This is a genomic window from Clostridiales bacterium (assembly GCA_030016385.1).
Lineage (GTDB): Bacteria > Bacillota > Clostridia > Clostridiales > Oxobacteraceae > JASEJN01.
Genome location: JASEJN010000001.1, coordinates 1 through 57,671 on the forward strand (window position 1 = coordinate 1; position 57,671 = coordinate 57,671).

48 protein-coding genes, 1 pseudogene and 2 riboswitches (1 of these 51 running past the window's edge) are annotated in these 57,671 nt (G+C 39.6%); of the genes and pseudogenes, 48 read left to right on the top strand and 1 reads right to left on the bottom strand.

Going from position 1 to position 57,671, the window contains the following annotated elements; translation table 11 throughout:
• Positions 1–240: 240 nt before the first annotated feature.
• The 35 genes and pseudogenes from cbiM (at position 241) to QME45_00175 (ending at position 33,977) form a co-directional block, all read left to right on the top strand.
• Complete coding sequence (cbiM, locus tag QME45_00005; GenBank protein ID MDI6617042.1) at positions 241–1,233, top strand: cobalt transporter CbiM; 993 nt, start codon at positions 241–243, stop codon at positions 1,231–1,233.
• Positions 1,234–1,264: 31 nt separating this feature from the next.
• The gene (locus tag QME45_00010; GenBank protein ID MDI6617043.1) at positions 1,265–2,059 is read left to right on the top strand and encodes an energy-coupling factor transporter transmembrane component T; all 795 of its coding nucleotides are present in this window, start codon (positions 1,265–1,267) and stop codon (positions 2,057–2,059) included.
• A 4-nt stretch (positions 2,060–2,063) separates the two neighbouring features.
• Entirely contained in the window at positions 2,064–2,792 is a 729-nt protein-coding gene (locus QME45_00015; GenBank protein MDI6617044.1) for an ABC transporter ATP-binding protein, read from the top strand.
• Between the two features lie 107 nt (positions 2,793–2,899).
• A riboswitch (cobalamin riboswitch) is annotated at positions 2,900–3,069 on the top strand.
• A gap of 366 nt (positions 3,070–3,435) precedes the next feature.
• A complete protein-coding gene (locus tag QME45_00020) occupies positions 3,436–3,798 on the top strand; it encodes a hypothetical protein (protein ID MDI6617045.1) in 363 nt (120 codons plus the stop codon).
• Positions 3,768–4,982: pseudogene (locus QME45_00025) on the top strand (cobaltochelatase subunit CobN). Before QME45_00020 ends, QME45_00025 begins: the two are co-directional and overlap by 31 nt.
• 27 nt (positions 4,983–5,009) lie before the next feature.
• Entirely contained in the window at positions 5,010–6,938 is a 1,929-nt protein-coding gene (locus QME45_00030) for a magnesium chelatase subunit D family protein (protein ID MDI6617046.1), read from the top strand.
• Positions 6,939–7,034: 96 nt separating this feature from the next.
• Positions 7,035–8,069, top strand: coding sequence for an ATP-binding protein (locus QME45_00035; GenBank protein ID MDI6617047.1), 1,035 nt, complete (start codon positions 7,035–7,037; stop codon positions 8,067–8,069).
• Between the two features lie 15 nt (positions 8,070–8,084).
• Entirely contained in the window at positions 8,085–8,507 is a 423-nt protein-coding gene (locus tag QME45_00040) for a radical SAM protein (GenBank protein MDI6617048.1), read from the top strand.
• A gap of 141 nt (positions 8,508–8,648) precedes the next feature.
• Positions 8,649–9,110, top strand: a complete 462-nt coding sequence (locus tag QME45_00045) for an SPASM domain-containing protein (GenBank protein ID MDI6617049.1) — start codon at positions 8,649–8,651, stop codon at positions 9,108–9,110.
• A 264-nt stretch (positions 9,111–9,374) separates the two neighbouring features.
• Positions 9,375–9,791, top strand: a complete 417-nt coding sequence (locus QME45_00050) for a 4Fe-4S binding protein (GenBank protein ID MDI6617050.1) — start codon at positions 9,375–9,377, stop codon at positions 9,789–9,791.
• A 91-nt stretch (positions 9,792–9,882) separates the two neighbouring features.
• Positions 9,883–10,052: riboswitch (cobalamin riboswitch) on the top strand.
• A 224-nt stretch (positions 10,053–10,276) separates the two neighbouring features.
• Positions 10,277–11,290 (top strand): ABC transporter substrate-binding protein, encoded by a 1,014-nt coding sequence (locus QME45_00055; GenBank protein ID MDI6617051.1) that lies wholly within the window; start codon positions 10,277–10,279, stop codon positions 11,288–11,290.
• Positions 11,277–12,290, top strand: a complete 1,014-nt coding sequence (locus QME45_00060; GenBank protein MDI6617052.1) for an iron ABC transporter permease — start codon at positions 11,277–11,279, stop codon at positions 12,288–12,290. Before QME45_00055 ends, QME45_00060 begins: the two co-directional genes overlap by 14 nt.
• Positions 12,287–13,078, top strand: coding sequence for an ABC transporter ATP-binding protein (locus tag QME45_00065; GenBank protein MDI6617053.1), 792 nt, complete (start codon positions 12,287–12,289; stop codon positions 13,076–13,078). The genes QME45_00060 and QME45_00065 overlap by 4 nt, the downstream gene beginning before the upstream one ends.
• A 181-nt stretch (positions 13,079–13,259) precedes the next feature.
• Positions 13,260–17,000: a magnesium chelatase subunit H gene (gene bchH / locus QME45_00070; GenBank protein ID MDI6617054.1), complete on the top strand. Its 3,741-nt coding sequence runs from the start codon at positions 13,260–13,262 to the stop codon at positions 16,998–17,000.
• Positions 17,001–17,024: 24 nt separating this feature from the next.
• A complete protein-coding gene (locus QME45_00075) occupies positions 17,025–17,894 on the top strand; it encodes a sirohydrochlorin cobaltochelatase (GenBank protein ID MDI6617055.1) in 870 nt (289 codons plus the stop codon).
• Between the two features lie 18 nt (positions 17,895–17,912).
• Positions 17,913–18,443, top strand: a complete 531-nt coding sequence (gene cobO, locus QME45_00080; protein ID MDI6617056.1) for a cob(I)yrinic acid a,c-diamide adenosyltransferase — start codon at positions 17,913–17,915, stop codon at positions 18,441–18,443.
• Between the two features lie 61 nt (positions 18,444–18,504).
• Entirely contained in the window at positions 18,505–19,968 is a 1,464-nt protein-coding gene (locus tag QME45_00085; protein ID MDI6617057.1) for a cobyric acid synthase, read from the top strand.
• Positions 19,961–20,896, top strand: coding sequence for an adenosylcobinamide-phosphate synthase CbiB (cbiB, locus tag QME45_00090; protein MDI6617058.1), 936 nt, complete (start codon positions 19,961–19,963; stop codon positions 20,894–20,896). Before QME45_00085 ends, cbiB begins: the two co-directional genes overlap by 8 nt.
• Entirely contained in the window at positions 20,893–21,930 is a 1,038-nt protein-coding gene (locus tag QME45_00095; GenBank protein MDI6617059.1) for a pyridoxal phosphate-dependent class II aminotransferase, read from the top strand. Before cbiB ends, QME45_00095 begins: the two co-directional genes overlap by 4 nt.
• Entirely contained in the window at positions 21,930–22,859 is a 930-nt protein-coding gene (locus QME45_00100) for a kinase (protein MDI6617060.1), read from the top strand. The genes QME45_00095 and QME45_00100 overlap by 1 nt, the downstream gene beginning before the upstream one ends.
• Positions 22,765–24,078 carry a cobyrinate a,c-diamide synthase gene (locus tag QME45_00105; GenBank protein ID MDI6617061.1) on the top strand — a complete coding sequence of 438 codons (1,314 nt, stop codon included), beginning with the start codon at positions 22,765–22,767 and terminating at the stop codon, positions 24,076–24,078. The genes QME45_00100 and QME45_00105 overlap by 95 nt, the downstream gene beginning before the upstream one ends.
• 4 nt (positions 24,079–24,082) lie before the next feature.
• Positions 24,083–24,703 (top strand): precorrin-8X methylmutase, encoded by a 621-nt coding sequence (locus QME45_00110; protein MDI6617062.1) that lies wholly within the window; start codon positions 24,083–24,085, stop codon positions 24,701–24,703.
• Positions 24,700–25,767, top strand: a complete 1,068-nt coding sequence (cbiD, locus tag QME45_00115) for a cobalt-precorrin-5B (C(1))-methyltransferase CbiD (GenBank protein ID MDI6617063.1) — start codon at positions 24,700–24,702, stop codon at positions 25,765–25,767. The genes QME45_00110 and cbiD overlap by 4 nt, the downstream gene beginning before the upstream one ends.
• Entirely contained in the window at positions 25,764–26,366 is a 603-nt protein-coding gene (gene cbiE / locus QME45_00120; GenBank protein ID MDI6617064.1) for a precorrin-6y C5,15-methyltransferase (decarboxylating) subunit CbiE, read from the top strand. The genes cbiD and cbiE overlap by 4 nt, the downstream gene beginning before the upstream one ends.
• Positions 26,347–26,898: a precorrin-6Y C5,15-methyltransferase (decarboxylating) subunit CbiT gene (gene cbiT, locus QME45_00125; GenBank protein ID MDI6617065.1), complete on the top strand. Its 552-nt coding sequence runs from the start codon at positions 26,347–26,349 to the stop codon at positions 26,896–26,898. Before cbiE ends, cbiT begins: the two co-directional genes overlap by 20 nt.
• Positions 26,895–27,557 carry a precorrin-2 C(20)-methyltransferase gene (cobI, locus tag QME45_00130; GenBank protein MDI6617066.1) on the top strand — a complete coding sequence of 221 codons (663 nt, stop codon included), beginning with the start codon at positions 26,895–26,897 and terminating at the stop codon, positions 27,555–27,557. The genes cbiT and cobI overlap by 4 nt, the downstream gene beginning before the upstream one ends.
• The gene (gene cobM, locus QME45_00135) at positions 27,554–28,309 is read left to right on the top strand and encodes a precorrin-4 C(11)-methyltransferase (protein MDI6617067.1); all 756 of its coding nucleotides are present in this window, start codon (positions 27,554–27,556) and stop codon (positions 28,307–28,309) included. The genes cobI and cobM overlap by 4 nt, the downstream gene beginning before the upstream one ends.
• Positions 28,306–29,274 carry a cobalt-precorrin 5A hydrolase gene (gene cbiG / locus QME45_00140; GenBank protein MDI6617068.1) on the top strand — a complete coding sequence of 323 codons (969 nt, stop codon included), beginning with the start codon at positions 28,306–28,308 and terminating at the stop codon, positions 29,272–29,274. Before cobM ends, cbiG begins: the two co-directional genes overlap by 4 nt.
• A gap of 1 nt (position 29,275) precedes the next feature.
• A complete protein-coding gene (gene cobJ / locus QME45_00145) occupies positions 29,276–29,995 on the top strand; it encodes a precorrin-3B C(17)-methyltransferase (protein MDI6617069.1) in 720 nt (239 codons plus the stop codon).
• Positions 29,992–30,729 (top strand): precorrin-6A reductase, encoded by a 738-nt coding sequence (gene cobK / locus QME45_00150; GenBank protein ID MDI6617070.1) that lies wholly within the window; start codon positions 29,992–29,994, stop codon positions 30,727–30,729. Before cobJ ends, cobK begins: the two co-directional genes overlap by 4 nt.
• Before the next feature lie 52 nt (positions 30,730–30,781).
• A complete protein-coding gene (gene cobT, locus QME45_00155) occupies positions 30,782–31,849 on the top strand; it encodes a nicotinate-nucleotide--dimethylbenzimidazole phosphoribosyltransferase (GenBank protein MDI6617071.1) in 1,068 nt (355 codons plus the stop codon).
• 5 nt (positions 31,850–31,854) lie between these two features.
• Positions 31,855–32,394 (top strand): bifunctional adenosylcobinamide kinase/adenosylcobinamide-phosphate guanylyltransferase, encoded by a 540-nt coding sequence (gene cobU, locus QME45_00160; protein ID MDI6617072.1) that lies wholly within the window; start codon positions 31,855–31,857, stop codon positions 32,392–32,394.
• On the top strand, positions 32,391–33,128 hold the full coding sequence (gene cobS / locus QME45_00165; GenBank protein MDI6617073.1) for an adenosylcobinamide-GDP ribazoletransferase: 738 nt from the start codon (positions 32,391–32,393) through the stop codon (positions 33,126–33,128). The genes cobU and cobS overlap by 4 nt, the downstream gene beginning before the upstream one ends.
• Positions 33,125–33,715, top strand: a complete 591-nt coding sequence (gene cobC / locus QME45_00170) for an alpha-ribazole phosphatase family protein (GenBank protein ID MDI6617074.1) — start codon at positions 33,125–33,127, stop codon at positions 33,713–33,715. Before cobS ends, cobC begins: the two co-directional genes overlap by 4 nt.
• Before the next feature lie 136 nt (positions 33,716–33,851).
• Positions 33,852–33,977, top strand: a complete 126-nt coding sequence (locus QME45_00175; protein ID MDI6617075.1) for a hypothetical protein — start codon at positions 33,852–33,854, stop codon at positions 33,975–33,977.
• Positions 33,978–34,296: 319 nt separating this feature from the next.
• Here the strand turns inward: QME45_00175 and QME45_00180 are convergent, their stop codons facing one another.
• Positions 34,297–35,547: an MFS transporter gene (locus QME45_00180; GenBank protein MDI6617076.1), complete on the bottom strand. Its 1,251-nt coding sequence runs from the start codon at positions 35,545–35,547 to the stop codon at positions 34,297–34,299.
• A gap of 397 nt (positions 35,548–35,944) precedes the next feature.
• Between QME45_00180 and QME45_00185 the strand changes: the two genes are divergently transcribed.
• From QME45_00185 to QME45_00245, 13 genes are all read left to right on the top strand, one after another.
• Positions 35,945–37,984 carry a sodium-translocating pyrophosphatase gene (locus tag QME45_00185; protein MDI6617077.1) on the top strand — a complete coding sequence of 680 codons (2,040 nt, stop codon included), beginning with the start codon at positions 35,945–35,947 and terminating at the stop codon, positions 37,982–37,984.
• A gap of 267 nt (positions 37,985–38,251) precedes the next feature.
• Positions 38,252–39,862 (top strand): extracellular solute-binding protein, encoded by a 1,611-nt coding sequence (locus tag QME45_00190; protein MDI6617078.1) that lies wholly within the window; start codon positions 38,252–38,254, stop codon positions 39,860–39,862.
• Between the two features lie 94 nt (positions 39,863–39,956).
• Positions 39,957–40,943, top strand: a complete 987-nt coding sequence (locus tag QME45_00195; GenBank protein ID MDI6617079.1) for an ABC transporter permease subunit — start codon at positions 39,957–39,959, stop codon at positions 40,941–40,943.
• A 10-nt stretch (positions 40,944–40,953) separates the two neighbouring features.
• Positions 40,954–41,841, top strand: coding sequence for a carbohydrate ABC transporter permease (locus tag QME45_00200; GenBank protein ID MDI6617080.1), 888 nt, complete (start codon positions 40,954–40,956; stop codon positions 41,839–41,841).
• 254 nt (positions 41,842–42,095) lie between these two features.
• On the top strand, positions 42,096–44,390 hold the full coding sequence (locus QME45_00205; protein ID MDI6617081.1) for an AraC family transcriptional regulator: 2,295 nt from the start codon (positions 42,096–42,098) through the stop codon (positions 44,388–44,390).
• 150 nt (positions 44,391–44,540) lie between these two features.
• Positions 44,541–45,860 carry a C69 family dipeptidase gene (locus QME45_00210; protein MDI6617082.1) on the top strand — a complete coding sequence of 440 codons (1,320 nt, stop codon included), beginning with the start codon at positions 44,541–44,543 and terminating at the stop codon, positions 45,858–45,860.
• Positions 45,861–45,920: 60 nt separating this feature from the next.
• Positions 45,921–47,306, top strand: a complete 1,386-nt coding sequence (locus QME45_00215; protein MDI6617083.1) for a glycoside-pentoside-hexuronide (GPH):cation symporter — start codon at positions 45,921–45,923, stop codon at positions 47,304–47,306.
• Entirely contained in the window at positions 47,290–49,173 is a 1,884-nt protein-coding gene (locus tag QME45_00220) for an alpha-glucosidase (GenBank protein ID MDI6617084.1), read from the top strand. The genes QME45_00215 and QME45_00220 overlap by 17 nt, the downstream gene beginning before the upstream one ends.
• A 67-nt stretch (positions 49,174–49,240) precedes the next feature.
• Positions 49,241–51,604, top strand: coding sequence for a helix-turn-helix domain-containing protein (locus QME45_00225; protein MDI6617085.1), 2,364 nt, complete (start codon positions 49,241–49,243; stop codon positions 51,602–51,604).
• 400 nt (positions 51,605–52,004) lie between these two features.
• On the top strand, positions 52,005–52,973 hold the full coding sequence (locus QME45_00230) for an ABC transporter permease subunit (GenBank protein MDI6617086.1): 969 nt from the start codon (positions 52,005–52,007) through the stop codon (positions 52,971–52,973).
• Positions 52,974–52,995: 22 nt separating this feature from the next.
• A complete protein-coding gene (locus QME45_00235) occupies positions 52,996–53,877 on the top strand; it encodes a carbohydrate ABC transporter permease (GenBank protein MDI6617087.1) in 882 nt (293 codons plus the stop codon).
• A gap of 43 nt (positions 53,878–53,920) precedes the next feature.
• Positions 53,921–55,498 (top strand): extracellular solute-binding protein, encoded by a 1,578-nt coding sequence (locus tag QME45_00240; protein MDI6617088.1) that lies wholly within the window; start codon positions 53,921–53,923, stop codon positions 55,496–55,498.
• A gap of 64 nt (positions 55,499–55,562) precedes the next feature.
• Positions 55,563–57,671 carry the 5' portion of a trehalase family glycosidase gene (locus tag QME45_00245; GenBank protein ID MDI6617089.1) on the top strand. Its footprint extends 603 nt past the window's final position, so 2,109 of the gene's 2,712 nt are visible here — the first part of the coding sequence; the start codon lies at positions 55,563–55,565; its stop codon lies off the right edge, out of view.

The following is a 57,671-nucleotide window of genomic DNA, read 5'->3' on the forward strand; positions in this document are numbered from 1 at the left end:
GTTGCTCAAAATAACATAATCACATTTATGCCTGATTTCATATTGCGAATTGAAGTTTAACTTATTGACAATATGCATTATATGTATTAATATAAAGCTTAGTTAAATGTGGATTACGAAAATTCACTTGTTGTTTGTTAAAAAAACTCATGTGCTTAGAATCTTAAAACAACCACGAAGGTTGAATGCCGTTTTACGGAATTCGTCTTTGTGGTTGTTTAATTTTAAGGAGGTTATATTATGCATATTCCAGACAATTATTTAAGTCCATCAACTTGCGCGGTTATGGGGGCGGTGATGGTTCCAATCTGGACAAGAGCAGTCAAAAAAGTAAAGAGGGAAGTAACTAAAAAGAAATTGCCTCTTATGGGAGTTGGTGCGGCATTTTCTTTTTTGGTGATGATGTTCAATGTTCCCCTTCCGGGCGGTACGACAGGTCATGCCGTTGGAGCTACACTGGTCGCACTGCTTATAGGACCGGAGGCTGCATGTATTTCAGTCACAATTGCCCTTTTAATACAGGCCCTTTTATTTGGAGATGGGGGCATATTGGCATTTGGTGCCAATTGTTTTAATATGGCATTTATAATACCATTTTCGGGATATTATATTTATAAATTTATTAAGGGCAAAATAAATACTGAAAGAGGAGAATATATTGCCATCTTCATCGGTTCATATATTGCGATAAATATTGCTGCATTGTTTGCTGCAATAGAGTTTGGGATTCAGCCTTTATTGTTCAAGGATGCTGCCGGCATGCCGCTCTATTGCCCTTATCCGCTTTCAGTATCGATTCCTGCGATGTTAATACCTCACCTTGCAGTTGCAGGTGTTCTAGAAGGTGTTATTACAGATGGGGTTTACGGATTCATCAGTAAGGTTTCGCCGGGCACCGTTCATGAAGGTTCTAAGACAAATATGAAGCCCATTTATACATTGATTGCAGTAATGGTCTGCTTATCACCACTTGGGCTTTTAGCCGCCGGGACGGCATGGGGTGAATGGGGAGCAGAGGAGATTGGTTCTGTTGTTTCCGGCGGTAAATCTTTGGGTTTTATTCCCAAAGGGATGAAAAACGGGCTTAGTTTTAACGCTCTGATGCCTGATTATTCAGTGAATGGAGTTCCTGAAATTGCAGGATATGTTTTATCGGCCATAGCCGGAGTTGCAATAATATTGATAACGTTTAAACTAATAAGTAATAGAAAGCATAATAATGAAAGTATATAATTGATAAATGCAAATGGAGAGGAAGTTACCGATGCCTGAGTGGCTTTTAGAAAAAGATGATTATATCCCTCAGAAGGACAAGGATGCCTTTATTAATAAGAGCATCCTGTCTATTTTGAATACACTGACGAGGTTTAGACTGCAGACAGAAGATAAGGCAAATAAATTTGGCATAAATGCGCCTGTTAAAGTATCATCGACATTGCTAATAGTCATACTTGTTTCACTCTCGCGGAATATATTTTTTGTTATAGCAACGGGTGTATTTCTTCTTTTAATCGTCAGTTTGCTTAATGCGGAAGAAATCAAATACATATTAAAGATGGGCATGTTGGCTGCACTATTTACCCTTATTATTCTGATACCTTCGATTTTAACTGGTAATAAGAATAATAGCTATTTGATTGTTCTTAAAGTTTTGATATCGGTTACAACAGTCAATATTCTATCCTGCACCACAAGATGGAATGATACCACTTCTGCATTAAAGATATTTCGTGTTCCGGATATTTTCATCTTTACATTGGATATTGCGATGAAGTATATAGTTATCCTCGGGGAATTTTCGCTAAATATGCTATATTCACTTAAATTGAGGTCGATAGGAGTAAGTAAGAATAGGAATACTCCCATTTCAGGAATTCTAGGAACGATGTTTCTAAAATCAAAGGAAATGTCGGAGGAAATGTATGGCGCAATGGAATGCAGAGGATTCACAGGAGAGTATAAAGTATATAAAAAGTTTAAAATTCGTATTAATGATATTATCTGTATATTATTTAATATTGCGCTAATGTTTGTATATTTTTATTTTAACAGGTTGTGATTTTATGATAGAGATTAGAGATGTATCCTTTTTTTATAATGATAAAGTAGAAGCGCTCAAACATATAAATTTGGTTATTGATTCAGGAGAATCTATAGCATTAATTGGGCCCAACGGCAGTGGAAAATCAACTTTTTTAAAACTAATCAATGGATTGATTAGCCCCGATAAAGGGACTTATGTTTTTGACGGCGTTGAGATAACCTCAAAAAAATTACAGGATAATATATTTTCCAAAACTTTTCATAAAAGAATCGGCTTTGTATTTCAAAATTCCGAAGCCCAATTATTTTGCCCTGATGTATATGATGAAATTGCATTCGGCATTAGGCAGATGGGAATGCCGGAGGGAGAAACAAATAAAAGGGTTGAAGACATTTTAGAATTGTTAAAAATTAGCGAATTAAGGAATAGACAGCCATATCATTTAAGTGATGGAGAGAAAAGAAAAGTCGCAATAGCAAGCGTACTTGTGATGAATCCGGATATACTTGCGCTGGATGAGCCGATGAATGGCCTTGACCCAAAGACAAAGCTATTTTTAAAAAATTTGATTATTGCCCTCAATAAATCAGGTAAAACAATTTTGTGTTCTACCCATGATTTTGAATATGTAAAAGGAATTTTTAAGAGGGCGGTTGTTTTCTCGAGTGGCCACACTATTATTAAAGACGGACCTTATAGTGAAATAATGTGTGATACGCAATTTCTTTCGGATAATAACATTATTTAATGATGAGTAAAACTTAAATTTGAATCTGGCGAATTCAAATAATCTTTATACACCTCCCGTGGATAACGGTCTTGATTTGTCATAAAAAAATGTATATAATCATATTAATTGAATATTTGGTTTCAGGTACTTTGTTTAATAGGGAAAGCGGTGAAAATCCGCTGCAGCCCCCGCTACTGTATACGAGGACGATTCCATAACCCACTGGCGTATGCCGGGAAGGATGGATGAGGATGATGCGTGAGCCAGGAGACCTGCCTGAAATATCAGTATTGCTTCGGCGGGAAGTATAATGCTTTATTGCATATAAACCATTTTCCCGAAATGGTTTTATTTTTGTGGTGAGCTCCTGCTTTGGCAGGAGCTTTTTTATAAGATAAAACATATGGATGTAGGATACGGTAAATATTTTGATTGTATGTTTTCTAAGATAAAAGACCTTGCTAATTAATTTAGATTTAGCAGTATATATCAAAAAACTCTGTGAACGATAGAGGGTGTTTGTAAAAATACGAATTGTATTTTTGTACGAGCTCTCAAATTCTCCCAACTTTTAGGTTAAGGGGATTTTCTTATGTGATATAAAAAAAGTACTAAATAACTATGAATAAGATGTTCTATAGTATTAGCAGTAATTGCGGTTTTGCTTGTTATGACAGCGGGATGTTCACAGAAGCCCGTAAAGAGTAATTCAGCAGCAATATCATCCGGTGGCAATGTAGCAGACGTGGTAAAGATGTATCCTGCAGGAAGCAACGCGCATTTGAAGTTTGCTAAAAATTTTAATATAGAATATCTTGAAAATGGAATGAAAATAGTAACTGATGGACGGAAAAGAAAAATGCTTCTTTTACAGAAGGGACAGCAATCGCCTGAGAAATATAAGGATTTGCCGTCAATAACGATTCCAATAAATATGGAAGATTTGTTCCAGCAGGACCGTCGGGAGCGCCCACAGGAGGAAATGCCGGGATATTGCCTACAGGCAGAAACTTTTATTCGGTAGATCCCGGAGCTATGCCGTCCCGCTCTTCATGGGAAATCGGAAAGATTTTGGGGAACCAGATGCTTGATCGTTACCTTAAGGATGAAGGAAAATATCCAGAGAGTGTAGCTATATTAGTTTGGGCTACTGAGGCAATGAGAACCTGTAGGGATGATATTGCGGAAACCTTTTATCTGCTGGGTGTACGTCCCGTATGGCTTGGCAATACCGATCGGGTAATAGGAATTGAAGCTATACCGATGGAAGAACTTGGACGTGCAAGGATTGATGTTACCCTTAGAATTACAAGTTTGTTTAGAGATGCATTTCCTAATTTAATTGAACGTGTGGAAGATGCAGTCAATTTGGTGGCTTAACTTGACGAGCCGGAAGATAAAAATTATATTAAAAAGCATGTAGATGAGGAAGTCGCGGATCTTGTAAAACAGGGAGTAGATTTAGAAAAAACTTATGAGAATTCATTGATCAGAGTATTTGGAGATGCTCCCGGATCATATGGGGCGGGTGTAAATAATATCATAGAAAGTAAAAAATGGAATGATGTAACTGATCTTGGAAAGATTTATACTACATGGGGCTGTCATGCTTATGGGGAAAAGCTTCATGGAGAAAAACTTCCTGAAGTATTTGCGCTTAGAATGAAGAAAGTAAACGTAGCAATAAAAAATGAATCCACAAGAGAATTTGATATGCTGGATAGTGATGATTTTTATAACTATTTTGGCGGAATGGTAGCGGTTATTACTACACACAGCGGATCCCAAAAACCTGCATATATTCCAAGCACTTCTGACACTGATCACATCGAGACCCTTGATCTTCATGAAGAGGCTTCAAGAGTAATGCGTGCGAGGGTAAATAATTCTAAATGGATTGAAGGGCTAAAAAAGCATGGCTATAGAGGAGTACAGCAAGTTTCTGCCATGGTGGATATTGCCTTTGGTTGGGATGCGACCACAAATGTAATTGATGACTGGATGTATGATTGTATTGCAAAAAGATATGCTTTTGATAAGAAAAATACAGATTGGATGAGAGAGGTTAATCCCTGGGCATTGCGCAATATAACAGAAAGGTTGCTGGAGGCGCATCAAAGAGGGATGTGGAATGCTTCCGAGGAAAGCGTCAATAAACTTAAAAAGATATATATGGAAATGGAAGGGAATCTTGAAGATTTAGGATAAGGTAATAGGGAGGAATAAGATTTGCATATGAAGAGTATAGTATTTCCTTTTGTAGCTGTGGTAGGGCAGGCGGCTATAAAAAAATCTCTTATTTGGAATATAGTTAATCCTTGTATTGGTGGAGTTCTGATCAGTGGAGAAAAGGGAACTGCCAAATCTACCCTTGTCAGAGGAATATGCAGCATTTCGCCAGGAATGAAATTAGTTGAACTTCCCCTTAATATTACAGAGGATAGGTTGATTGGAAATATCAATTTTGAACATGCCGTTAAATTTGGAGAAAAATATTTTGAACCGGGTATTTTATATAAGGCAAATGGAAATTTACTATATGTTGATGAAGTGAATTTGCTTCCTGATCACATTGTGAAAGCCTTGCTGGAATCGGCTTCTTCAGGAGTGAATATTGTTGAAAGAGAAGGCATTTCCTTTCGCCATGCTTCTAAGTTCATACTTGTGGGGAGCATGAACCCGGAGGAGGGAGGGCTTCGTCCCCAGTTTTTAGATCGATTTGGACTATTTGTTGAAGTAAAAGGGGAAAGCGATATAAGAAAAAGAGCTGAAATTATTAGACGCCGTATCGAGTATGAGAAAGATCCTCTTCTATTCATAAAAAAATGGCAGGGAAAAAACGAAGAACTCATGATTAAAATTGAAATAGCAAAAAAAGCGCTGAATAAAATAACGATTACTCCTAATGCCATACAATTGGCAGCATCTATCGCAAAAGAAGGAAATTGTGAAGGACATAGAGCCGAAATTGTAATTATTGAAACTGCAAGGGCTATTGCGGCATTAGATTCAAGAATTGCATTGAATATATCTGATATAAAAGAGGCGGCAAAATATGCACTGCCGCATAGGGTAAGGGAACAACAGCCCCAGCAGGAACAACAATCCCAGCAAGAGCAGCAGGAGCAAGATCCAGCGAACCATCAGGATAAACCACAGGAACAAGAGAACAACGGTGAACAAAATAATGACCGCCAAAGCAATCGGCAAAATGATAATGCTGATAATTATCCTGCAGATGGCAGACAGGAGGATGATCCCGATAACATGACTTCTGGGCAAGAAACAAGCGATGGTGAGGAAGCGCCGGAAGGAGGATCGGAAAAAGTTGATGATCCAGGAGAAATATTTACAGTATCTAAGTGGCTATCAGAAAAGAGCAATAATTCTATTGTCAAGGGGAGTGGAAGACGAAGCCTTGTAAAAACATCATCCACGCAGGGAAGGTATGTAAAGTATCGTTACCCAATCAAAGGCCAAATTAAGGATATCGCAATTGATGCCACACTTTGTGCCGCAGCCCCATATCAATTATATAGAGAAAAAAATGGTAGGGCTGTTGCAATAGAGAAATCCGATATAAGAGTTAAGGTAAGAGAAAAGCGAACTGGAAATACCATTATGTTTGTTGTAGATGCCAGTGGGTCTATGGGAGCAAATAAGAGAATGAAAGCAGTAAAAGGTGCCATCCTCTCACTGCTTAACGATGCTTATCAAAAAAGAGATAAGGTAGGTATGATTGCTTTTAGGGAGCATTCTGCAGAACTTCTTTTGGGAATAACGAGAAGTGTAGAACTGGCTGAAAAGAAACTGGCTGCTCTTCCTACGGGCGGCAGGACGCCGTTGGCGGCTGGGCTTAGTATGGCCTATGATGTCATAAAGGCCGCTAGGATAAAGGATAAAGATATTCTCCCGGTAATTGTATTGGTATCCGATGGCAAAGCAACTTATAGTTCAAATGGCATAGATGCTTTTGAAGAAGCGATGAATGTTGCAGACAAAATTGCTGCAGATAAGATAAAATCTATTGTTATTGATGCGGATGATAGTTTTGCTAAATTAAGTCTTGCAGAAAAAATAGCAGAGGCAATGAAAGCAGATCGATTTGAAATAGAAGAACTTCAAGCACAAAGCATTGTGGCAGCAGTATCAATGTCTTTGTAAAATTGAAGGTTAATAAAGACGAAAGTTTGGAATTACAGATATAAAGCTTTGTAAAAAAACTGAATAAATAATACATGTATATAGGAGAGTAAGTCTATGAATATAAATAAAAAAATATATCCCTTTACGGCAATTGTAGGACAAGAAAAAATGAAATTAGCCTTGATTTTAAATATTATAAATCCTTCTTTGGGAGGAGTACTAATTAGAGGAGAAAAAGGGACTGCTAAATCTACAGCAGTACGATCATTAGCGGATCTTATGCCGGAACGTTCTCAGATAGAAGGATGCAGGTTTTCTTGTGATCCATCAAATATTGAACAGGCTTGCCAACAGTGTTCAGAAAAAATAAAAAATGGCAAATATAACATAATAAAGTCAAAAATGAGGGTGATTGATCTTCCAGTAAGTGCTACTGAAGATCGTGTAGTTGGGACTTTAGATATAGAACATGCTATTCAAAAGGGAGAAAAGAAGTTTGAGCCAGGCCTGCTGGCTGAGGCCAATAGAAATATTCTGTATGTAGATGAGGTTAATTTGCTGGATGATCATATAGTAGATGTATTGCTCGATTCAGCCGCTATGGGTGTTAATACGGTTGAAAGGGAAGGGATTTCTTTTACTCATCCTGCAAAATTCACATTGGTCGGTACTATGAATCCGGAAGAAGGTGATTTAAGACCGCAGCTTTTAGACCGTTTTGGATTGGTGGTTGATGTCACAGGGGAAAATGAAACCTCAAAGAGGATAGAAATAATTAAAAGAAGATTGGAATTTGAAAAAAATCCGAAAGCTTTTGCCAAAAGCTATGAATGTGAGCAAAAAGATTTATCAGTGAAGATACAAAAGGCTATGAAGATCCTTCCAAATGTAACTTTGGAAGATAGTTTTTTTGGAACTTCAGCGAAGATTTCCATAGCTCTTGGAGTTGATGGACATAGAGCTGATATAGCAATGATTAAAACTGCAATGACCATAGCTGCATATAATATGAGAGAAACAGTTTCAAAAGAAGATTTAAAAGAAGCCGCCAGTTATGTCTTGCCGCATAGAATGAGAAGAAGACCATTTGAGGGTTCACAAATAGACATGGATATGGTAGAAGGTAAAATAGATGAGATTATTAATTAGAGGGAATTTATAATCGTGGCAAAAGGCAGGATATTGGTTGTATTATGGACAACCAGTAAATGTAATTTGAAGTGCAGATATTGTTATGCCTCGGCAGTAAAGGAAAAATCTGATATGGATTTTGAAACAGCTGTTAATGCACTAGATCGTTTTAGCGGTCAACCTATGAAGATACAGTTTGCAGGAGGAGAACCATTAATAAACTATGATCTCATCTGTAAGATCTATGAATATGTAGAACAATGTGGATATGATGCTGTATTTCAAATGCAAACTAATGGAACTCTGATAGATGAAGAAAAGGCAAAGGAAATCAAAGAAATGAAAATCGCAGTTGGTGTGAGCATAGATGGCCCTCCGGATATAAATGAATGGTTAAGAGGAGGAACAAAGAAGGCGGTTTATGGTATCCAATGTTTAGCAAATGCAGGAGTATGAATTAACATCAATAGCGTAGTTACTGCACAAAATGTAAATAGACTCCCAGAGCTTGCAGACTTTGCATTATATTTAGGGAATGTGGCCGGCATTGGATTAGATTTAGTCAGAGATGCAGGCCGGGCAAAGGAAAGCACATGTTTGATAAAAAAACCTAGTGCTGAACAATTGAAGCCGGCGTTGAATTCACTTTTTCAAAGATGTGAGTTTATATACGAACACTTTGGTAAAATGATTGTTATACGAGAGATAGAGGAAGCCAAAAGACGGCTTAATTGTTCAGTATGCAGCAAGGAATACTGCTATGCATCTTGCGGACGTTCATTTGTAATTTTACCAGATGGAGATGTATACCCATGCGGTTCATTGATCGATAATTCAAAATATTATATGGGAAATATAAATAATAGTTCTCCAAAGGGCATTGCATTAACTAAACAAAATGCGGGTAAATGTAATGAATGCAGTTATTTTTCTGTTTGTCCCGGTGGATGTCCATCAAGAATGATCGTCAATTCGGGTAAACCACAAGTGGAAACATTAGATTGCGTTTTAAAAAAATCTGCTTTTGAAATTGCGGATAAGCTGCATAAATGCTTGTAATAGTTAAATTATAACAATACGTTAAGGAGAAGAAAAATGAAAGCTGTAGTTATTTATTATTCTCAAACTGGTAATACAAAGCAATTTGCTTTGGAGCAAGCAGTGTTTGTGAAACAGATTTGGTATATATCTCAAAGATAAATTATCAAACATTAAAGGATTATGATGTCATAGGAATTGGTACTCCTGTATGATGCGAAAGAGAACCGGTAAATGTTAGAAAATTGATTGAAAACATAACGGATATCGAGGGCAAATACTCGTTTGTCTTTTGCACGCATACCACAGGGGAAAGACTATATTGAACGTTATGGAGGATCTGATCTTTTATCAATGGCAGAAGGTTCTCAAAAAGAAAAAAATGCATCCAAACCTGATATAATGATAAATCGAGATATCTGTAATTTCCCGACATGTTCTTTATGCAAGGACAATTGCCCGTCGGTAAGCATTGATCCTTCCAGAGAAAATCCGCAGGATAAAGCATCATGTGAAGTTTGCCATTTTTGTGAAGAGATATGTCCTACCGGAGCAATAACTTTTAGCGGAAGAATGCATATAAATAAAAATAACTCTATCGTAAAAAAGTTGGCAGATGATCTAATGGAACATAGAGAACTGCGAAGATTCAGACCGCTTGTATCTTTTGATGAGGTGGGGACCATCAAGCCTGGCGAATGAGTGTTCAAAATAACATAAACTCATATTGCGAATTGAAGAACCGGAAAACAATTGCTTGATTTGTCATAAAAAAATGTATATAATCATATTAATTGAATATTTGGTTTCAGGTACTTTGTTTAATAGGGAAAGCGGTGAAAATCCGCTGCAGCCCCCGCTACTGTATACGAGGACGATTCCATAACCCACTGGCGTATGCCGGGAAGGATGGATGAGGATGATGCGTGAGCCAGGAGACCTGCCTGAAATATCAGTATTGCTTCGGCGGGAAGTATAATGCTTTATTGCATATAAACCATTTTCCCGAAATGGTTTTATTTTTGTGGTGAGCTCCTGCTTTGGCAGGAGCTTTTTATATTCAAAGATGCATGACTTAAGCTCAAGTATTCGTGTGTATATATATTCTTCAAATATAAAATATACACCCGAAGTATTCTTGCCGGAGATAAATATTGCTAAATTTATGAGAAGAGGAGAGAAATGAAATGATGAAAAAATTTATCGGAAAACTATTAACAGTAATACTGACAGGTGCGGTTGTTTTAACAGGTTGTGGACAGAAGGCACAGAATACAGCGTTAAAAAACAATGCATCTTCAGGTCAAAATCAAACACAAAAGAATACTGCAACTTATCCTATGACTATAAAGGATGATGCAGGGCGTACCGTTGTCCTTCAGAAAAAGCCGGAGAAAATTATAGCTCTGGGTTCATTAATGAATGCATTATATGATGCCGGAGGAAAATCCATAGCAAGATGCGATTCGAGTTCCAGTGACCCTTTGCCTGAAGGAACTGAGAATTTGCCTACTGTTGGTAAGTCTTACAATATAAATATGGAAAAATTAATATCGCTTCAACCGGATCTTGTCATATCCCAGGTTGGGATTCATGATAAATACACTTCGGTTCTGGAGACTAATAAGATCCCGGTAATTGTACTGCAGATGAAAACTTATGATGATATTATCCAAAAATTTAAACTGCTCGGCGATCTGTGCGGAACCTCTGAAAAGGTCAATGAACTGATAGGGAATATGAAGCAGAAAACAGATGATGTCGTATCAAAGCTTCCGCCAAGTCCCAAAAAGGTGCTTATATTGTATGTTACATCTCAGGATGTATCTGTGAAACTTGACAACAGCATCGCTGGAAATGTTTCACAGGTTTTGAAATTAAAAAATATAGCGTCGGGAACAAAACCTGAAAAGATGGGGGCGGATAATGCGCCTTTCAGCATGGAAAAAGTCGTTGAGAGCGACCCTGATGTTATACTGGTTACCACCATGGTATCGTCGAAGGATCAGGCAGAAGAAAGAATCAAAAAGGATCTCGAGAGCAATCCGGCATGGAGCGGGCTCAGGGCTGTAAAAGAGAAAAAAATCGTATATCTCCCGCAAAATCTTTTCCTTTCCAATCCCGGAGCGAAATTCTACGAATCTGTAGAATATATGGCAAAGGCAGTTTATCCGGAGGTTTATGGGAATGTGGGAGAATAGTTCCCAAATAGATAACAGTTTGAAGGATAAAGGGCGATGGAAGGCTTTCATGTTGCTTATTTTCGTTTTTTTTGCGGTGTCGGGTTTTCTCATAAGCAATTCGATAGGTACCATGGAGATTTCGATTCCTGATATATTGAATGCGATATTTGTGAAAAAGGAAGGCCCTATACGACAGGTGATATGGAACATCAGGCTTCCGAGGACAATAGTTGCAGCTCTGGCAGGAGCAAACCTTGCCGTATCAGGGGCGATATTGCAGGGGGTCATGCGAAATCCCCTTGCAGATCCCCATATTATCGGGATTTCATCAGGCGCCGGTCTCGCAGGAGTAATAATACTTATTTTATTTCCTCATCTGACATATCTGGTACCGCCAGTTGCATTCATGGGAGCAATGGGTGCGGCGGTTATGATATACGCCCTTGCATGGAAAGGTGTACAGCCTTTGAGGGTTATACTTGCCGGAGTTGCGGTTTCATCTTTTTTAAGCGCTGGTATATCGGGGTTGATGGTTTTTTACAGTGACAGGGTAAGCGGAGCATTGATGTTTATGGCTGGAGGATTGTCGGCGCGAAGCTGGCCGCATGTCCGAATGATATTGCCATATACTATATTTGGATGTGCAGCTTCATTTATTATGGCAGAGAAATTGAATATATTGGTGCTGGGGGATGATATCGCAAAGGGCTTGGGATTGAACGTTGAGATGGACAGGCTGATTTTGACCGCTATCGGAGCGATACTTGCTGCCAGTGCAGTTTGCGTGGTAGGGCTTTTGGGATTTGTAGGACTGATTGTGCCACATACTGTAAGACTACTTACAGGGTCGGATCATAGATTTTTGTTTCCAGCATCGGCATTACTGGGAGCCGGGCTGGTTATGATAAGCGATACGCTGGCAAGGACGCTTTTTAGCCCCCAGGAAATTCCCGTAGGCATCATAACTGCAGCGCTGGGCGCTCCTTTTTTCCTGTTCCTCTTAAGGAGGGAAAGATGATGTATTTAGTTGAAGTTAAAAATATGCATATATTGCTTAAGAATAAGAAGATAATAGACGGGATAAATTTGAAATTTTTACGGGGTAAAATTACATCCATAATTGGCCCCAATGGGTCGGGCAAAACGACAATTTTAAGGGCAATATGCCGGAATATAAAGCTCAGCCAGGGGACTATTGATCTGGACGGGAAAGACATTTCTTCATACAGTACAAAGGGTTTTGCAAAAAAGGTTGCTTTCCTGTCGCAGAATCATGAATGTCCTGAAGATATAGCTGTAAGAGAACTGGTGAGATATGGCAGATATGCCCATAAATCATGGTGGAGGGGCGATACAAAAGAAGATGATTCAGTTGTCGGATGGGCTCTTGAAATGACAGGCATGATCGATTTTGCAGAGCGGAGCATGGGGACGCTTTCGGGTGGAGAAAAGCAGAGGGCATGGATATCTATGGCTCTTGCACAGAAACCTGAGCTTCTTATACTGGATGAACCCACGACTTATCTGGATATTTGTTATCAACTGGAAATACTGGAATTGATAAAGCATTTAAATGAAAAGGAAGGCATTACCGTAATCATGGTTTTGCATGATATCAACCAGGCAGCCAGGTTTTCGGATGAAATTGCAATTATTAAGAAAGGGAAGGTGTTCGCGTCAGGCAGTCCCTTCGATGTCATCAATACAGATAATTTGCGAGAGGTATTTGGAGTTGAAACGGATATAACTTACGACAGCAGTGGAGGAAATCCTGTATTTTATCCAAAATGCATTGCATGTTCGTAATCTGCATAAATGTGGGTTTTATATTCTTCAACTTCAATTCGTAATTTGAAATCAGGCATAAATAACATAAGCTAAAATTACGAATCGAAGATTCTTCAAATATAAAATATACATCCCATAAATGTTTTCATTTGTATTTTAAATGTATGGACATCCAATAATTTTTTGAGGGGGAGTTCATTTGGAATTAGCAGTTGTTACTGTCTCCAATGTAGTGCTGGAGGATATGATCACGGCTTGCAATGAAATTAATAAAAAATGGCCTGAAAGTCTCTGCCTGAAGCTTTTTTTTGCAGGGAATGTTGCTGTAAAAAGTTATGAAGAGATTGAAAACAGCTTGAATAAAGCTGATATTGTAATATTGGATCTTATGGGGGCAACTCAGGAATTTCAGAGCTTTATCATAAAAAACTGCAGCAAACTGACTTGTAATATTATATCAATCGGTGGCGAAAACAGCCATATACGGAAAATGGTAAGGCTTGGATCTTTCACTTTCAAGGACATGAGATTAAAGTCAATGAAGATGGGCGATGGCAAGACTCATGCAGATATGGCCAAAATCATGGATATGGCTGAAAGACTTGGCAGTGCGATTCCATCCGGTAAATTGCGGGACATGCGGAATTATAATTACATACGTAAATACTGGAGATGTGCTTCAAAAACTGACATGCAGAATCTTTTGTATCTTTTGCTTCGCGATTATGGAAATATGAAGTGCATACCGGTGCCGGATGAACCATCGTCGGCCACTGAAGAAACAGGCATATGCAGGCCTGAAGACAGAAAGTATTATGGAAGCATTGAAGAATATGCGGATGAAAACGGATTTGATGAGAACAAGCCCACGGTTGTTATGCTGTATTACGGTCATGACTATCCCAATCGTACTTCAAAATGTGTAGAACAGCTCGCAGAGAAGATATCGATATTTGCAAATGTAATTCCGGTAGCATTTACTACGGTATCAGGAAGCGGGGTAGGCACTCTCAAGACAATCTTAAGCAGTTCCGGAAGATACAAGGCCGATATCATAGTCAATTTTATGTCTTTTCGCCTGGGAGCAGGACCGATGGGAGGAGATGGGGACGCTGCTATAAAAGTACTGGAGGAGTTCAATGTGCCTGTGATGCATCCTTTTTTCATGAGCAAACGCGAAATTGAGGAATGGCGCGATTCACCCCAGGGTGTCACCCCTTCCGAATTTCTGATATCCATTATGCTTCCCGAACTTGATGGCTGTATCGAAACGATACCTGTAGGGGCGATGGTGAAGAAAGAAAAGGATCAAAAATACAATGTGGAAATTAGCAAACTGTCTCTGATTTCGGAAAGGGCCGATAAGGTAGTTAAAAGAGTTAAAAGCTGGCTTGCGCTTATTTCAAAACCGAATAAGGACAAAAAAGTAGCTCTTATATGTTATAATTATCCGCCTGGAGAAGATAACTTGTTCGGAGGGGCTTTCCTTGACACTTTCAAATCTCTGGAAAATTTGTTGGAGGCTTTACATAAGGAAGGTTATTCCCTCGAAAAATTAAATGCAAAACAGCTTATGGAGAATTTCACGATGGGAAAGGTTGCCAACTTGGGTAAATGGACAGATATACAAACCTCAAATATGATAAAGTACAAAAAAGCAAACTATGAGAATTACCTTTCAGGCAAGAAATGGGAAAAAGACATGATACGGCAATGGGGTGATGTCCCAGGAAATATAATGAGTGATGGAGATAACTTTCTTATACCGGGTTTGATAGACGGGAATATTTTTATCGGGCTTCAGCCTTCAAGGGGCATCCATGAAAATATCGAAAAAGTATATCACGATAAAAGCCTTCTTCCACATCACCAGTATATAGCCTTTTATAAATGGATAAAGGAAGAGTTCAAGGCGGATGTTATTGTGCATGTAGGCACGCATGGAACGCTGGAATTTTTGAAGGGCAAGGAGTGCGGCATGTCGGGTGACTGTTTTCCGGATATGCTGGTTTTTGATATACCTCATGCATATCTGTACTATGTGGGCAATCCTGCTGAAGCCATGATCGCAAAACGCCGCTCCCATGCCGTGATGGTAAGTTATGAGCCTCCGGTATTTATGGAGGGTGGATTATATGGAGAACTGTCACGGCTTGAAGATATGGTAAATGAGTACCATGAGGCAAAAAGATCAGATCCTGATAGATGCCGTGATATAGAAAAGAATATAAAAAAAGCTGCGAAATCGGCCCAGATTTATGCGGACGACTTGCAGCTTCTTGAGCGGGAACTATACAGGATGAAACGCTCGCTTGTACCTAAGGGTTTGCATGTTTTTGGAAAATCCTATTCTCGTGAAGAAGCAATGAACTATATGAAATTTGTGCTCCGCTATGATCATGCGGGGGTTAAATCTCTAAGGAGGCTTGCGGCAGAGGCAAAGGGACTGGATTATGACATGCTGCTTGATAAAAGTGATACAATTTCGCTTTCAGAATTGGACAATGTGGCATCTAAAATAGCAGAAGAGTTTATAAATTACGGCAAGCTCCCGTCTGTATATGGATTAAACGATGGACTGAAAAAAGATTTTACCGATACGTTGGAATATGGCAAAAAAGTATATTGTAAAGCGATGGAATCCCATGAAATAGAGGGCTTTTTAAAAGTCCTTTCGGGAGAATATCTTAAGGCCCGCCTGGCAGGGGATATGATCAGAGATCCCGAGGTTTTGCCGTCAGGATATAATATGTACCAGTTTGATCCACGTATGGTACCAAGCAAGACAGCATCGGACAGGGGAGCGAGAATCTCAGAGAATACAATTAAGGAGTATAAACTGAAGTTTGGAGAATATCCAAAGAGTACGGCCGTAATATTGTGGGGGTTGGAGACTTCCAGGACTCAGGGAGAGACTGTAGGCCAGATACTGAATTATTTAGGTGTCAGGGTCGCAAGCAGGAAAAACATATTTCAGCCTCAATATGAAATAATACCATATGAAGAGCTAAAAAGACCGAGAGTTGATGTTGTTATAAATATGTGCGGCTTTTTTAGGGATATGTTTCCTAATCTTATTGATGATTTAAACAGGATATTTAAGATGGTTGCCGAGCTTGAAGAACCGGAGGAGATAAACTTCTTTAAGGCTCATACTGAAAGGGTTTTCAAAGAACTACTGCAAAAGGGATATTCGAAGGATGAAGCATGGGACCTTTCCACAGCCAGACTGTTTGGCCCCGCCGAATCAGAATACGGCACCGGAATCAGTAAGCTTATAGAGACAAAAAACTGGACCGATGAGAAGCAGATAGGGAAAAAATATACAGAAAGTCTTAAATATGTGTACAGCAAAAACTGCAGGGGCAAGGCAGTCCCTGAACTGCTGAACGCTCATCTTCAGGCAGTTGATATAGTATCTCAGATAAGGAGCAGCCATGAATATGAGGTAACCGACCTTGATCATTATTACGAATATTTCGGAGGGCTTTCGAAATCTGTGGAAATGGCCAAGGGTAAAAAGGCGGTGGTATATATTACGGATACCACGGGTGAAAGGCTTGAGACGGAGACCATAGATAAATCTATCGCAAGGGGGGTTCGTACCCGCCTCTTAAATCCGAAGTGGATAGATGGAATGCTTGAGCATAAATATCATGGAGTCCAGAAAATAAGCAAGAGGTTTGAGAACATCTTAGGATTGGCCGCTACTACCAACAGGGTGGAAAATTGGATATTTGAAGGTCTTCACCACACTTATGTATCCGATGAAAATATGAAAAGGCGCATGAAGGAAAATAATCGATGGGCTTACATGAGCATGATAGAAACGTTGCTCGAATGCAACAAAAGAGGATACTGGAAGGCCAAAAAGAATGAAATCGAAGAGCTGGAAAAGGTTTATCTTGAAGTGGAAGGCGATATTGAAGAAAAATCGTAGGAATTGACAAAGGAGACAGGCTATATGTATAAAGAACAGCATAAAAAAAGTTGTACATTCACGGCACGAAAAAATATGAAAAAGGAAAAAGGCATCCTTGTTGCAAGCTTTGGAACAACCTGCGTAAATGCTTTAAAATCGTGCATTGAAAGCATTGAAAACAGGATTCGGGACTCATATAGCGACTATGAGATAAGAAGAGCATTTACATCGGGCATAGTAATAAAAAAGTTGAAAAACAGATATGGAATGGAAATCTGCGGTGTTGATAAAGCTCTGCAAAAGATGAAAAACGATGGTTTTGAGGAAGTTATTGTACAGCCTCTGCATATTATACCGGGGACCGAATATGAAGATATAAAAGAAGTGGTTGAAAAATATGCAAAGGGGAAAGTATTCAAGAAAATCATGCTTGGGAAGCCAGCATTATTCAGTTATGATGATTATATAGCTGTCGTAAATGCAATAAAGGCACAATTGCCGGTTTTAAGAAGCAATAGTGCTGCTTTACTGATGGCCCATGGGACTTCGCATTTCGCCAATGCATGTTACTGCGAGCTTCAGCTCATGTTCCAGTATGGTAAACTTGGCAATATATATATCGGGACAGTGGAAGGTTATCCGTCCATCCGCGATATAATACCGGTGTTAAAAAGCAGGGGTATTATGGAAGTTAATTTGATGCCTTTTCTGCTAGTTACAGGAAATCATGTAATAAATGATATGGCTGGTGGCGGCAGTGATTCATGGAGCAGTATATTAAAAAGCGAAGGTTTCGCCGTCAATACATATATGCATGGCTTGGGGGAAAATACGGCTTTTCAGCATATATATGTGAAGCATGTGAGGGACTGCATGGATGGGAATTTAGCGAATGAAGTAAGTACACGTTAAGTCGAAGTAAATAATATTGTGGAGGCGGATAGATTGGAAAAAGGATATATACAGGTTTATACGGGAAATGGGAAGGGCAAGACGACTGCTGCCCTCGGGCTTTCATTGAGAGCAGTCTGTGCAGGCAAAAAAGTTTACTTTGCCCAGTTTATCAAGGGTATGAAATACAGCGAGCTGAACGCCGTTAAATTCCTTGACGGATTTTCGATGAAGCAGTATGGAAGGGATTGTTTCATTTATAATAAACCGACTGAAGATGATATCGCTCTGGCAAGGAAGGGGCTAAATGAGTGTGCAAAAATATTATCATCGGGGAAATACGATTTAGTAGTGTTAGATGAAATAAACATAGCGTTATATTATAAACTGTTTACCACAGATGATGTCATCGAAATGCTGAATAATAAGGCTGAAGGAGTGGAGGTCGTTCTTACGGGCAGGTATGCTCCTCCCGAAATAATCGAGAGAGCCGATCTTGTTACTGAGATGAAAGAGATAAAGCACTACTACACAAAGGGAGTAGAAGCGCGTGTGGGAATAGAAAAATAATTAAATGTTGACATATTTTGAAATAGTTTCAGTGTGTCACGATAGTTGGGAGCTGATTTATATGCCGGGAATAATGATACAGGGCACAGCATCATCTGCCGGGAAGAGCCTTATGGCAGCCGGGCTGTGCAGAATATTTTCAAATGATGGCTACAGTGTATGTCCATTTAAATCGCAGAACATGTCCTTGAACTCATATGTAACTATGGAAGGCCTTGAAATGGGAAGGGCTCAGGTATTACAGGCCCAGGCTGCAAGGGTGGAGCCTTCAGTATATATGAACCCCATACTTCTAAAGCCTACATCGGATAGAAAAAGCCAGGTTATAATAAAGGGCAGACCATATATGAATATGGATGCGGTCGAATACTTCGCATATAAACCTAAACTAAAGGGTATGATAAGCGAAGTTTACCATGGACTTGAGGGTAAATTTGATTTTGTAGTCATAGAAGGTGCAGGAAGCCCTGCTGAAATCAACCTTAAGGACAATGATATCGTGAATATGGGGATGGCTGAAATTGCGGATTCCCCGGTTCTGCTTGTGGCGGACATAGACAAGGGTGGGGTGTTCGCATCGATATACGGTACGGTTATGCTGCTTGATGATGATGAGAGGAAAAGGATCAAAGGGATCATTATAAATAAATTCAGGGGTGACAAGTCTATTTTAAAGAGCGGCGTGGATAAGATAGAAGAGCTGGTTAATATTCCTGTCATCGGAATAGTGCCTTATATGTATGTCAAACTCGATGAAGAAGATGGAGCAGTGGATTTTAAGGTCACCGGAAAAGGCGAGGTGCGGATATGTGTCATTAAACTGCCGAGGATATCAAATTTTACTGATTTTGATGCGTTCAAATTTGATGATGACGTGTCATTGAAGTTTATATCTTCTCCGGAGCAGGCAGATAACTGCGATATGCTCATAATTCCAGGAAGCAAGAACACGATAGAGGACTTGAGATGGCTTAAAAGAGCAGGTTTTGAAGATTGCATCGAGTCCTTTAAGGGTATCGTATTCGGCGTATGCGGAGGATACCAAATGATGGGAAGAAAAATAGAAGACAGCGAAGGATGGGAGGTCAACAAAGGGGATGAAGAGGCGGGCCTTGCCATCTTTGATACAGTGACGATGCTTGAGGGCGGTAAGGTAACTTCAAATGTGGAAGGAGAAGCTTTAGGCTGCAGCATCCGCGGATACGAGATACATTCTGGAAAGACATCGGGAAATAAAAAGCCTTTTGTAAATATAAAGCGCTGCGAAGGCAAAGGGACTGATTACTGCGACGGCGATATGAAAGAAGGCAGGTTTTATGGCACATATGTCCATGGGATATTCGATTCCAGCAAGTTCAGGGAAAACGTGCTAAACCTCATAAGAAGGCGGAAGAATATGGGTGAGAGGCAGGGGGCCGATCTCTGGGAAAAAAGAGAGGAAGAGATCGAAAAGCTGGCTTCGACTGTAAAGGAAAACATCGATATGAAATATATATATGGCCTTATGGGGAAAAGCTATGATTGATTTTTTATCTGCACTCATACTTGACTTTTTAATAGGCGATCCATACAGTTTCCCCCATCCGGTAAAGCTTATGGGAAGGTTGATAGCATTTGAAGAGAAAACAGCCCGAAGGCTTTCTAAGAGCAATGGCTGTCTTAAAGCATCCGGAGCCGTGATTGTGCTCGTAAACTTGGCAGTATCTTTTTTGGTTCCGTTTTATATATTAAAGCTTTTGAAAGGGTATTTCCTTTTTTATCACATTATCAATACATATTTTTTGTATACATGCATTGCGGCAGGATGTCTGCAGCGCGAAGCCATGAAGATATACAGATCTCTATCAAAGAGTATTGATGAGGCAAGGTACAAGCTGTCCTTCATAGTAGGCAGGGAGACCAATGATCTTGATGAGAAAGAGATAATAAGGGCGGCTGTGGAAACTGTAGCGGAAAACACATCGGACGGAGTAATAGCGCCGATGCTTTATGCGATGATAGGTGGAGCACCTTTGGCTTTCCTTTATAAAATGGTGAATACCATGGATTCAATGCTCGGATATTTAAATCAAAAATACAAGTATATCGGCTTTTTCCCTGCGAAAACAGATGATCTATTCAATTATTTGCCGTCAAGGCTTACCGGAATCATCATGTGCATTTCATCTGCTTTGAGATTCAATGTTTCTGACGGCTTAAGGATCATGATAAGAGACAGAAAAAACCATAAAAGCCCGAATTGCGCATATCCCGAAGGGGCGGTAGCCGGACTTCTCGGCGTGCAGCTTGGAGGGGACAACATATATTTCGGGGAGGTTGTAAAAAAGCCCAAAATAGGCGACAGGATAAGAGAATTGGAAAGGGACGATATTAAAAAAGCGGTTGAAATCATGTACAGGTCTGAAATACTGGCGGCGTTTATTTACTTTATATTATTGCAGGTGATTTTATGATACACGGTGGGGATTTGGAAACGTACAAAGATAAATACAAGGGAAATATAATCGACTTCAGCAGCAACATAAATCCGCTGGGCCCTCCTCTATGCCTTAAAGGGGAGATGGACAGGGCATATTCGGAGCTTTGCGCATATCCTGACATACATTACAGGGAGCTCAGGCAAAATATCGCCTCATATTTAAAATGCGATGCTAAAGAGGTCATAACAGGCAGCGGCGCTATCGACATTATAAACAACGTTTCCTTGATGTTTAAGAGAGTTGTAGTATTTACTCCTTGCTTTTCAGAGTATATAAAAAGGCCGGCGGTGTTGGGCAAAGATGTTTTAAAGCTGCCTTTGAATGAAAATTTTAAGATAGATACGGTTAAACTGGCGGATAATCTGCAAAGCGGCGATCTTTTGATACTGGGGAATCCCAACAATCCCACGGGCCTTAAGATACCGAGAAAAACACTCATGGAAGTTTATGATATTGTCATGCAAAAGAAGGCTTTTTTGCTTCTGGATGAAGCATTTTTTGAGTTTTGCCCTGCAGGATATGACAGCGTGAAGATATTTAAAGGATCAAAAAATGTCTGTGTCATAAGGGCGGCTACTAAATTTTTTGCACTGCCCGGCATAAGGCTTGGATATGGATTTGCATCTGCTGAATTTGCCCAAGAGTACAGAAATATTGAAATGCCGTGGAGCGTAAACTCATATGCCAACGCGGCGGGAAGATGCATATTCAAGAACAGCGGTTATATAGAACGCACAAAAGAGTACATAAGAAAAGAAAGGGAATATCTTACCTGTGAACTGTCTGAAATAAAATGGATCAGGGTATTTAAAAGCGATGCAAATTTCATACTGCTAAAGCTTCTTGAATACGATGAGGATATTGTATTCGAGAGGCTGATTAAAAACGGGATTATGGTAAGGAAAGCATCTAACTTTGAAGGACTCGACAGAAGATTTATAAGGATTGCCGTGAAAGATCATGATAGCAATAAAAAATTGATAAAGCTTTTGAAGGAATTTGAATAATGGAAGTATGCGCCAGATATCCGGGAAGTTGCGGAGAGATAATACAAGGGCATATTCACGGCAAGGACATGCTTATATCATGCCCGGTCGATCTATTTACCACAGTCAGGGTATTTGAATGCAAAAAACCTGCGAACAGATTTAAATATATAAAATCTTCGGCACTGCTTCATAACATGCTCAAAAGATGGGGTTTAGAGCATCTAAACGGGTTGCTTGATATCGATATAGAATCTTCGATACCGCAGAGTAAGGGCTTTGCAAGTAGTACGGCCGATCTTTGCGGAGTCTATATATGCCTTCTAAAGCTTTTTAAAAGAAAGTACGATATAACGGAAGCTATTGAAGAGTTTGTAAAGATTGAGCCTACAGACAGCATAATATTCAGGGAAATGGCACTGTTTGATTACAAGGATGGCGGATATTATGAACGTATAGGAGATTATTTGAAATTCTATATACTTGCATTTGAAGGCCGCAGGATTATAGATACAGTAGCATACAACAAAAAGAAGCTGCCTAAGCTTTCCGATTTGAGCGACATATTTCCCCTTGTGGAAGAGGGGATAAAATCTGCCGATATATCGAAGATAGCCGTCGCATCGACGGCCAGCATAAAAAGAAATTTAAACAGGTTGCCGTATGATGTATACGGTGCCGTTTTAAATATTTGCAATATCACGGGAGGGCTCGGGATAATCGGCGGTCACAGCGGTGATGTGCTGGGAATAATATATGACGATAAGGAAAGGCTTTTATATGCGGCAGATAGATATAAAGATGCAATAGAGGGATACAAGCCTCATATGCTTGAGACATTGAGGAGGAACGAATATGAAGGGGATTATGATTACAGCCCCGAAGAGCGGCAGCGGGAAAACGATGGTGACGATCGGAATAATCAGAGCTCTCTTAAACATGGGCTTTGATGTCTGTGGTTTTAAAACAGGGCCGGACTATATAGACACCGCCTTTATAAAGGAAGCGTCAAAAAAGGATGCGGGGAACCTCGACATGCACCTTCAAGGAAGGGATGGAGTTAAAAAATCCCTGTATATGGGCGAAGGGGAATATTGCGTGATCGAAGGGGCGATGGGGTATTTTGACGGTTTATACAATACGTTTGAAAATTCAAGCTATGACATATCAAGGCTTCTGGGTGTAAATTCAATACTCGTCTATACTCCGGATAAGGAAATGTTTTCCGCCGTGCCCAAAATAAAGGGAATGGCTGAATTTGAAGGCTCCACAATCAAGGGCGTAATATTGAACAGGGTGAGCGAGAAGGTTTATGGCATGCTGAAAGGTCAGATCGAAAAATATACAGGGCTTTTTGTACTGGGTTATATACCGCAGATTGATGATATAGAGATAAAAAGCAGGCATTTGGGGCTGGTACAGAGCGCAGAGATAGATGACATGGAAGACAGGATAGAAAAAGTTGCATCTGCAATCAGAAAAAATATCGATATGAAGCTTCTCGTAAATCTTATGGAGGATATTTGCGGCATGCCATATGAGCATGTTGAAAAGAGAAACATAAAAGCCGCTGTTGCGATGGATAAGGCTTTTTCCTTTTACTACAGGGAAAATCTGAAGCTTCTTGCAGAGAGCTGCAGCGTCGGGTACTTTTCGCCCATTAAAGATAATTCGCTGCCGGAATGCGATTTTTTGTATATCGGCGGGGGCTATCCCGAGATTTTCAGGCATGAGCTTTCAGGGAATAAAGAAATGCTCTCCTCAATAAAGTCATATGCAAAGGACGGCGGGTGCATATATTGCGAGTGCGGCGGATTTATGTATCTTACGGAACAAATCGAAGACTGCAGCATGGTCGGGATATTCAAGGGCAAAACGATGCTGACAAATAAACTTCAAAGGTTCGGATACATCGATATTCAATTAAAGTCGGACTGCATGATGGGTAAAAGGGGAGATAAGCTTACGGCCCACGAGTTTCATAAATCGATTTCAGATGTTAAAGCCCCTGCATTGTATAGTATAAGGAAAACAATGGGGGATAAGACATGGGAGTGTGGTTATAGTTATAAAAATGTCCTGGCGGGATATCCGCATATAAATTTTTTAGGAAATATGGATGCATATTTATCGATGCTCGACTATGTAGAGCATCACAAAAGGAGATGATGGCATGTATATAAATGATCCGGCCGAAATTGAGAAAAGGAGTATGGAGATCATAGGGCGGGAAATCGGAGATACAAGGTTTGACGGCGATGAACTTACGATTGTAAAGAGGATGATACATACTACTGGCGACTTTGATTACAAGAATATAGCGGTTTTCAGGAACGATGCGGTAGAATCCGGCGTAAAGCTTTTAAAGCATGGCTGCAGGATATTTACCGATACGAGGATGGCATGGTCGGGAATCAACAAAAGAGCCGTCGAAAGGTCGGGTTCTGTTCTGAAATGCTATATAGACGATGAAAGAGCTGCCCACATGGCAAAGGAGAACGGCACCACAAGGTCATATGCGGCGGTGGAGATTGCATCCCGTGAAGCGGTGGACATGTTTGTTATCGGAAATGCACCTACAGCCCTGTGCAGGGTGGGAGAGCTTATAGAAGAAGGAAAAATAAATCCGTCGCTGGTTATCGGCGTGCCTGTAGGATTTGTAGAGGCTGCCGAATCCAAAGAATATATAAGAAAATTCGATGTACCTTCGATAACGACATCGGGGCCAAAGGGAGGAAGCAATGTGGCGGCTTCGATAGTCAATGCCCTGTTGTATATGGCGGTGGGAAGATGAAAGACATATATGTTGTCAAGGAAGGAAAGAGGCTGAGGTGCGGCTATACAACGGGTAGCTGCAGCGCAGCCGCCGCCAAGGCATGCGCGATAATGCTTGAAAGTGGGAGGATAATCGGCAGCGTATCCATAGACACGCCTTATGGCATAAGACTGGATCTGAAAGTTGAAGATCCCCATATATATAATAAGTATGCCTCGTGCTTTATAGTAAAAGACGGCGGAGATGATCCTGATGTGACCGATGGAATCAAAATATATGCAAGGGTTTCGAAAAGGGATGACAGCGATATAGTCATAGACGGAGGAGAGGGCATAGGCAGGATAACAAGAAAAGGGCCTTTCGGGAATATAGGGGACGCTGCAATAAATCCGGTGCCAAGAGCGATGATTAAAGATGAGATAAAAAAGGTTTCAAAATGCGGATTTAATGTGATCATATATGCTCCAAAGGGCGCTGAAATCGGCAAAAAGACATTCAATGAAAACATAGGCATCAAAGGCGGGATATCTATTATAGGTACTTCCGGAATTGTCGAGCCCATGTCCGACCAGGCTCTTTTGAAGACCATATATATCGAAGCGGATGCCATATACGACGAGGGATACAGGGAAATAATACTTTTCCCAGGCAATTATGGAGAAAAGATGGTGGATGAGATGGGGCTTTCAGGGAGGAGGGTCAAAATTTCCAACTTTATCGGGGACTCTGTATTGTACTGCTATAACAAGGGATTTAAAAAGATTACATTAGTCGGCCATATAGGGAAGCTATCGAAACTTTCCGTGGGAGCATTCAATACCCACAGCAGGGTATGCGATGTCAGGATGGAAGCTTTTATTTATTATCTTGCCCTTGCAAAAGCTCCATATGAAGTATTGGAAAAGGTGAAAAGCTGCGCCACGACAGAAGAAGCCCTTGATGTTGTATTTGACAACGGCTTTAGATTTATCCTCCATGATATGATAAAGGGCTGCGTCGACAGAATAAGAAGATATATAAAGGATGACGCATTTGATATTGTTATTTATATGTATTCTATGAAATACGGGGTGCTGAAATGATAAGAGTGATTGGTGCCGGGCCGGGGGATATAAAGTATCTGACGGTCGAGGCTTATGAAATAATAAAATCGTCTGACTGCATCGCGGCTTTCGGCAGGATTTCGAAGATTGCTGAGAAGATGGGAGTTAGTGCAATTAAGGTCAAAAATGTGGAAGATATATTAAAAATAGCGAGGAGGATGAAAAATTTAGACATACTGGCATCAGGAGACCCGTGCTTTTTCGGCATAGCCAAATATCTGAGGGAAAACGGCGTAAAGGTGGATCAGGTGATACCGGGGCTTTCGTCATTTCAGTATATGATGGCAAAGCTTGATAAAAGCTGGGAGAAAGCTTGCTTTATAAGCTTCCATGGCAGGGAGGATGATACCTTTAAGAAAGATTCTGATGGTACTTTTGTCATACTTACCGATAGGCGTCATACTCCCGGGCAGATATCGAAGATGGTTTATGATATGGGGATTTCAGGAAGGATTTATGCGGGCTTTAATCTTTCATATGCCGATGAAAAAATTGTTGTAAAAAATATAGGGGAGGATATAGAAAACTATTCCGACCTTTCTGTGGTGGTGGTTGAGAGTGAGATGGATAAGGGATGAGCAGTTCATAAGAGGGAATATACCCATGACGAAGTTTGAAGTGAGGATTTCTTCAATTGCGGCATTGGAAATTGAGGAGGGAGATACATTAATCGACATAGGCGCTGGGACGGGCTCCATATCGGTGGAAGCTGCTCTTCAAGGTGCCGCTGTTTATGCTGTGGAGGAAAGACATGAAGGGGCGGAGCTTATAAGGCAAAATTCGCTGAAGTTTGATGCATCTATCCATGTGATGGAGGGGAGCGCACCCGAGGCGCTTTTTAATATGCCCGAGTTCAATAAATGTTTTATAGGCGGAAGCGGCGGCAGATTGGTGCAAATATTTGACTGGGCTGACAGCAGCATAAACAAAGGAGGAATTATTGCGGCAAACTTTATAACATTAAAGAATCTGAACATATTTACAACACTTTTGAATGACAGAAGCTATGCCGATATCGAAATAAAGCTGCTGCAGGTATCTAATATAGATAAGATAGGGCTTTTAAAAGCCAGCAACCCGGTATTTGCGGTCAGGGGGAGAAAACGTTGAAGAAAATATATGGTATAGGAGTCGGTCCCGGAGACAGCGATTATATTACATTAAGGGGCTATAAACTTATAAGGGGTGCAGATGTAGTGTTTTTGCCAAGTAACGGGGGGAAAAGCCTGGCGGGCGAAATCGCTGAAAAATTTATAGATGATAAAAAAAGAGTATATATAGAATTTCCAATGGGGAAAGACAACAGCAAAAGATACAAGGAAGCTGCAGATACAGTTGACGACCATTTAAAAGACGGCGGCGAGGGTGTATTTTTGACTTTGGGCGATCCTATGGTTTACAGCACATTTTCATATATCATGACGGAACTTGAAAAGATAGGCATAAATGTCGAGTCAATACCTGGAATATCATCCTTTAATGCTGCCGCAAACCGCATAAAGATGCCTCTGGCATCAAAGGGGCAAAAATTTTACCTGACTGATGGAGATATCGATGAAGATATTTTAAAATATTTTGATACCGTCTGTATATTAAAAACAAGCAGGAATAAGGAGAAGATACTGAATACCCTCGAAAAATGCGGATTTACGTATACATACGTAAGAAGATGCGGATGCTTGAATGAGAAGATACTAAAAAGAGCGGATGAGATTTTAGAAGATGATGATTACATGTCCCTCATATTGGGAAGGAGGATACAAAAATGATTAGTTTTGTGGGTGCCGGCCCGGGCGATGTTGATCTTATAACGGTAAAGGGCAGAAGGATTATTGAAGAAGCCGATATTGTAATATATGCAGGTTCGCTGGTGTCTTACAGGCATCTTGATTTTTGCAGGGAAGGATGCATAAAATACGACAGCTCAAAAATGACTCTTGAAGAGATAATAGATGTGATGAAAAAAGGTTGGAATGAAGGCAAAAATATTGTGAGGCTTCATACCGGAGATCCCACTATATATGGGGCGATTAAAGAACAAATGGACAAGCTAGATGAACTTAATATCGATTATGAGGTTATACCCGGTGTGAGTTCATTCACTGCGAGCTGTGCGGCCATAGGATGTGAATTTACGCTGCCGGGTGTCAGCCAGACAGTCATAATAACAAGACTGGAGGGGAGGACTCCGGTTCCGGATGGCGAAAGCCTTGAGCTTTTAGCGTCCCATAAGTCATCGATGGCGATATTCTTATCCGTTGGCAATATAGATAATGTGATTGAGAAACTAAAAACAGGCTATGGGAGGTCAGATGTGCCTGTTGCCGTTATATACAAGGCTACATGGGAGGACCAGAAGATAATAAAAGGTACACTTGCTGATATAGCAGATAAAGTAAAGTCCGAAGGCATCAAAAATTTTGCCCAGATACTGGTTGGCGACTTTATAAACGGCAGATATGAAAGATCCAGGCTCTATGACCCGTCGTTTTCCCACAGTTTCAGGGAGGCATCGAAATGAAGATCGCTGTGATATCGTTTACGGATGCCGCGTCGGGTATCGCAGGCAGGATATGCTCGGCAATGGAAGGCTCCGACATGTATGACAACAGGAATTGTCACGGGGGAGTCAAATCAAAGATAGGCTCGATATTCAAATCGTACGACGGGATAGTTTTTGTTTGTGCTGTAGGGATAGCGGTCAGGATGATTGCCACCTATATCAGGGATAAGACAAAAGATCCAGCCGTAGTGGTTGTCGACGATATGGGAAGGTTTGCCATAAGCCTTCTGTCCGGACATATAGGCGGTGCAAATGACCTGACAAGGGAAATATCGGCGTTAATCGGAGCGCAGGCCGTGATAACAACGGCTTCTGACTCTAGAGGAATAGAATCGGTGGATATGTTTGCAAAAAGGTGCGGATTTTTTATTGAAAACATGGAGGATGCAAAAAAGATAACTTCCATCATGGTAAATGGAGGGACGATAAGGTTTGTATCCGAGACAGGCGACAGAATAAATTATAGAAATATATCCGATGCCGACTTTGAAGGCAGCATATATGTGACATCGAAGGAGGAAGACATTGCCCGCCCATGCTGCATTTTGAGGCCAAAGGACCTTGCAGTGGGAGTGGGATGCAAGAGAGGCAAGACGAGAAACGATATATTGAATGCCATATATCAGGTATTCAAGGACAATAATCTCAGCGTCAAATCGATAAAGGCGATAGCGAGCATAGATCTGAAAAAAGACGAGAAGGGTATAATAGAAGCCTGCAAATATTTGGGCTGCAGTTTCATTATATTTTCAGCAGAAGATATAAAACGCGTCCAGGACAGATTCAAAAAAAGCGCTTTTGTGGAATCAAAAGTAGGAGTAACTTCGGTATGCGAGCCATGTGCCTTCCTTGCAGGCGGGGATATAATAGTCGGCAAGACATGTATGGATGGCGTGACCGTGGCGGTGGGAAGGGTGATATAGAATGGCAAAACTTTATATTGTAGGGATAGGTCCAGGGTCAGTTGAAAACATGACAATAAAAGCATACAACGCCATAAAAAATTCAGATGTTATCGTAGGCTATACTTTTTATATGGCTCTGGTTGAGGATCTCATCAAGGATAAAGAGGTAATATCGACAGGCATGCATGGGGAGATTGAAAGGTGTGCCATGGCAATCGAAAAGGCAAAGCAGGGATTTAATACTGTGATAATAAGCACCGGCGATGCAGGGCTTTACGGAATGGCAGGACCGGTGATTGAGATGGCGGATGGGATAGATGTGGAAGTCATCCCCGGTGTCACCAGTTCATTCGCGGCGGCGGCAGAGCTTGGGGCTCCGATAATGCATGATTTTTGTACGATAAGTTTAAGCGACCTTTTAACGTCCTGGGATACGATTGAGAAAAGGTTGAAGTGCGCCTGCGAAGGGGATTTTGTAATCGCATTGTACAATCCGAAGAGCAAAGGGAGGAAGGATAATTTAAAAAGGGCGGTGGATATCATATCTGAATATAAAAAAGCGGATACGCCTGTTGGGATTGTGAAAAATGCAGGGAGGGAAGGAAATGAAAAGCGGATAACGACCCTTTCAAATATAGATTATGATTTTGCCGATATGAGGACAGTGCTGATAATCGGAAACAGCGGTACGTATATAAAGGAAGGACACATTATAACTCCGAGGGGGTATAAAATTTGATATGGATAATAGGAGGGACATGTGAGGCGGTCGAGCTTGTAGAAAGGATAGATGACAGATATAAATACATAATAACCGCTGCGACGGAAGTGGAAAGGGAGTTTATCGATAATGGGAATCTCGTCGTATGCCGGATGGATGAGGCCGGCATGGAGGATTTTATAAAACGCAACTCAATAAAGGTTGTCGTCGACGTGTCTCACCCTTATGCATTTGAGGTAACCAAAAATGCAAGGGAAGCCGCTCATAAATGCAATATCGAATATATAAGGTATGTGCGGAAGAAAACAGATGACATGGAAGGCTGTGTATATATGAAATCTATACATGACTGCCTTGAGTTTTTGAAGACTGTAAACGGATGTGTGTTCTTTACGACAGGTTCAAAAAACATAAAGGAATTTGAATCCGTAAGAGGGGAAAACAGGTTTGTATACAGAGTACTGCCTTCAGTGGAAAGTATAAAGGAATGCATGGACAGCAATGTGGTGATGAAGGATATTATCGCATCTCTTGGGCCATATAGTGAAGATTTCAATGCCGCGATGTTTAAAGAATATGGAGCTTTGTATGTTGTCATGAAGGACAGCGGCATTCAGGGAGGTACGGGTGAGAAAATAAGGGCATGCAGAAGGCTTGATATAAAGGCAGTTATAATCGGCCGGAAGGATGAAGAAGGGATAAGCGATATTGACGATATCATAAAAAAATTGGAACATAGGAACTTACAATAAGCAGTCAATAGTATAAAGTATTCAAATCGTAAATAAAATGGAGGGGAAATTTATGAATCTTTTAGAAGAAAGCGTACAAAAAATAAGGCCGGCCGATACCGGCGCAAAAAATGAAGCTAAAAAGAGGCTCGACAGTCTTGCAAAGCCGTTGGGAAGCCTTGGATACCTTGAAGATATTGCTGCTAAAATGGCCGGCATTACAGGAAATGTATGCAGCAAAATACACAAGAAGAATATTGTAGTCATGTGTGCCGACAACGGTGTAGTGAAGGAGGGCGTGAGTACTTGCCCGAAAGAAATTACTGCTGCCATGACGGTGAACTTTACAAGAGGAATAACGGGAGTATGCGTTCTGGCCGACCATGCCGCATCTGACCTGACGGTTGTGGACATAGGGGTGGATGCCAGAATAGTGCATCCCGGAGTATTGGACAAGAAGATAGCATTTGGCACAAATGATATAGCAAAGGGTCCAGCAATGACCAGAGATCAAGCAGTCAAAGCCGTTGAGACGGGGATAGAAATTGTAGATGACCTTGTAAGGCGTGGATATGACCTCATCGGTACTGGAGAGATGGGGATAGGCAATACCACAACCAGCACGGCGGTATTATGCGCTCTTTCCAATCTTTCACCTGATGTTGTCACCGGAAAAGGTGCCGGTCTTACCGACGCCCAGTTTGAAAATAAAAAAGCGGTTATAAAAAAGGCACTTGCAGTAAACAGCCCCAAAAGGGACGATGTTATCGATGTGCTGTCAAAAGTCGGGGGCTTTGACATTGCCGGCATGTGTGGATGTTTCATAGGTGCTGCAAAGAACAGGGTACCCATAGTAATAGATGGATTTATATCATCGGCGGCGGCATTGTGTGCCTATAGAATTAATCCAATAGTGAGGGATTTCATGTTTCCATCGCATCTATCGGCAGAACCGGGTGCGGTATATATGATGAAGGAGCTTGGGCTTGACCCAATACTAAATCTGAAGATGAGACTGGGAGAGGGTACCGGTTGTGCTCTGGCATTCGAAATAATTGAGGCAGCCTTGCACATGATAGAATGCATGGGTACGTTTGATGATGCCGCCATAGCCGATGACTTTCTGGTAGATATAAGGTGATAGATATGAAGAGTGTATTGGTAACAGGAGGAGCCAGGAGCGGTAAAAGTTCGTTTGCAGAGTCGATATACAATGGAAAAACCGATGTGGTATATATAGCTACGTCGAAAGTAACCGATCGGGAGATGGAAGAAAGGGTTAAACTTCACAGAAAACAGCGGCCGAAAGATTGGATAACATATGAAGGATACCATAATATAGACGATGCGGTGAAAGGTTCAAGAAACTATATCCTCGATTGCCTGACTGTTATGACATCGAATATAATGTTTGAATACACTAAAGATTGCCAGGTTATAACCCATTTGATGCAGAAAGAGGTAGAGGACAGTGTAGTAGGAGAGATTGAAAGGCTGATGGATAGGGTACGGCTTATCGATGGCAATATCGTGATGGTTACAAACGAAGTAGGATATGGAATTGTTCCTGATAACCATATAGCGAGGGTTTTCAGGGATATATCGGGGAGGGTGAACAGAAGGGTGGCCGCCATGTGCAGTGAAGTTTATCTGGTATGCTGCGGCATACCCGTCAGGATAAAATGATAAAATCATTTGTTTTAATGATGCAGTTTTTTACCCGGCTGCCCATCAATATCGAGATAGACGTCAAAAGGGAGACTGTCATAAAAGGCACTGTTTTTTTACCGTTAATAGGTATGATAGTAGGGTTTGGCTCATATCTGGCATATTACATAGCAGGGTTAATAAACAGAGATGCAGCGGCTTTAGCCGCTGTAATCGTTATGTTTCTTATAACCGGCGGACTTCATGTAGACGGTCTGTCGGATACGACCGATGGTTTCTTTTCGGCAAGAAGCAAGGACAGGATACTGGAAATAATGAAGGACAGCAGGGTGGGATCGTTCGGAGTAATAGCCATAGTATTCGATATACTTGCAAAATATGTGCTTATAAAAAATACTTCCCCGGATATCGCTGCATATTCGTTGATACTGTCATGCGGCTGTGCACGCTCTTCAATGTCTTTGCTTTTTGGAATAGGAAAAAGTGCGCGCCCGGGCGGTATGGGGGATATGTTTTTAAATAAAGGATCATTTAAATACTTTATAGCGAGTTCATTGATTTTTGGAATAATAGGTTTTTACATGGCCGGTTATGTGTTTATGATATCATTTTTTGCATGCTTGTTGCTGTCGCTTTTGATGATGATGAAGTCGGACAGGATAATAGGAGGACTGACAGGGGATGTGTTCGGCACGATTTGTGAGCTTGCAGAGATATTGAGTCTGGCTATATTTATGGGAGTGAGGATATGAATATTGTATTTGTAAGGCACGGTAGGATATGCATATCGAAACAGCGAAGGTATATTGGAAGAGAGGATGTCAGGCTTTTGCCCGAGGGATTTGATGACATCAAAAAACTGAAAAATTATATTGAATGTATAAGCTTTGGGACTGTATACTCCAGTCCGCTTTTGAGAGCAAAGCAAAGCGCCGCGATTCTGTCGGACAAATATATTACAGATGAAAGACTTATGGAGGCAAATTTTGGCATATTTGAAGGGAAGACATATGAGGAAATTTGTTCAAAATTTCCTGTAGAATGCGAAAAATGGGCGAATGATTATGTAAATTATAATATCCCGGAAGGTGAAAGCTTGAGCGTGTTATTTGACAGGGTAGAGAACTTCCTGGATGATATATCGAAGAAAGATGGCAACATACTGGCAGTCACCCATGAGGGAGTGATACGGTGTGCACTGTCATTAGCCGTGGGAAACAGAGATTGCTTCTTCAAATTCCGTACCGGATATGGCAGGTTTGCCGTGGTGTCGATAGATAATGGGTACATGTATATAAGGGCAGTAAACGGATTGTTTAATTTGAAAGAAATATTATGAATGTAAATACGATGTTATAAGATTATACATAGGATGTAAGCGCGATGTGCAGCAGCTGTATTGAAAATCGGATGGAAGGGCGAATGTTTCATTAAATGGCGGTAATCCTATTAATGAATCAATGAGCATAGCAAATATGATTGCCGCCGAAGGGATCAAATCCTTTGTAATAGATACGGAAAGAGATTTTGTCAGGCTTGAACTTGTGCATAGAATTGCAAATGCCATGAATGCCGAGTATTTTAAACTGGAAAATTTATAGTTATCACCCCCCTATAAACAAGATACATTACGTATTTGTTATATAGGGAGTGATAAAATGAGAGTGGATTCAGTTGTCAAATCCTATAATATGATCAGAAGAGAACCAAATAGCAAATACGAAAACAATCGGATAAGAAATGATAAACATACCAGTTTATTCAGTTACATTTTGGCAGAACAAATCAAAAAAGCTGGCAAACGTTAGGTCAGATAATAATATAGGTTCATGGAATCGGCCTGAAAATATATATATTTTTCAGGCCGATTCAGCTTTTGTTAAAGCCATTTTCTACAAAATAAACGAGGGTCCATATTAATTATTCTTTTTGAAATATGCGTGCTATGCATAGCACTATCATCATTTCTGCTATTACTATGCAAAGGTTCAACGCCAGAGGGAGCGCACGGCTAATCTGTGAGAGCTGACCTGCTATCCAACCCGCAGGTGTACTTGTAAATAAAATTGCGGCGAAGATAAGGCTGTTTGTGCGTGCTCGTTCCTCTGAGGGAATGCTTATTGACATAAGTGATTCACATAAGGGTCCGAGGATGGCGAGCGCAAATGCTTCACATATCGCTGAGAAAAACACTGCCCAAAGCGCATAAACACCCATTGGTTGGCATACTAATAATACGATCAATCCCAGCATATGTGAACCCAGTCCGGTGAGAAGCGGCCGTTGGATCGAGCGAAGGCTAAGATGTGAGGTAATAAACAGATAGACCGATATTGTAATGATAGCTTTCACCAGTGGGAATAGAGAGAGCATAGAATTACTTATGCCATATGCGGCTGTGATAAACAAGGACCAGAAAGTGGCCTCTACGGTATTAAAACAGGTCATCAGTATCATAAGCATCACGTACAGCAATATGCGTGACTGCCGGATAGCAGAAGCAAACGCGTTCCAGTTGCCGAAAGTCAGCGAGAATAAATGGTGCCCTTTGCATTCTTCTATACGCTGATTGCCTATATCACTTTCGTTTGACATATGGTACTGTAATATAAACTTTGTGGTCATCATCACCATAGATAGAATATACAATATGCGCATGGTCGGTACAAGCGTAAACCGGTCAATGAAGAAACCTACTATCGGTGAAATGAATCCTGCCACTAATCCAAAAAGATTGAGTATGGTATAAATATTGATGAGTTGATCGGGATCGCCATCTTCGATAATCATGCAGCTGAAGCTGTTGCCGGTTACACGCCACATGCTGTTGAAAAATACTGCCAGCATAAAGTACAAATAGCCATGTGCATCTGCCCAAAGTATACAAGGGATAGTCCAGCTGAGCAGGCCAAATACAAGCATCATGCGGCGTCTGCCGTATTTATCTATGATTGCGCCCGAAAATAATCCCCATATGAATTGCATAGCAAGGCCAAAACTGGCAACCGTGCCGATCTGTACATCGTTCAAGCCGACTTCAGCCATATATATCGATACGAACGGCAAAATAAGGTTATTAGGAATTGCCCATAAAGGTTCTGTTACAACGCAGGCCCTTTGGTTTCCTTTAAGATAGCGCAAAGTTTGCCGTATAGAATGATTAAATTTCATATTAATTTTCTCCTTTTAATTTATTATAGGCATCAACTCCTTTCAAAAAATATTGACCGGGTAAATATATTGGGATTAAACTGCATAAATGAAACATAATAAACATTTTTAACCTCGCAGCGTTTGCTAATATTAAAATCAAATATTACTGTATAATTATAGCATGATGCAAGATATTATGTTCATATTTTCCAGTTAAAAAATTGGATGAAAACAGGAAAAAAGTTGTACGAAAGAGTTTTATTAAAAATAAGATTATTTTAAATACTTTTACCAAAATTTATATCCAGGTGATATAATATAATCTGTGATGTATAGATATTTTTATTTGCAAATCAGATACGCCTTAAATTTAATTTTCAAGGAGTATCAAATAACTACTAAGGGGGTCGTATAAATGAATTGGGTAATAGTATCTATAATTCTTTCATTCGCAGCTCTGGGCGTAGCAGGTTATTTTTACTGGTGGGTAGTTTCACAACCCGAAGGAAGCAAGGAGTCTGAAGATATAGGGCTGCTTATAAGAAATGGGGCAAACACTTTTCTTAAAAGAGAGTACATGGTACTTGCTAAATTCGTCGGCATTGTCGCAGTTATCATATTAATTTTTTTACCTGAACCGATATGGGCTCATTCGCCTCTCGGCAATCTTCAGGCGGCGATAGCATATATATTAGGCTCGGTTCTTTCGGCATGCGCAGGTAAAATGGGAATGCAAGTCGCAACCATTGCAAATGTAAAAGCGGTAAATGCAGCGAAGAAAGGGTTGAATCCGGCTTTTAACATAGGTTTCCGCGGTGGTGCCGTTATGGGCATGGCGGTAATCGGGGTATGCCTTTTTGGAACAAGTGTAATATATGCTCTTACTAAAGATATTACAACATCTTTGATGTTCAGCTTTGGAGCAAGTTCTCTGGCCTTGTTTGCAAAAGCCGGAGGAGGAATTTACACAAAGACTGCAGATATAAGTGCGGACCTTGTGGGTAAGGTGGAACTGGGGATTCCGGAGGATGACCCGAGAAATCCTGCTGTTATCGCCGACAATGTCGGAGATAATGTAGGTGATGTTGCAGGGATGGGTGCCGATCTCTTCGATTCAAATGTGGCATCAATAACTGCAGCTATTGTAATAGGTATGTCCATTGGACAGGTAAATATAGTATTCTGTTATGCAGCTCTTGGGCTTCTGGCTTCGATACTCGGAATCTTCTGCGTAAGAATCGGTAAAAAGGGAGACCCGAGCAATGCACTGAACAATGGTACGTATATTACCACAGTTATTTACGTTTTACTGACACTTTTGGCTTCACTGTTGTTTAAATATAATCTTCGTATTTGGGGAGCTACGGCTGTAGGTCTCGTCGTTGGAGTAATAATCGGTATAACTTCTGATTATTATACATCTGATGACAAGAAACCTGTAAAACTTGTGGCGGAATCCTCAAAGACTGGACCTGCATTTACAATTATTACAGGATTTTCTTATGGATTTCTGAGCGCGCTGCCTGCTCTTATAGGGATAGGCGTGGCTTCGCTTATAGCATATAAACTCTGTGAACCTCTGGGCGGAAGTTATCCTATGTTCGGAATAAGCATGGCAGCCCTTGGAATGTTATCGATAGTGGGTATGGTTGTTTCGAATGATGCATATGGTCCTATAGTTGACAATGCAAGAGGACTTGCAGAGATGACAGGTCTCGGAGATGATGTACTTGATGTAACCGACCAGCTGGATTCGGCAGGCAATACCGCAAAGGCGATAACAAAGGGATTTGCAATAGGCGCTGCTGGATTAACTGTCATTGCACTGCTCGGTTCTTACCAGGAAATTGTTGCCAGCGCAACGGGCAATACGATACAGTTCAATCTTATGAACCCAATGGTATTTTTCGGGGTATTGGTCGGAGTTGCTATACCGGCAGTTTTCTCAGCCATGTTAATGCTCGGTGTAAACCGCAATGCTGAGAGGATGGTTGCTGAAATACACAGGCAGTTTACGGATATACCCGGTCTGAAAGAAGGAAAGCCCGGCGTAGTTCCTGAATACAACAAATGTATCGATATTGCCGCTATAGGTTCTCTGAAAGAATTGATACCTGCAGGTCTTATAGTGATAATTGCAACGCTGATCGTTGGATTTATAGGCGGTATAAATGCAATTGGTGGATATCTGGCAGGCAATATAATGTCAGGGCTTTTGATTGCGCTCATGATGGCAAATGCCGGAGGTCTATGGGATAATTCCAAGAAGTTTATAGAATCCGGACATTTCGGAGGAAAAGGTTCTGCAGCCCACAAAGCGGCAGTTATAGGAGATACCGTCGGTGATCCTTTCAAGGATACGGCAGGTCCTTCGCTTAACACACAGATTACAGTTGTGTCGCTGGTGGCATCCATTACTGCAAGGCTGTTCCTGAAATTTTCACTTTTCAAATAGACGAATGGAATTCACAGATATTATAAATAAAAAAGGAACACTGAGGTTTTAATCAAACTTCAGTGTTCCTTTTTTATTTATATAGAAAGCCTGGATATTCAATTACTTATCTCGGATACTTATCTCTGATTTTGAAAGTTTACTATTTATTTCAAATTGTCATATTAATCTTGAATTTTGTCAATTTACTTTTTAAAATCCCTATGATTAAATGGGAAATAAGGATTTGGTGCGCACTAATACCGAAGAATAAGATAAGGGGGATAAATGATGAACTGTTCAAATAAAGGATTTAAATTCATTTCTATCTTTTTAGTTTCATTGCTGGTTCTAAGCACTCTATCGGGTTGCGGAAAAAAGCAACCTGCAGCTGCTGGCAGCTCAGATACGGGAGCAGGAATTAAGGTGACATATCCTATGAAGACGAATGTTGCGCTGAAATATTGGTGGAACTGGTCAAATCAGTATGCCAAGAGTCTAAATGAAGCTCCCATAGCAAAGGAATTGCAGAAAAAAACGGGGATAAAGGTAACATATATAAACCCTGGTGCATCTACAGCAGGTGATGCTTTCAATCTTATGCTGGCATCCGGTGATCTTCCGGATATAATAGAGTGGAACTGGGCAGGTTTTCCCGGCGGGCCAGAAAAGGCCATGAATGATGGCTACATTATAAAGCTAAATGATATTATAAATAAGTATGCTCCCAATCTTAAGGCATATTATGCGGCCAACCCCGACAGAGAAAAAATGGTAAAGACGGATTCGGGAAATTTCTATAATTTTCCGTTTTTTAGAGAAGATGAAATGCAACTTGCGTGGTATGGTCCTATAATGAGGCAAGACTGGCTGGATGATCTTGGACTGCAGGTGCCTACTACCATGGACGAATGGCACGATACACTTAAGGCATTCAAGGAGAAAAAAGGTGCGACAGCTCCTCTGACGGTAGACAGTGGATTATGGTATTTCCAGGTTGGCGCTTTTGCAGGTGCATACGGAGTTAAAAAAGATTTTTATCTGGAAAACGGGAAGGTAACTTATGGCCCTATTCAACCGGGTTATAAAGAGTTCTTGGCTGCCATGAAAGAATGGTATTCCGAAGGATTGCTTGATAAAAATTTTTCAACTTCAGATGGAAAAATCGTCAATGCAAATATGACCAGCGGAAAATCAGGTGCATCGCTTGGCGGTTCCGGAGGCGGACTTGGGGCATGGATGCAGACAATGAAGGACAAGGATCCCAAATATAAGCTTGTTGGTACACCTTATCCTGTATTAAACAAAGGCGACAGGGCAAAATTCGGACAGAGGGATCCTTATGGCAACAGCGATGGCGCAGCGATAACTACAAAATGCAAGAATGTTGAAATCGCAGCGAGGTATCTGGATTATCCATATTCAAAGGAAGGGCATATGGTTGCAAATTTCGGCATCGAAGGCGAATCATATAAGATGGTAAATGGTGAACCTCAATATACCGATATAATAACCAATAATCCGAATAAATTGACAAGGACTGACGCATTGAATTTATATACACTTATAAGAGGAAGCGGTCCGGCTGAACAGGATAAGCGATTAGTACAATGTGAATCTGGTTCACCTGAGCAATTAGCAGCCAAAAATAATTGGAAGAATACTGACCAGGCAAAACATGATATACAATATATATGCTTTACCCAGCAGGAATCAAGCGATATGGCAAAGATAATGGCTGATGTAAATACGCTTGTCAACGAAATGACAATAAAGTTCATTATGGGTACAACTCCTCTTGATGATTTTGACAAATTCGTAAAACAGATTAAAGATTTCGGTATTGATAAAGCAATATCAATAGAGCAGGCAGCCGTGGACAGATACAATAAAAGATAGTAATATTTCAACAATTATACAGTCTTTGAGTATTGTCAGAGATTTTTCTCTGACAATACTATTCTAAAGCCTTTGCGTATGAGGATGTGATGATATGATGAATCAAAAAAATTTAAAAATCCAAAGCCCCAAAAATGAATATGAAACTTATCATATGAGCACAAGGAAAGCCGGAGTCATACAGAATATAAAAAAAGATTTTAAGGCAAACAGGGAACTCTATTATATTTCTTTTATTATTATTGCATATTATCTTATTTTCTGTTATAAACCGATGCTTGGTGCCGTAATAGCTTTTAAAGACTATGTACCTATGAAGGGGATATGGAAAAGCCAATGGGTAGGATTCAAATATTTCAGGGATTTTTTTCAAAGCCCATATTTTGTAAGGCTTATCAGGAATACGATATGGCTAAGTTTAAATTCGCTGATATTTGGATTCCCGGCTCCTATAATACTTGCACTTTTAATAAATGAAATTGGAAATAAATTCTTTAAAAGATCCATACAAACTATAACATATCTGCCACACTTTATCTCAATGGTAGTAATCTGCGGCATTATTAAGGATTTTACATCCGATACGGGAGTAATAAATTATTTTATTTCCGCACTGGGCGGTAAGCCTGTGACAATGCTTTCGGTACCCAAACTGTTCATGCCGGTCTATGTTATATCAGGAATCTGGCAGGAAGTAGGCTGGGGGTCGATTATATACCTTGCGGCCCTTACAGGCATAGATCCTCAATTATACGAAGCATCGTATATGGATGGAGCAAACAGATGGAAACAGACGATCTATATTACGCTTCCGGGAATTGCTCCGACTATTATAATACTTTTTATACTGAGAATGGGCAGCCTTTTAAATGTTGGATTTGAAAAAATATTACTCCTTTATAACCCTGGGATATATGAAACGGCCGATGTAATATCTACATATGTTTACAGGAAGGGCCTGCTTGAGTTTAACTGGGGTTTCAGCACTGCAGTAGGATTATTGAATTCCGTAATCAATTTCTTTTTTTTAATTGCTGCAAATACAATTAGCAGGAAAGTAAACGATACAAGTCTGTGGTAGGAGGCAAAATATGAGGATTAAAAAAACACCTGGTGAGAAGGTATTCACTGTTTTCAATATATTATTTATGATAATTATGATTATTATGACGCTGTATCCCATGTTATATGTATTGTTTGCCTCTGTTAGTGATTCCGACGCAATAATGAGGTATACAGGGCCGTTATTAAAGCCAATAGGATTTACTCTGGCTGCATATAAAAGAGTATTTCAGTATCCGATGGTTTTAAGATCGCTTGTAAATTCAATAATAATTGTTTTAATGGGGACGTCAATAAATATATTTATGACATCTCTCGGTGCATATGTGCTTTCGCGAAAGCACTTCTATATAAAAAATGCAATGATGGTGCTTATTGTAATCACGATGTATTTCAGCGGCGGCCTTGTGCCGCAGTATTTGAATGTAAAAGAGCTGGGAATGCTCGACACCTATTGGGCCATTATAATTCCCGGGGCAATAAGCACATGGAATCTTATCATAATGAGAACGTCGTTTCTAAGCATACCCGATAGCCTTGAAGAATCGGCCAAGCTTGATGGCGCAAAACATATAGATATATTGTTTAAAATAGTTATACCTCTGGCTATGCCGACTATTGCGGTAATGATTCTTTTTTATGGTGTCGGGCACTGGAATTCCTGGTTTTCAGCCATGATATATTTGAAAACGAGGGATAAATTTCCGATGCAGCTTATACTAAGGGAAATATTGATATTGAATGATACATCAAGCGGCGGAATGCAGGGGAACAGTACGATTGATGATGTTCAGAAGATCGGTGAGACTATTAAGTATGCGTTAATCATTGTCGCAACCGTACCTATACTTGTGGTATATCCATTCCTCCAGAAATACTTTGTTAACGGTGTTATGATCGGAGCTTTAAAGGAATAAGCAGTTCCTAAAGGCAAATCGGTGTAAGTTTAATCTGGAAGATAACTGTTTAAAACAATATGAATTTTTATATAAATCGAATAAAAAGTACTCTTTCTAAACGATAATTGAAATAGATAAATTATTGACTTATGTAAGAAAGAGCACTTTTTTATATAGAAAAGAATAAAATTCCCATCAAAATGTTATTTTTGCTATTTGCGATGTTGTCAGGATGTAAAAACAATCTTTGTTTGAAGGGAGCTTTATTATTAATGATAAATATCAAGCATATTCATAAAAAGCATGGGGTGATCTTTAACTGGTTTCTTTCATACATGATTATATTGATTATACCTACATTAATAATAGGTATATCGAACATTGCAACAATTAATATTGTGGAAGAAGAAATAAATAAATCGGATTTATTTATATTAAAAAGGGTACAGAATAATATAGACAATCTTCTCTATAACGCCCAACAGTTAAGTAATGAAATCTGTTTTAATGATAATATACAGAAGATATTAACATATAATAAATCTTCTAATATCAATTATTATATAATCCACAAGGCTGTAGAAGATCTAAGATCATATAAAGATTCAACGGATTTGATCAATAACTACTATATTTATTTTAAAGATATAGACATAGTCATATCGCCGGACGGGAGCACTGATGAAAAGACATTCTATAAATCCTACTATGAAGATAGCAAGAAGTTTTCATACAATACGTGGCATGAAACGAACAGGGGATATTATGCCCAAAGATGCGTGTTACTTAAAAATCCAAATAATGATTATATGACTTTTCTGTATGGACGTTCGCTTCCCTTGTTGGAGAAATCTTCACCGATGGCCAGCATATTTGTAATGTTGGATGATTCTATGTTTGCACGACAAATAGACAATGCAAATATAATCGGCAATGATATTATATTTGTAACTGATAAAAATGACAATGTCATATATTCCTCAAATAAAAACGCCGATCTTAAAAGTTTTGGGCTAAAGACTTCAGATAAACCCAACGGCTTATTCCGCAAGAAAATAAATGGACATAGTTTTGTCGTTTCGTATATTAATTCACGATATTTTGGGTTCAGATATATAATTGCCGTTCCATATGCCGACTTTTGGCAAAAAGCCCAATATGTAAAGAAATATGCTTTAATCAGTTTCCTGCTGTGTCTGTCAATAGGAGGCATTGTAACCGCTTTATTAATTATAAAAAATTATAATCCTATTAGGAAACTGGTAAAAAGTTTGGAACCGCTATCTTCATCTACTTATGCGTCCAGCAGTGATGAGTATTCTTTTATAAAAAATGCATTATCCAGTATCTCAAATAATAAGCAAGATATAGAGAAAAAACTTGAAAGCCAGAACAAGGTCCTCAAATGCGAATTAATTAGAAACATTTTGAAAGGCAGATTTGAAAATGAATATATTATAAATGAATACTTATCCATATGTGGTATCAATTTTGATACTCAATATTTTCTGGTAATTTTATTGTATATTAATGATGCAAAGAAAGATGATTTAAAAGGCTGCAGTAAATTAAACTTAAGAGATAAAATAAAAAAAGTGCTGGAGGGCCGATATAATGTATACTTTACAGAAGATGACAATATGAATATATGCTTAATCAACTTTAAAGAAGAACCGGCGGATGGCTCCGTTAAGGACATAGTCGATGAAATAAGCAAAATACAGGGATATATAGCCGGTAATTATAAAATAAATTTTTCATTGTCTGCAGGCAATATTCATGATGGGATTTATGGCATCAGCAAATCATATAATGAGTCCGCAGAGGCTATGGATTATAAAATGGTGATGAGGATTGAAGGAAGTCTTTGCTATTCCGATATTCAAAAATTGCCCGAAAACAATACAAAATGTTCTTTTAAAAAAGAATTAAATCTTATCAATCAGATGATAGAATCCGGAAATATTGAAAGTGCGCTGGATGAATTATTCAATAGTTTATTTATGAACAGGCATTTTTCGCTGGAAATGAGCAAATGCTTTAAAATGAATATAATGAGCACATTGACAAAAATAGTAAACGATATGGATAATATTGAAAGCAGGAAATATGTAAATTTGATATCAAATATTGAACAGATAATGGAATGTGAAAGCAAAGACGAGATAAAGCAAAAGATAATATACATTATAGATTCTGTTAGAAAGTATGTAAATTGCAAAAAAGATAGGCATAAAAAATCCGATCTGCAAAATAAGATAATTAAATATATTGCAAAAAATTACAATGATCCGGATTTAAACGTATCGGCAGTGGCTGAACATTTGGGTATGCACCCTGTGTATATTTCCCAGGCATTCAAGGAGCAAAGCGGCCAGAGCATACTTGATTATATACATAAAATAAGAATTGAAAAAGCAAAAGAGATTTTAAAATGTCCGGAGAATACCATCGAAAAGGCGGCTAATGATGTGGGTTATGCAAACGTCAGAACGTTTATCAGGGTATTTAAAAAATATGAAGGTATCAATCCGGGATTATATAAGGATATTATGAGAGATAAATGATGGATCAAAGGAAGGTTGGCGTGGAGAGCATATTAAAATACGGAAAATTTAAATAAATACTTGATAGTTGTGATTGACATTAAAAGGATTTGCAAAGATAGTGTAGAATATACAAAATGTACCTTATATAATCGCAAAGAAGATGAAATTATGTGTGATACGATGGTAGCTTTAGGTAATTGTACAAAAGACGGTTCAGTAATATTTGCCAAAAACAGTGACAGACAGCCTAATGAGCCCCATATAATCGTAAGAGTACCGCGCTCAAAACATGCCCTTGGAGAAAAAGTAAAATGTACATATATTGAAATCGAACAAGTGGAAGAAACATATGAAGTACTGCTGCTCAAACCGTCATGGATTTGGGGATGTGAAATGGGCTGCAATGAATTCGGACTCAATATAGGAAATGAAGCGGTTTTTACGAAAGAAAAGGAAGGAAAAGACAGTCTGACCGGCATGGATATGATAAGAATTGCCCTTGAGAGGTGCAAAACTTCTGATGAGGCACTTGATATGATAATTTATCTTTTAGGCAAATATGGGCAGGGTGGAAATTGCGGATACGAAAAAAAGTTTACATATCACAACTCGTTTCTTATTGCAGATAAAAAATCTGCATGGGTAATAGAAACTGCCGGAAAATATTGGGCAGCCGAAAAAGTTACGGGTGTAAGGAATATATCCAATTGCCTGACCATAGGAAATAAATTTGACAAGTGTCACCCTGATCTAATAAAGCATGCCGTGGATAAGGGCTGGTGCAAGGATGAAAGGGATTTTAACTTTGCAAAGTGCTACAGCAACCGGGTTATTACCAAATTCAGCGGTTCAAAGAGCAGGTTCAGTACGGCCAGAGATATGCTAAACAGGGAAAAGGGCAGCATAACGGTGGATATAATGAAACAGATGCTTAGAAGCCATGAAGGCGCCATGGATGGCAGGCAATTCAGCAGAGGTTCTTTAAAAAGTATCTGCATGCACGGCGGATTGCCGATAGGGGACCATACGACGGGGAGTTATATAGCATCTCTTAACGATAGACTCTGCACATACTGGATAACGGGAGCTTCTACCCCGTGTATTTCAATATTTAAACCTTTCTGGATGATAGACGGCGAACATATGTCATTTAAAGAAAATGAGAAAGAAAAAGCAATAGAATATTGGAGGAAAAGAGAAAAGCTCCACAGGCTATTTATAGAGAACAGAATTTCTGATGTCGATTCATATTATACCGGAAGAGATAATCTGGAGAATAGTTTTTCAAAAATGGCAAATATGATTGAGGCTGAAAATTTAAATTCTACAAGATGTATGGAGATAATGGACTATGCCATGAAAAAGGAGGAAGAGTTTATAGATCTGTTTATAAATAAATACCGTAAGAATACGCCTCATATAAAGGGCAGCCCTTATTTTAAATTTTATTGGAGGAAGCAAATAAATAGTTTTTTAAAAGGCATGTGAACAGATGAACCGGGCACTAATAATACATTATTGCAAAGATAAATAAGGAGGAAAAGAATAATGCTTGACGCTGTAAAACGCAATCGATACTATTTTGGACTTGGGACTGTAGGCAGGGATATGCTTTATTCAATGGTAAGCATGTATCTTATGGTATATCTTACAGAGATACTTGATCTTCCTGATTCAACGATGTGGTGGATGACGGGGGCGTTTACGATTTTGCGTATATTCGATGCCGTGAATGATCCTTTCATGGGTTTTTTGGTAGATAATACGAATACCCGATTTGGCAAATTTAAGCCGTGGATAGCAATAGGCGGCTTGCTTGGCGGCATTTTGACGGTGTTGTTCTTTACAGACTTAGGGTTTACAGGTGCGGGTTACGTAATTTCGTTCGTAATTATATATCTGTTATGGGATTTTGTGTATGGTGCCAATGATATTGCATACTGGTCCATGCTCCCGTCATTGACCATAGACCAGAGGGAACGTGAAAAAACCGGTTCGTTTGCACGAATATGTGCCAATGTCGGAATGTATGCTGTAGTAGTCGGCATACTCCCGATAACAAACGCTCTCGGCGGCGACAAAAGGGCGTGGTTTATCTTTGCAGTGGCTGTTGTAGCCATAATGTGGGCATTTTTATGTTTTACACTCTTTGGAGTAAGAGAGGACCGTGCATTGTACAAAAAAGAAAAAAGGACATCTATAAAAGAGATGTTCTCAGTACTTTTTAAAAATGATCAGCTTATATATGTTGCAATTTCCATGGGTCTGTTCATGATAGGGTACTGTACCACTACAAGCTTTGGCGTATATTTCTTCAAGTATGCTTTTAAGGATGAGAACATGTATCCTGTATTTGCAGGTATTTTAGGAGTATCTCAGCTTTTGGCGCTGTCCATATTTCCGGTGTTCCCTAAAATGTACAGCCGCAAACAGATATATGCTTTTTCGACAGTCATGGTAATACTCGGATATATAGTATTCTTCGTATCTCCTATGAATATGCTGTTCATCGGTATTGCGGGTGTACTGCTCTTTGTAGGCCAAGCCTTTATAGAAATGCTGATGCTGATGTTTCTCGCTGACAGCGTAGAGTACGGGCAGTGGAAACTTGGTCACCGCAACGAGAGCATTACTTTTTCAGTACAGCCTTTTATCAACAAGATAGGCGGAGCAATTGCCAGCGGTATCGTAGGAATTACGCTTATTATTTCAGGTATCAACTCGGCAGCTACTTCAAACGATGTTACATCAGCGGGCCTTACCATTATGAAAACATCGATGCTGATTCTGCCGCTTATATTTATTGTGGGCGGGTATATTATATACCGCTCTAAATTCAAAATTGACGAGGAAATGTTTAAAAAAATCATATCAGATCTTACAAAACGCGGCGATTTAAATATAGGGAGTGAGAAAAATGTTGACAATAGATAATCGCATCAAAGATGTCTATGCCAATCCTGTCGGCCATGATATAATTCAAGAAATACTCCTCCAAATGGGGCATGGCGATATTATCATCAAAAATCCCATTATCGGCAATATTAAGCTCAAAGCTCTGCCAAAACTTTCCATGGGACATGTGGATAAAAGTCTTCTTGATACGCTTCTTGAACTTGTGAACAGTGAAACTGATGTGCCAAAAAGCGATGACGGTCCTGTTGCTCATGCATGGTGGAAGGAAGCAGTATTTTATCAGGTTTATCCCCGCAGTTTTAAAGACAGCAATAATGACGGCATAGGGGATCTGGGCGGCATATTGGAAAAGCTTGACTATATAAAAGGCCTTGGAGTGGATGCCATATGGCTCTCTCCAATTTATGATTCGCCTAATGATGACAATGGTTACGACATACGCGATTACCGTAAAATCATGACCGAGTTTGGAGACATGGAGGATTTTGATGAACTGATTGAGGGCATCCATTCACGTGGTATGAAGCTTATAATGGATCTTGTTGTAAACCATACCTCGGATGAGCATGAGTGGTTCAAAAAAGCAGTCCGGGAGCCCAACTCCAAATACGGCAACTATTACATATTTCGTGACAAGCCGAACAACTGGACTTCGTTATTTGGAGGAAGTGCCTGGGGATATTTTAAGGAGCGCCATCAATATGCCTTGCACCTATTTTCTAAAAAACAGATGGATCTCAACTGGGAAAATCCTGATGTCCGTAATGAAATTATAGATATGGTGCGCTGGTGGCTCCAAAAGGGTGTGGATGGTTTCCGCATGGATGTCATAAATTTCATCTCAAAGCGGCATGGCCTGCCCGACGGCAATGAAAAAATCGGTGCGCTCATGGGATTTTACGGTGCCGAGCATTATTTTTACGGCCCGCACCTTCATCAATACTTGCGTGAGATAAAAAGCAAGGCGCTGGCTCCCTTTAATGCCTTTTCGGTTGGTGAAACGCCGGGTATCGGCATGGAAATGAGCAAACTTTTGACATCCGATTACCGCCGCGAACTGGATATGGTTTTCTCGTTTGACCACCTTGAAACACCCGGGCATACACGCTTTGACGATTACAGATATGATCTCAATTACTATAAAAAGTACATTATCAACTGGATGCAAAACTACGGCAGCCACTGCCAGATGTCCCTCTTTTATGAAAACCATGACAATCCCCGCAGAATATCAAAAGTCGATACAGATCCGCGTTTTAGGATTGTGCTGGCAAAACTGCTGGCAGCAATGCAGTTGACCCTTAGGGGAACGCCATTTATATATCAGGGTCAGGAACTCGGCATGGTAAACAAGCATTTTACTTCCATTGATCAATTACGCGATGTGGAGAGCAAAAATCTGTATAATGAGCTGTGCAAAAAAATGAGCAAAGAGGATGCTTTCAAAAAGGTATTGGCCGGCGCCCGTGACCATGCACGTACTCCTATGCAATGGACTGACGATAAATATGCAGGCTTTTCCGATGTTGAACCGTGGATAGGTACGGATAGCGATTGCAAAATCTGCAATGCAAAGGCACAGGTCTCCGACGATAACTCAGTGCTGAACTTTTACCGCAATCTCATAAGCTTAAGAAGGGAACATAATGCACTTATATATGGGGACATTAAAATCACCAACAAGAAGCAAAGGGATTTGTTTACCTACTATCGCATAGGTCAGGATGAAACATTTTATATAGAGTGCAATCTCAGCAGAGAAGAAAAAAAGCGTAAAGGCAAACTGCCAAATGCCATCCTTTTGATTTCAAATTATCCGGAAGTTTCAAATATAAAATTCAGGCCTTATGAAGCAGATGTCTGGATGCTGAATAATCCACGTTAATAGAATGTTTTTGAATTTATATCGATAACTTCAAAAGATACAAGTATAGTCAAAGAGGTGCAATAGGATGAAAAAAATTATAAGCAGCTATCTTAGGTACTTGGGTAAAAAATATGGCAAGTCCAGGGTTTTTATAAGATTTATTCTTTCCTACATCATAATATTGATTATACCTTTATGCTTAATAGGTCTATTTTCTTCCCGAAGATTAGTACAAGAACTTTATAAGGAAACCAAAAACTCCACTATGGCAAATTTATCTCAAGTAATGGACACTCTCGATATGCGCCTCAAGGCATTGGATTATACTACCGTTCAGTTATCACAGAATAAAAGCATAATACCGATGCTCTATAATAAAGACATAAATAGCTTATCCGAATATCAGTTTTATAAAATTATAAGCGAACTGAAAAATTACAGGGCAACTAACGGATTTATAGATAATATATTTATATATTTTAGGAACTCAGATGTAATTATAAGTGCTGACGGCAAGTACAGCATGCCTGCGTTTTTCTCCCGGGTTTACCATTATAAGAATCTATTTGAGTCGGATTTTAGTTATATACTGGATAACTCCGTCCAACCTATTGTAAGGCCTATGGAAATGGTGGAAGTTGGAGGTTCTGCAAAACCATTGATCACATTTATAAGGCCTATTCCGATGTCAGATACTATTTACAATGCCACGCTATTGATTACCTTAGATGCTGATGCGATAGATAAAACCTCCCATAATGTATTAGGCAATTCTGATGGCGAGGTTTATATATTTGACGAAAAAAATAATATGATTTACGGATTGGGGAGCAATGCTGACATATTAAAAGATGCTCAAATAAAGAGTCTAATAAAATCAGACGATAAAGCCATATACGAAAACAAGTTAAATGGTAAAAAGCAGTTGGTAACTTATTTGAAGTCTCCCCATACAGGCTGGTCATATATGACGGTTATACATTCGGATCAGATTTTGAAAAAGGCAAATTTAAATAGATTATGGGCGTCGATTATGATATTTTTATCCATAGCCATCGGAATCGCCTTGTCTTACTATTTTTCTTATGGTAATTATTATCCACTAAAGGAAATTGTTGAAAAGTTATCCAATTACTCAAAACCCCAGGGAAATGAGGATGCGCCATGCGAAAATGAGTTCAGTGCCATAAACGACGTTTTAACAAATGTTATTGCTAAAAACAAAAATTTGGAAATCCGTCTGAATGAACAGATGCCGATAATGCGCTCTAATGTGTTAACAAGGCTTTTAAAAGGGGAATTTACTGAGCAAGATGAGGCCTCAAAAATGATGGACTTTATTGGGATTGAAGCTTTAAAGGGTCCTTTTGCGGTTATGATACTTAGCATAGATGATTATGAGGAATTTATAGAACAAAAATCTGTTGCTGATCGTGAGGCGTATAAATTCTCAATAGTCAATGTGGTGGAAGAGTTGTGCTTGAAGGCAGGGATAAGTGGCTATGCGGCAAATTTTTCAGATGAAAGGATAAGCTTCATTATAGATTTTAAAGGGAACGTTAGCAATTGTGCCAATAAATTGATCTCAACGGGCAAGATGGCAAAGAGTTTTTTTGATGGAAAGTTCAATTTTAATTTAACTATTGGTATTGGCAAGACATACGCGTCATTGATAGATATATCCAAATCTTATATAGAGGCTAAGACAGCCATAGACTATAAGCTGGTTAAGGGGAAAAATACTGTAATCATGTTTGAAGAAATAGCATCTGCAAAAAATGAGAGATATTTTTATTCCCTTCAAAATGAAAAAATGATTTTTAATTATATAAAGGAAGGTAACTTTGAAGGCATACGGGAAATATTAAATAGTATTATAGAAAATGTCAATGCAAAACCGGTCAATATCAATACAGCAAGGCTCATATATTATCAAGTCGTCAGCACTGCCATGAATGCATTGGCTGAGCTTAGCCCGGAGGATTACAATGAAATCATGCGCCATGGGGAAGAAATGCCGGATTTGCTTAAGTGCGATACCCTGGAGGAGGTTTGTGGCGAAACCATGGCATATTATAAAATAATATGTGAGCGTATAAAGACTACGGAGAAAAGCAAGAGTTCTGAGTTTGGAGAAAGCGTGATTCGATATATTTATAATAATTATACGGACAGCAATATTTCGCTAAATTATCTTGCGGATAAATTTTCTGTAACGCCGGCTTACTTGAGCAGGTTTTTTAAAAGTTATACTCAATGCAACTTCCTCGATTACCTTCATCAATTAAGGTTAAAGAAGGTCAAGGGAATGCTTAGAAGCACTGATAAGAGTATTGCGGAGATAGCAAGCATATGTGGGTATTTAGATAGCCATAGTTTGATAAGGAGTTTTAAAAAATATGAGGGAATGACTCCGGGGCAGTTCAGGGAGATTAACAGGAATTCTTAAATCCAACAGCTCGCAAAAAGTTCAATATGTAATTTTCAAGTAAATAACACCGGTAATTCGTAAAAGGATTACCGGTGTTATATTTTTGCAAATTGTTTGATTTTTATATATTATATGTATATTTTGCATTTACAAAAATTGTACATGAGCAAAAAAATGACATGGATATTTCCAAAATAGTGGGTTAACTAAGTCAGAATCTTGTTTATTGATTAAAAAATCAGACATTTACATTGCGCTGTTCCGGACTGTAATATATAGTCGCGGTTGGGAAAATTTAAACCATTTCTAATATATCTCTATGGATTAATGGCAAATAGAAGGTGATGCGGGAAAAGCGGCCGGGATGCAATATTTCGGCGTTGAGCTTGAATTTATTATACGGGGAGGAAGAATATTTATGGTTCAAAAAAATATGGCTGTGGGTAAAAGCCTGATTACACCAGTTCCAAAAGATAATAAACTGAAGAAGATAAAAAAGGGCCTGTACAAGAGCAGGTATCTGTATATTATGATAGCGCCTGTGGTTGCCTATTATATTATTTTTCATTACGTTCCCATGTATGGAGCCCAGATTGCATTTAAAGACTTTAATCCATTTGAAGGCATATGGAAAAGCCCATGGGTTGGATTCAAATATTTTATTCAATTCTTTAAGTCAGTATATTTCTGGCGTCTGATAAGAAATACCCTGGGCATCAATATTTATGGAATTATAGTGGACTTCCCGATGCCTATCATACTTGCTCTTATGATCAATGAAGTGCGCAACAGGGTTTTCAAAAAAAGTGTTCAAACTATCGTATATCTGCCGCATTTTATATCCACAGTTGTTTTGGTAGGTATGCTGGTGAGCTTTTTATCGCCGAGAAGCGGGTTTATAAATGGGATAATAAAGGATTTTGGGGGACAGCCAATACATTTTTTGTCCGAGCCGGGCTGGTTTAAGAGCATTTATGTATGGTCAGGTGTCTGGCAGAATGCCGGATGGGGATCAATTATTTATTTGGCGGCCCTGACGGGAATCGATCCATCTTTATACGAAGCGGCAATAATTGATGGCTCCAGCCGCTGGCAGAGGCTTATCTATATAACCATACCGTCCTTGATACCTACCATAATAATTATGCTTATCCTGAGGATGGGCGGGCTTCTTAATGTAGGTTTTGAAAAAATAATGCTGATGTATAATCCCGTCACTTATGAAACTGCTGATGTTATATCCACTTATGTATACAGGCGGGGTATTTTGGGAGCAGAATATAGCTTTTCTACTGCAGTAGGTTTGTTCAATTCGGTAGTCAACTTTATTATACTGGTAAGCTTCAATGCTCTCAGCCGCAAGATAAGCGAAACAAGTCTCTGGTAAGTCTGAAATAGGGGGGAATAATATGTCAAGGATACGATCTGATAAGGAAGATATTGTTTTTGAAATAATAACAGTTTTTTTCCTAACTATAATTACAATAGCTGTATTATATCCCATAATTTTAGTCGTGAGTTCGTCTTTTAGCAGTCCTCTTGCAGTTATATCAAATCAGGTAAAGTTATTGCCTGTCGGATTTACTCTTAAAATGTACCAGATGGTATTTAAACATCCCGAAATATGGGGAAGTTACTTAAATACAGTTATTTATACTCTCTTAGGTACAACGATCAATATTTTATTCACTGCTTTAGGCGCTTATCCCCTATCAAGAAAAGATATGTTTGGAAGGAACATATTTACGGGGTTATTCGTGTTCACCATGTTTTTTGGCGGTGGAATGATTCCTTCATTCCTTTTGATCAAGAATTTAGGTCTTTATGATAAAATATGGGCTTTAGTCCTGCCGGGAGCCGTAAGCACCTGGAATCTGATTATCATGAGAACATTTTTTCAAAACTCCATACCGTTGGAGCTTCAGGAATCTGCATTTATTGACGGTGCCAGCGATATAACCGTATTTTTCAAGATAATTATTCCGCTGTCCACCCCGATAATGGCCGTTATGGTGCTGTTCTATGGTGTGGGACACTGGAATGATTGGTTTTCAGCGTTGCTTTACATCTCAAAGAGGGCAAAATATCCTCTGCAGATCATATTGAGGGAAATACTGATACAGAGTTCAACTCAGGATATGTCGGGAGGATCCCTAAGCGATCAGGAAATGATCGGCGAAGGAATAAAATATGCGACCATGGTGGTTGCCACATTGCCCATATTATGCCTATATCCATTCCTGCAAAGGTACTTTGTAAAAGGCGTCATGGTGGGAGCTATTAAAGGGTAAAATGCCCTTTGATATAAAAAAATTATTAGAGGAGGAAATCATCATGAAGAAATACTGGAAGGTATTAATTGCGATGTTAGTATCGATTGCGATCCTGAGCACTTTATTTGCAGGGTGCAATAAGGCTGACAAGCAAACAAGCCAAAAAAGTGATAATGGGAAGAAAATAACTCTAAAGATCCTTAAGTCAAAAGCTGCTCACGAGGTACCCCATGAACAGATGGATGTATTTAAAAAGTTGGAAGAGGATACTAATATTCATGTTCAGTGGGATAATCCACCCGATGAAAATTTTAACGAAAGATATAATCTGGTCATGGCTTCGGGAGAATTGCCGGATGTAATTATTGGCATGCCGTCCGGTGATGTGTTAAAATATGCTCAGATGGGCGTTATAATTCCATTGAGCGATCAAATCGACAAAAATGCTCCTAATTTAAAAAGCTGGATGGAGAAAAGGCCGGAAATAAAGAAAGCGATAACTTTTACTGACGAAAAAGTATATTATTTTCCTATGTTTGATGAAACCCCTGCAGGAAACAATCCGCTTGTGGTACGAGAGGACTGGCTAAAGAAGTTCAATATGAAATCCCCTGTAACCACGGAAGATTGGTATAATTACTGGAAAGCGGTCAAGGAAAAAGATCCAAATGAGAATGGCAAAGCAGACGAGATACCATTTAGCGGCAATGGCATAGGTGTCGCCCGTTCATTGGTTACCGGCTGGGACGTATTGGATGGTTTTTATAGCGAGCCGGACGATGGTGAAAAGATTCACTATGGCCCTATCGAAAATAAATATAAAGAGGCTATTACCTGGATAGCAAAGTTATATAAAGAAGGCTTAATCGACAAGGAAATAGCCACCAATGATGAGAAGGCATTTCAAGGAAAGGTTGGTCAAAATCTGGTAGGTTCATTCAGAGGTGCACTTGGTGGAACCATTATGGCATTCAATGCAACCATGCCTAAGCAGATACCGGGGTTCAAGGTAATGGGGACAGCCCCCATAAAAGGCCCTAACGGCCATCAGGTTCATGCCAGCTTGGATCAGTCTCCACGTACAGTTATTGGTGCGGTTATAACAAAAGCGGACAAGAATGTTGATGAAACTGTAAAGTGGATAGATTACTTTTACAGCAGGGAAGGTTCAGTTTTGATAAACATGGGAATAGAAGGGAAAGATTATACAAATAAAAATGGGACTTTAACATTTACAGACTATGTTCTAAAGAATCCCGATGGATTATCGCCAAAGCAAGCATGCGGTACGTTCAGCATCGGACAAAGTATCGGTCCCTATGTTCTTATAAAGGAACAGCCTGAAGCTTTGGATGACGCTGCCGTTAAGGAAACGAAGAAGAAATTCATCATTCCATATATGGACATATCTAAAAAATATGTGTTGCCTAACCTTTCCTTTGAGGCTGCGGATGACGAAACCAGGAGAGCGGTAATGGCCGATGTTCAAACCTATGTGGATGAAACGATCATTAAATTCATCCTCGGCCAGGAACCGATAGGGAATTGGGATAAATATGTTGAAAAGGTAAAAGGAATGAAAATTGATAATGTAATAAAAATTTATCAAAAAGCTTTTGATAGTTATAATAGCAGATAATACAGATTTGGGGCATACCTTTAGTTGGTTATGCCCCAATTATTGAAAATGGGGGTATGAATTCATGGATAGTTATAATCTTGAGAAACTGAAACATTCCCATGACCTTCGCTTATCCAGCTGGGGCCCATATACAAAAAAGTATATGGGAATATCTCATATACCTGATGAGAGAGCGGGGCTAAGGTTTGACCTTAGCGTTTTCCCAGGGTTGTACAGAAGGAAGGTCGATGTTCCAAATGTAATGTGGGAATCAGGCTATTATCCATGGGAAGCTTCACCGGATTTAAGCTATTTTTCCCATCGCCATGAACTGGAGTGGAAGGACAAGGTTTACTGTGATATTTCCTTTTCTGCCATGGATGAAAACCGCAGGCTGATTCGATGTGAATGCGTCAACTCTACAGAGCAGGAGCAGTGCTTGGTTCTTCATTATATGGCATCTATGAACTTTCCCACGGTTAAGCCTTACGATCCCAAGGTACTTAGGCCCTGTATCGTAGAACTTCCCGAAGGATCGCAGTGGATTGATGCTCTGGATTATGAGGATTTAAAGTTTGCGACAGAGCGTCCTACAGATAATTTAGGAACTGATGGTTTTTGGAGGGGGGAAGTAAGGGACACCGGTTTTACTAATGGAAGAGGTTTAGGGTCAGGCTTTGGAGAAGAAATGGACGACAAGGTTTACTATAGATTTAATATAGAAAACTCAATATCCGATGGAATTCTAATAATAAGGTATCGTTTTAAGGGCAGCAAGAGCGCCTGTTTTAAGGTTGACGGCATTATCGATGGAAATATTGAGTTTTTACATACGGATGACTTTGGGTTAAAGACTATTAAAGTTGGCCGGATATCTAAGGGTTGGCATATTTTGAACCTTACATCTTTGGAAAACTCTTCAATAGAACTTGATGGCTTTAGTATAGTCCCATCCGATAAGGTTAAGGACGTAAAGTTTTCTGCTAAGGAGTGGAACTATTGTCCCGATATTATTCCCGGACCTTGCGAAAATAGCATTATATTAAAATATAAGGATGTAGACAACTATTATGGAATCGTATGGAGTCATGATAATTACGAAATAAGGGAGTTTTACTGCGATGAACTGGATAGATATCTTAGATTTAATACGCACAATCATACTGCGAAGAAGTTTAAGCTTAATGATCAAGGACATTATACAAATATATTTATGAGACCTATCGAGGTAGGAAAAAACTCTGAAAGAATTATATATGGAATGGTATGTTACGGCTCCAGGATCAAGGTCGAAGAATATATAAATAATTATCTGGAAAAGAAGTCGGGTTTGGAGAGCATATTTAACACGGAAAAGTCAAAAGCGGTAAAATATGATGTTATTAAAAACGGTGAAAAGTATGTATTCAGTCAAAAGCGCATGGCGGCTACTACTTTGACCAATGTAGTCTATCCCGTCTATACATGCAAATCCTATATAAAACATAATACTCCTGGAAGATGGTGGGATTGCCTTTATACATGGGATTCGGGTTTTATAGGGCTTGGGCTTATGGAACTCGACATAAACAGGGCCATAGATTGCTTAAATGCTTATTTGACAGAACCGGGTGATGATCAGGCGGCCTTTATGCATCATGGAAGTCCTGTTCCGGTACAGATTTATCTGTTTCTTGAACTTTGGAACAGAACTCAATCCATGGATTTGCTCGAATATTTCTATCCCAGGCTTAGACAGTACCATAGGTTTTTGAGCGGAAGACTTGGAAGCTCGACTACAAGGCAATTAAAGTCCAATCTTATCAAGACATGGGATTATTTCTATAACTCAGGTGGATGGGACGATTATCCGCCACAGGTATATGTGCACAAAAACAGGCTTGAGAAGTATGTAGCGCCAGTTTCCAATACCGCCCACTGCATACGCACTGCCAAGATCCTTAAGATGGCCGCATATGCTTTGGAAAAAGTTGAAGATATAAAAGAATACGAAGAAGATGAGAAATTATTTAGTGAAGCTATACAGAAATACTGCTATGATGAGGATACGGGATACTTTGGTTATGTCGTTCATGACGACGAAGGCAATCCGAAAGGTATCCTAAGGCATAGCAGCGGCAAAAATTACAATATGGGATTGGATGGCGCTTATCCGTTGGTCGCAGGAATATGTACAAGGAAACAGGAGGAA

Bases quoted from the DNA above. Each gene is read 5' to 3' on its own strand.
- cbiM (MDI6617042.1), top strand. From the start codon at position 241: ATGCATATTCCAGACAATTATTTAAGTCCATCAACTTGCGCGGTTATG.
- QME45_00010 (MDI6617043.1), top strand. From the start codon at position 1,265: ATGCCTGAGTGGCTTTTAGAAAAAGATGATTATATCCCTCAGAAGGAC.
- QME45_00015 (MDI6617044.1), top strand. From the start codon at position 2,064: ATGATAGAGATTAGAGATGTATCCTTTTTTTATAATGATAAAGTAGAA.
- QME45_00030 (MDI6617046.1), top strand. From the start codon at position 5,010: ATGAAGAGTATAGTATTTCCTTTTGTAGCTGTGGTAGGGCAGGCGGCT.
- QME45_00035 (MDI6617047.1), top strand. From the start codon at position 7,035: ATGAATATAAATAAAAAAATATATCCCTTTACGGCAATTGTAGGACAA.
- QME45_00055 (MDI6617051.1), top strand. From the start codon at position 10,277: ATGATGAAAAAATTTATCGGAAAACTATTAACAGTAATACTGACAGGT.
- QME45_00060 (MDI6617052.1), top strand. From the start codon at position 11,277: ATGTGGGAGAATAGTTCCCAAATAGATAACAGTTTGAAGGATAAAGGG.
- QME45_00065 (MDI6617053.1), top strand. From the start codon at position 12,287: ATGATGTATTTAGTTGAAGTTAAAAATATGCATATATTGCTTAAGAAT.
- QME45_00075 (MDI6617055.1), top strand. From the start codon at position 17,025: ATGTATAAAGAACAGCATAAAAAAAGTTGTACATTCACGGCACGAAAA.
- QME45_00085 (MDI6617057.1), top strand. From the start codon at position 18,505: ATGCCGGGAATAATGATACAGGGCACAGCATCATCTGCCGGGAAGAGC.
- cbiB (MDI6617058.1), top strand. From the start codon at position 19,961: ATGATTGATTTTTTATCTGCACTCATACTTGACTTTTTAATAGGCGAT.
- QME45_00095 (MDI6617059.1), top strand. From the start codon at position 20,893: ATGATACACGGTGGGGATTTGGAAACGTACAAAGATAAATACAAGGGA.
- QME45_00100 (MDI6617060.1), top strand. From the start codon at position 21,930: ATGGAAGTATGCGCCAGATATCCGGGAAGTTGCGGAGAGATAATACAA.
- QME45_00105 (MDI6617061.1), top strand. From the start codon at position 22,765: ATGAAGGGGATTATGATTACAGCCCCGAAGAGCGGCAGCGGGAAAACG.
- QME45_00110 (MDI6617062.1), top strand. From the start codon at position 24,083: ATGTATATAAATGATCCGGCCGAAATTGAGAAAAGGAGTATGGAGATC.
- cbiD (MDI6617063.1), top strand. From the start codon at position 24,700: ATGAAAGACATATATGTTGTCAAGGAAGGAAAGAGGCTGAGGTGCGGC.
- cbiE (MDI6617064.1), top strand. From the start codon at position 25,764: ATGATAAGAGTGATTGGTGCCGGGCCGGGGGATATAAAGTATCTGACG.
- cobM (MDI6617067.1), top strand. From the start codon at position 27,554: ATGATTAGTTTTGTGGGTGCCGGCCCGGGCGATGTTGATCTTATAACG.
- cbiG (MDI6617068.1), top strand. From the start codon at position 28,306: ATGAAGATCGCTGTGATATCGTTTACGGATGCCGCGTCGGGTATCGCA.
- cobJ (MDI6617069.1), top strand. From the start codon at position 29,276: ATGGCAAAACTTTATATTGTAGGGATAGGTCCAGGGTCAGTTGAAAAC.
- cobT (MDI6617071.1), top strand. From the start codon at position 30,782: ATGAATCTTTTAGAAGAAAGCGTACAAAAAATAAGGCCGGCCGATACC.
- cobU (MDI6617072.1), top strand. From the start codon at position 31,855: ATGAAGAGTGTATTGGTAACAGGAGGAGCCAGGAGCGGTAAAAGTTCG.
- cobS (MDI6617073.1), top strand. From the start codon at position 32,391: ATGATAAAATCATTTGTTTTAATGATGCAGTTTTTTACCCGGCTGCCC.
- cobC (MDI6617074.1), top strand. From the start codon at position 33,125: ATGAATATTGTATTTGTAAGGCACGGTAGGATATGCATATCGAAACAG.
- QME45_00175 (MDI6617075.1), top strand. From the start codon at position 33,852: ATGATTGCCGCCGAAGGGATCAAATCCTTTGTAATAGATACGGAAAGA.
- QME45_00180 (MDI6617076.1), bottom strand. From the start codon at position 35,547: ATGAAATTTAATCATTCTATACGGCAAACTTTGCGCTATCTTAAAGGA.
- QME45_00185 (MDI6617077.1), top strand. From the start codon at position 35,945: ATGAATTGGGTAATAGTATCTATAATTCTTTCATTCGCAGCTCTGGGC.
- QME45_00190 (MDI6617078.1), top strand. From the start codon at position 38,252: ATGATGAACTGTTCAAATAAAGGATTTAAATTCATTTCTATCTTTTTA.
- QME45_00195 (MDI6617079.1), top strand. From the start codon at position 39,957: ATGATGAATCAAAAAAATTTAAAAATCCAAAGCCCCAAAAATGAATAT.
- QME45_00200 (MDI6617080.1), top strand. From the start codon at position 40,954: ATGAGGATTAAAAAAACACCTGGTGAGAAGGTATTCACTGTTTTCAAT.
- QME45_00205 (MDI6617081.1), top strand. From the start codon at position 42,096: ATGATAAATATCAAGCATATTCATAAAAAGCATGGGGTGATCTTTAAC.
- QME45_00210 (MDI6617082.1), top strand. From the start codon at position 44,541: ATGTGTGATACGATGGTAGCTTTAGGTAATTGTACAAAAGACGGTTCA.
- QME45_00215 (MDI6617083.1), top strand. From the start codon at position 45,921: ATGCTTGACGCTGTAAAACGCAATCGATACTATTTTGGACTTGGGACT.
- QME45_00220 (MDI6617084.1), top strand. From the start codon at position 47,290: ATGTTGACAATAGATAATCGCATCAAAGATGTCTATGCCAATCCTGTC.
- QME45_00225 (MDI6617085.1), top strand. From the start codon at position 49,241: ATGAAAAAAATTATAAGCAGCTATCTTAGGTACTTGGGTAAAAAATAT.
- QME45_00230 (MDI6617086.1), top strand. From the start codon at position 52,005: ATGGTTCAAAAAAATATGGCTGTGGGTAAAAGCCTGATTACACCAGTT.
- QME45_00235 (MDI6617087.1), top strand. From the start codon at position 52,996: ATGTCAAGGATACGATCTGATAAGGAAGATATTGTTTTTGAAATAATA.
- QME45_00240 (MDI6617088.1), top strand. From the start codon at position 53,921: ATGAAGAAATACTGGAAGGTATTAATTGCGATGTTAGTATCGATTGCG.